Origin of the sequence: Thiocapsa marina 5811 (genome assembly GCF_000223985.1) — a bacterium.
Classification (GTDB): domain Bacteria; phylum Pseudomonadota; class Gammaproteobacteria; order Chromatiales; family Chromatiaceae; genus Thiocapsa; species Thiocapsa marina.
Map to the genome: position 1 here is coordinate 170,260 of NZ_AFWV01000004.1, position 55,908 is coordinate 226,167.

The 55,908-nt window shown below is 64.4% G+C and carries 51 protein-coding genes, 1 tRNA gene and 1 pseudogene (2 of these 53 cut by a window edge); 21 read left to right on the forward strand and 32 right to left on the reverse strand.

Annotated elements, in window-relative coordinates:
* On the reverse strand, positions 1 to 230 hold the start of the coding sequence (gene ilvA / locus THIMADRAFT_RS07025; RefSeq protein ID WP_007192294.1) for a threonine ammonia-lyase, biosynthetic. Its footprint begins 1,303 nt before the window's first position; 230 of the gene's 1,533 nt are visible here — the first part of the coding sequence; its start codon is at positions 228 to 230; its stop codon lies beyond the left edge, outside the window.
* Between the two features lie 551 nt (positions 231 to 781).
* On the opposite strand from ilvA, the gene rpiA reads away from it, so the two are divergent.
* Together rpiA and THIMADRAFT_RS07035 are read left to right on the forward strand one after the other, a co-directional pair.
* Positions 782 to 1,441: a ribose-5-phosphate isomerase RpiA gene (gene rpiA, locus THIMADRAFT_RS07030; protein ID WP_007192295.1), complete on the forward strand. Its 660-nt coding sequence runs from the start codon at positions 782 to 784 to the stop codon at positions 1,439 to 1,441.
* Between the two features lie 139 nt (positions 1,442 to 1,580).
* Positions 1,581 to 2,047 (forward strand): annotated as a pseudogene (locus THIMADRAFT_RS07035) (DUF29 domain-containing protein).
* A 210-nt stretch (positions 2,048 to 2,257) separates the two neighbouring features.
* Here THIMADRAFT_RS07035 and THIMADRAFT_RS07040 read toward each other — a convergent pair.
* From THIMADRAFT_RS07040 to THIMADRAFT_RS07060, 5 genes are all read right to left on the reverse strand, one after another.
* On the reverse strand, positions 2,258 to 3,544 hold the full coding sequence (locus THIMADRAFT_RS07040) for a porin (RefSeq protein ID WP_007192297.1): 1,287 nt from the start codon (positions 3,542 to 3,544) through the stop codon (positions 2,258 to 2,260).
* A gap of 503 nt (positions 3,545 to 4,047) precedes the next feature.
* A tRNA-Gln gene (locus tag THIMADRAFT_RS07045) sits at positions 4,048 to 4,121 on the reverse strand.
* 144 nt (positions 4,122 to 4,265) lie between these two features.
* Complete coding sequence (gene rpsI, locus THIMADRAFT_RS07050; RefSeq protein WP_007192298.1) at positions 4,266 to 4,655, reverse strand: 30S ribosomal protein S9; 390 nt, start codon at positions 4,653 to 4,655, stop codon at positions 4,266 to 4,268.
* An 11-nt stretch (positions 4,656 to 4,666) separates the two neighbouring features.
* The gene (rplM, locus tag THIMADRAFT_RS07055) at positions 4,667 to 5,104 is read right to left on the reverse strand and encodes a 50S ribosomal protein L13 (protein WP_007192299.1); all 438 of its coding nucleotides are present in this window, start codon (positions 5,102 to 5,104) and stop codon (positions 4,667 to 4,669) included.
* A 387-nt stretch (positions 5,105 to 5,491) separates the two neighbouring features.
* The gene (locus THIMADRAFT_RS07060; protein ID WP_007192300.1) at positions 5,492 to 5,803 is read right to left on the reverse strand and encodes a (2Fe-2S) ferredoxin domain-containing protein; all 312 of its coding nucleotides are present in this window, start codon (positions 5,801 to 5,803) and stop codon (positions 5,492 to 5,494) included.
* A gap of 151 nt (positions 5,804 to 5,954) precedes the next feature.
* On the opposite strand from THIMADRAFT_RS07060, the gene THIMADRAFT_RS07065 reads away from it, so the two are divergent.
* Positions 5,955 to 7,202 (forward strand): (Fe-S)-binding protein, encoded by a 1,248-nt coding sequence (locus tag THIMADRAFT_RS07065; protein WP_007192301.1) that lies wholly within the window; start codon positions 5,955 to 5,957, stop codon positions 7,200 to 7,202.
* Positions 7,203 to 7,466: 264 nt separating this feature from the next.
* Positions 7,467 to 8,111: a 2-polyprenyl-3-methyl-6-methoxy-1,4-benzoquinone monooxygenase gene (gene coq7 / locus THIMADRAFT_RS07070; RefSeq protein ID WP_007192302.1), complete on the forward strand. Its 645-nt coding sequence runs from the start codon at positions 7,467 to 7,469 to the stop codon at positions 8,109 to 8,111.
* A gap of 246 nt (positions 8,112 to 8,357) precedes the next feature.
* Here the strand turns inward: coq7 and speD are convergent, their stop codons facing one another.
* The gene (gene speD, locus THIMADRAFT_RS07075; protein ID WP_007192303.1) at positions 8,358 to 9,179 is read right to left on the reverse strand and encodes an adenosylmethionine decarboxylase; all 822 of its coding nucleotides are present in this window, start codon (positions 9,177 to 9,179) and stop codon (positions 8,358 to 8,360) included.
* 36 nt (positions 9,180 to 9,215) lie between these two features.
* Positions 9,216 to 9,665, reverse strand: coding sequence for an OsmC family protein (locus THIMADRAFT_RS07080; RefSeq protein WP_007192304.1), 450 nt, complete (start codon positions 9,663 to 9,665; stop codon positions 9,216 to 9,218).
* 169 nt (positions 9,666 to 9,834) lie between these two features.
* Between THIMADRAFT_RS07080 and crp the strand changes: the two genes are divergently transcribed.
* Positions 9,835 to 10,491 carry a cAMP-activated global transcriptional regulator CRP gene (crp, locus tag THIMADRAFT_RS07085; RefSeq protein ID WP_007192305.1) on the forward strand — a complete coding sequence of 219 codons (657 nt, stop codon included), beginning with the start codon at positions 9,835 to 9,837 and terminating at the stop codon, positions 10,489 to 10,491.
* Between the two features lie 141 nt (positions 10,492 to 10,632).
* Here crp and trpC read toward each other — a convergent pair whose 3' ends face one another.
* The 11 genes from trpC to THIMADRAFT_RS07140 all read right to left on the reverse strand — a co-directional run bounded on the left by trpC (position 10,633) and on the right by THIMADRAFT_RS07140 (position 19,770).
* Complete coding sequence (trpC, locus tag THIMADRAFT_RS07090) at positions 10,633 to 11,439, reverse strand: indole-3-glycerol phosphate synthase TrpC (protein ID WP_007192306.1); 807 nt, start codon at positions 11,437 to 11,439, stop codon at positions 10,633 to 10,635.
* Positions 11,440 to 11,441: 2 nt separating this feature from the next.
* Positions 11,442 to 12,482, reverse strand: coding sequence for an anthranilate phosphoribosyltransferase (gene trpD, locus THIMADRAFT_RS07095; protein WP_007192307.1), 1,041 nt, complete (start codon positions 12,480 to 12,482; stop codon positions 11,442 to 11,444).
* A 282-nt stretch (positions 12,483 to 12,764) separates the two neighbouring features.
* Positions 12,765 to 13,382 carry an anthranilate synthase component II gene (locus THIMADRAFT_RS07100; protein ID WP_007192308.1) on the reverse strand — a complete coding sequence of 206 codons (618 nt, stop codon included), beginning with the start codon at positions 13,380 to 13,382 and terminating at the stop codon, positions 12,765 to 12,767.
* 37 nt (positions 13,383 to 13,419) lie between these two features.
* Positions 13,420 to 13,821 carry a HEPN domain-containing protein gene (locus tag THIMADRAFT_RS07105; RefSeq protein WP_007192309.1) on the reverse strand — a complete coding sequence of 134 codons (402 nt, stop codon included), beginning with the start codon at positions 13,819 to 13,821 and terminating at the stop codon, positions 13,420 to 13,422.
* Positions 13,818 to 14,147: a nucleotidyltransferase domain-containing protein gene (locus THIMADRAFT_RS07110; protein ID WP_007192310.1), complete on the reverse strand. Its 330-nt coding sequence runs from the start codon at positions 14,145 to 14,147 to the stop codon at positions 13,818 to 13,820. The genes THIMADRAFT_RS07105 and THIMADRAFT_RS07110 overlap by 4 nt, the downstream gene beginning before the upstream one ends.
* Positions 14,148 to 14,281: 134 nt before the next feature.
* Positions 14,282 to 15,775 (reverse strand): anthranilate synthase component I, encoded by a 1,494-nt coding sequence (trpE, locus tag THIMADRAFT_RS07115; RefSeq protein ID WP_007192311.1) that lies wholly within the window; start codon positions 15,773 to 15,775, stop codon positions 14,282 to 14,284.
* 146 nt (positions 15,776 to 15,921) lie between these two features.
* Positions 15,922 to 16,590: a phosphoglycolate phosphatase gene (locus THIMADRAFT_RS07120; protein WP_007192312.1), complete on the reverse strand. Its 669-nt coding sequence runs from the start codon at positions 16,588 to 16,590 to the stop codon at positions 15,922 to 15,924.
* 142 nt (positions 16,591 to 16,732) lie between these two features.
* A complete protein-coding gene (gene rpe / locus THIMADRAFT_RS07125) occupies positions 16,733 to 17,416 on the reverse strand; it encodes a ribulose-phosphate 3-epimerase (protein ID WP_007192313.1) in 684 nt (227 codons plus the stop codon).
* 127 nt (positions 17,417 to 17,543) lie between these two features.
* The gene (gene djlA, locus THIMADRAFT_RS07130) at positions 17,544 to 18,365 is read right to left on the reverse strand and encodes a co-chaperone DjlA (protein ID WP_007192314.1); all 822 of its coding nucleotides are present in this window, start codon (positions 18,363 to 18,365) and stop codon (positions 17,544 to 17,546) included.
* Positions 18,366 to 18,378: 13 nt separating this feature from the next.
* Complete coding sequence (locus tag THIMADRAFT_RS07135; RefSeq protein ID WP_007192315.1) at positions 18,379 to 19,044, reverse strand: energy-coupling factor ABC transporter permease; 666 nt, start codon at positions 19,042 to 19,044, stop codon at positions 18,379 to 18,381.
* A gap of 201 nt (positions 19,045 to 19,245) precedes the next feature.
* Positions 19,246 to 19,770, reverse strand: coding sequence for a hypothetical protein (locus THIMADRAFT_RS07140; RefSeq protein ID WP_007192316.1), 525 nt, complete (start codon positions 19,768 to 19,770; stop codon positions 19,246 to 19,248).
* 303 nt (positions 19,771 to 20,073) lie between these two features.
* Here THIMADRAFT_RS07140 and THIMADRAFT_RS07145 point away from each other — a divergent pair, with 303 nt between their 5' ends.
* The 5 genes from THIMADRAFT_RS07145 (at position 20,074) to THIMADRAFT_RS07165 (ending at position 25,549) form a co-directional block, all read left to right on the forward strand.
* The gene (locus THIMADRAFT_RS07145; RefSeq protein ID WP_007192317.1) at positions 20,074 to 21,609 is read left to right on the forward strand and encodes an ATP-binding protein; all 1,536 of its coding nucleotides are present in this window, start codon (positions 20,074 to 20,076) and stop codon (positions 21,607 to 21,609) included.
* Positions 21,606 to 22,325 (forward strand): response regulator, encoded by a 720-nt coding sequence (locus tag THIMADRAFT_RS07150; protein ID WP_007192318.1) that lies wholly within the window; start codon positions 21,606 to 21,608, stop codon positions 22,323 to 22,325. The genes THIMADRAFT_RS07145 and THIMADRAFT_RS07150 overlap by 4 nt, the downstream gene beginning before the upstream one ends.
* Positions 22,326 to 22,832: 507 nt before the next feature.
* Complete coding sequence (locus tag THIMADRAFT_RS07155) at positions 22,833 to 23,390, forward strand: Spy/CpxP family protein refolding chaperone (RefSeq protein WP_007192319.1); 558 nt, start codon at positions 22,833 to 22,835, stop codon at positions 23,388 to 23,390.
* Positions 23,391 to 23,600: 210 nt separating this feature from the next.
* Positions 23,601 to 24,641: an NADP(H)-dependent aldo-keto reductase gene (locus THIMADRAFT_RS07160; protein ID WP_007192320.1), complete on the forward strand. Its 1,041-nt coding sequence runs from the start codon at positions 23,601 to 23,603 to the stop codon at positions 24,639 to 24,641.
* A gap of 95 nt (positions 24,642 to 24,736) precedes the next feature.
* A complete protein-coding gene (locus tag THIMADRAFT_RS07165; RefSeq protein WP_007192321.1) occupies positions 24,737 to 25,549 on the forward strand; it encodes a DUF429 domain-containing protein in 813 nt (270 codons plus the stop codon).
* Positions 25,550 to 26,045: 496 nt separating this feature from the next.
* Here the strand turns inward: THIMADRAFT_RS07165 and THIMADRAFT_RS07170 are convergent, their stop codons facing one another.
* Complete coding sequence (locus THIMADRAFT_RS07170; protein ID WP_007192322.1) at positions 26,046 to 26,978, reverse strand: PfkB family carbohydrate kinase; 933 nt, start codon at positions 26,976 to 26,978, stop codon at positions 26,046 to 26,048.
* Positions 26,968 to 28,374 (reverse strand): formylglycine-generating enzyme family protein, encoded by a 1,407-nt coding sequence (locus THIMADRAFT_RS24510; protein WP_007192323.1) that lies wholly within the window; start codon positions 28,372 to 28,374, stop codon positions 26,968 to 26,970. Before THIMADRAFT_RS24510 ends, THIMADRAFT_RS07170 begins: the two co-directional genes overlap by 11 nt.
* Positions 28,375 to 28,657: 283 nt before the next feature.
* Between THIMADRAFT_RS24510 and THIMADRAFT_RS07180 the strand changes: the two genes are divergently transcribed.
* Positions 28,658 to 30,217: a gamma-glutamyltransferase family protein gene (locus tag THIMADRAFT_RS07180; protein ID WP_007192324.1), complete on the forward strand. Its 1,560-nt coding sequence runs from the start codon at positions 28,658 to 28,660 to the stop codon at positions 30,215 to 30,217.
* A gap of 383 nt (positions 30,218 to 30,600) precedes the next feature.
* Here the strand turns inward: THIMADRAFT_RS07180 and THIMADRAFT_RS07185 are convergent, their stop codons facing one another.
* The 3 genes from THIMADRAFT_RS07185 to THIMADRAFT_RS07195 form a co-directional block, all read right to left on the reverse strand.
* Entirely contained in the window at positions 30,601 to 31,143 is a 543-nt protein-coding gene (locus THIMADRAFT_RS07185) for a retropepsin-like aspartic protease family protein (RefSeq protein ID WP_007192325.1), read from the reverse strand.
* 214 nt (positions 31,144 to 31,357) lie between these two features.
* Positions 31,358 to 31,915: a retropepsin-like aspartic protease family protein gene (locus THIMADRAFT_RS07190; RefSeq protein WP_007192326.1), complete on the reverse strand. Its 558-nt coding sequence runs from the start codon at positions 31,913 to 31,915 to the stop codon at positions 31,358 to 31,360.
* A 292-nt stretch (positions 31,916 to 32,207) separates the two neighbouring features.
* Positions 32,208 to 32,942, reverse strand: coding sequence for an MlaC/ttg2D family ABC transporter substrate-binding protein (locus tag THIMADRAFT_RS07195; RefSeq protein WP_007192327.1), 735 nt, complete (start codon positions 32,940 to 32,942; stop codon positions 32,208 to 32,210).
* A 187-nt stretch (positions 32,943 to 33,129) separates the two neighbouring features.
* On the opposite strand from THIMADRAFT_RS07195, the gene THIMADRAFT_RS07200 reads away from it, so the two are divergent.
* Positions 33,130 to 33,471 (forward strand): hypothetical protein, encoded by a 342-nt coding sequence (locus THIMADRAFT_RS07200; RefSeq protein WP_007192328.1) that lies wholly within the window; start codon positions 33,130 to 33,132, stop codon positions 33,469 to 33,471.
* 64 nt (positions 33,472 to 33,535) lie between these two features.
* Positions 33,536 to 34,006, forward strand: coding sequence for a hotdog family protein (locus THIMADRAFT_RS07205; RefSeq protein ID WP_007192329.1), 471 nt, complete (start codon positions 33,536 to 33,538; stop codon positions 34,004 to 34,006).
* Between the two features lie 249 nt (positions 34,007 to 34,255).
* Here THIMADRAFT_RS07205 and THIMADRAFT_RS07210 read toward each other — a convergent pair whose 3' ends face one another.
* Positions 34,256 to 35,089, reverse strand: coding sequence for an alpha/beta fold hydrolase (locus THIMADRAFT_RS07210; RefSeq protein ID WP_007192330.1), 834 nt, complete (start codon positions 35,087 to 35,089; stop codon positions 34,256 to 34,258).
* Positions 35,090 to 35,256: 167 nt separating this feature from the next.
* Positions 35,257 to 35,490: a hypothetical protein gene (locus THIMADRAFT_RS07215; protein WP_007192331.1), complete on the reverse strand. Its 234-nt coding sequence runs from the start codon at positions 35,488 to 35,490 to the stop codon at positions 35,257 to 35,259.
* Between the two features lie 148 nt (positions 35,491 to 35,638).
* Here THIMADRAFT_RS07215 and THIMADRAFT_RS07220 point away from each other — a divergent pair, with 148 nt between their 5' ends.
* Together THIMADRAFT_RS07220 and THIMADRAFT_RS07225 are read left to right on the forward strand one after the other, a co-directional pair.
* On the forward strand, positions 35,639 to 36,202 hold the full coding sequence (locus THIMADRAFT_RS07220; protein ID WP_007192332.1) for a cytochrome b: 564 nt from the start codon (positions 35,639 to 35,641) through the stop codon (positions 36,200 to 36,202).
* 530 nt (positions 36,203 to 36,732) lie between these two features.
* Positions 36,733 to 38,436: an FAD-dependent oxidoreductase gene (locus THIMADRAFT_RS07225; RefSeq protein ID WP_007192333.1), complete on the forward strand. Its 1,704-nt coding sequence runs from the start codon at positions 36,733 to 36,735 to the stop codon at positions 38,434 to 38,436.
* A gap of 48 nt (positions 38,437 to 38,484) precedes the next feature.
* On the opposite strand, the gene THIMADRAFT_RS07230 is transcribed toward THIMADRAFT_RS07225, so the two are convergent.
* From THIMADRAFT_RS07230 to THIMADRAFT_RS07245, 4 genes are all read right to left on the reverse strand, one after another.
* Positions 38,485 to 39,873 carry an alpha/beta hydrolase gene (locus tag THIMADRAFT_RS07230; RefSeq protein ID WP_007192334.1) on the reverse strand — a complete coding sequence of 463 codons (1,389 nt, stop codon included), beginning with the start codon at positions 39,871 to 39,873 and terminating at the stop codon, positions 38,485 to 38,487.
* Between the two features lie 338 nt (positions 39,874 to 40,211).
* Positions 40,212 to 41,432: a vWA domain-containing protein gene (locus tag THIMADRAFT_RS07235; RefSeq protein ID WP_007192335.1), complete on the reverse strand. Its 1,221-nt coding sequence runs from the start codon at positions 41,430 to 41,432 to the stop codon at positions 40,212 to 40,214.
* A 19-nt stretch (positions 41,433 to 41,451) separates the two neighbouring features.
* Positions 41,452 to 42,018: a hypothetical protein gene (locus THIMADRAFT_RS07240; RefSeq protein ID WP_007192336.1), complete on the reverse strand. Its 567-nt coding sequence runs from the start codon at positions 42,016 to 42,018 to the stop codon at positions 41,452 to 41,454.
* Positions 42,015 to 42,548, reverse strand: a complete 534-nt coding sequence (locus tag THIMADRAFT_RS07245) for a PspA/IM30 family protein (RefSeq protein WP_007192337.1) — start codon at positions 42,546 to 42,548, stop codon at positions 42,015 to 42,017. Before THIMADRAFT_RS07245 ends, THIMADRAFT_RS07240 begins: the two co-directional genes overlap by 4 nt.
* A gap of 154 nt (positions 42,549 to 42,702) precedes the next feature.
* Between THIMADRAFT_RS07245 and THIMADRAFT_RS07250 the strand changes: the two genes are divergently transcribed.
* Both THIMADRAFT_RS07250 and THIMADRAFT_RS25495 read left to right on the forward strand, forming a co-directional pair.
* A complete protein-coding gene (locus tag THIMADRAFT_RS07250) occupies positions 42,703 to 43,401 on the forward strand; it encodes a response regulator transcription factor (RefSeq protein WP_007192338.1) in 699 nt (232 codons plus the stop codon).
* Position 43,402: 1 nt separating this feature from the next.
* Positions 43,403 to 45,520: a sensor histidine kinase gene (locus THIMADRAFT_RS25495; RefSeq protein WP_007192339.1), complete on the forward strand. Its 2,118-nt coding sequence runs from the start codon at positions 43,403 to 43,405 to the stop codon at positions 45,518 to 45,520.
* Here THIMADRAFT_RS25495 and THIMADRAFT_RS26495 read toward each other — a convergent pair.
* The gene (locus THIMADRAFT_RS26495; RefSeq protein ID WP_007192340.1) at positions 45,406 to 49,512 is read right to left on the reverse strand and encodes a zinc metalloprotease; all 4,107 of its coding nucleotides are present in this window, start codon (positions 49,510 to 49,512) and stop codon (positions 45,406 to 45,408) included. The genes THIMADRAFT_RS25495 and THIMADRAFT_RS26495 overlap by 115 nt on opposite strands.
* A gap of 477 nt (positions 49,513 to 49,989) precedes the next feature.
* Between THIMADRAFT_RS26495 and THIMADRAFT_RS07265 the strand changes: the two genes are divergently transcribed.
* The 3 genes from THIMADRAFT_RS07265 (at position 49,990) to THIMADRAFT_RS07275 (ending at position 51,842) form a co-directional block, all read left to right on the forward strand.
* Positions 49,990 to 50,595, forward strand: a complete 606-nt coding sequence (locus THIMADRAFT_RS07265; RefSeq protein ID WP_007192341.1) for a D-sedoheptulose-7-phosphate isomerase — start codon at positions 49,990 to 49,992, stop codon at positions 50,593 to 50,595.
* Between the two features lie 117 nt (positions 50,596 to 50,712).
* Positions 50,713 to 51,228: an exosortase H gene (gene xrtH, locus THIMADRAFT_RS07270; protein ID WP_007192342.1), complete on the forward strand. Its 516-nt coding sequence runs from the start codon at positions 50,713 to 50,715 to the stop codon at positions 51,226 to 51,228.
* Complete coding sequence (locus tag THIMADRAFT_RS07275; RefSeq protein WP_007192343.1) at positions 51,225 to 51,842, forward strand: exosortase H-associated membrane protein; 618 nt, start codon at positions 51,225 to 51,227, stop codon at positions 51,840 to 51,842. The genes xrtH and THIMADRAFT_RS07275 overlap by 4 nt, the downstream gene beginning before the upstream one ends.
* A 68-nt stretch (positions 51,843 to 51,910) precedes the next feature.
* Here THIMADRAFT_RS07275 and THIMADRAFT_RS07280 read toward each other — a convergent pair whose 3' ends face one another.
* On the reverse strand, positions 51,911 to 55,258 hold the full coding sequence (locus tag THIMADRAFT_RS07280; RefSeq protein ID WP_083829224.1) for a sulfotransferase: 3,348 nt from the start codon (positions 55,256 to 55,258) through the stop codon (positions 51,911 to 51,913).
* Positions 55,259 to 55,372: 114 nt separating this feature from the next.
* Between THIMADRAFT_RS07280 and THIMADRAFT_RS07285 the strand changes: the two genes are divergently transcribed.
* Positions 55,373 to 55,908, forward strand: the 5' end (the start) of a protein-coding gene (locus THIMADRAFT_RS07285; RefSeq protein WP_007192345.1) for a trypsin-like serine peptidase. It continues 691 nt past the right edge of the window; only the first 536 of its 1,227 coding nucleotides appear in the window; its start codon is at positions 55,373 to 55,375; its stop codon lies off the right edge, out of view.

Genomic DNA, 55,908 nt, shown 5'->3' on the forward strand with positions numbered 1-55,908 from the left:
CCCGCACTGGCCGCGATCACGCCGCGTGCGCGCACCTCCGGATCCAGATGGATCAGCTTGTTGTAAGCCCCGCGCAGCTTGAACGAGAACACGGGCTGCAAGTCCTCGCGCTTGAGAAAGACCTCGTTGTCGAGGCGTGCGGAGAGTTGCGGCGCATGTGTCAGGGGTGTCTCGTGCGCCACATCGTAGACGCGAGCACGCAGTATCCGTTCGATATAGGCGTCGGGCATCTAAACCGAGTCCGGGGTGATATGCATTGTTCTTGGATAGGGGTCGTGTTGAGTGAATACAGGAGCGTCGGAGCCGACGCGGTTTAGAACTTCAAGACTACGAACCCTTATACCGTATCTCTGCCGAGGATCGGACGGACACTCGGCATTGGACGCACTCGAAACGAAGCATCTCACTCTCGGTACGGTGTCACTCCGGACGGATCCGTGGGGTTTCTGCGCTCTGGTATGATACTGCCGGAGTGGGAAAAGGGCAGGTTTTACGGATCCGCGCGAGGCACACCAAACGTCGGCGCCGAGCCGACGGCGGCTGGCGTCTGGAAGCTAAACCGCGTCCAGAGCGAGATGCTCATCTTCGAGTGAGCTCGACAATGGGTGCATCCACGGCCCTTGGCGGGGGCGCGGTTTAAAATCATATCTTTTTTCGTCTCTTAAACCGTGCCGACTCCGGCGGTCGTCAAGTCCGCCGGGGCCGATCGCATCCAAACACATCGCATACCGCTCCGAGCGCGGTTTAACGCCTCACACTCGACCAACACATCGGAGGACACATGAACACACAAGACGCCATGAAGAAACAGGCCGCCGAGGCGGCGCTGAGCTATGTCGAGGAGGGCATCATCGGGGTCGGAACGGGCTCGACCGTGAATCATTTCATCGATGCGCTTGCGGGAATCAAGGGGCGCATCGACGGCGCGGTGTCGAGCTCGGTCGCCTCGACCGAACGACTCAAGGGGCATGGGATCCCGGTCTACGACCTCAACGCCGTCGGCGAGCTCTCGCTCTATGTCGACGGGGCGGACGAGTCCAATGCGCAACTCCAGTTGATCAAGGGCGGCGGCGGTGCACTCACGCGCGAGAAGATCGTCGCGGCGGCGAGCCGGCAGTTCGTCTGTATTGCCGACGAGAGCAAGCTCGTCCGCGTGTTGGGCGCATTCCCGCTGCCTGTCGAGGTGATTCCGATGGCGCGCAGCTATGTTGCGCGCGAGCTGGTCCAATTGGGCGGTACCCCGGTCTGGCGCGAAGGTTTCGTGACCGACAACGGCAACCTGATCCTGGATGTACAGCACCTGGAGATCATGGAGCCCGCCAAACTCGAACAAACCATCAACAATATCGCCGGTGTGGTCACGGTCGGGATCTTTGCCCTGCGCCCGGCCGATGTCTTGATTTTGGGAACCCCGGGCGGGCCCAAGACGGTGAGGGCCTAACTAAACCGCGTCCGGAGCAGTGTGAGTCGTTCTTGGATTGGAGCTGCCTCGGTCGGAACCTGGAACCTCCGAGCTGACGCGGTTTAGGATTCTGAAAAAGAACTGTATCTCGGAGTCAACAAGAGGAGAGGCGACCGCGATGGCGCGCCAACGAAATCTGAAGTCGGCTCATGAACCCGAAGCGCCCGTATACGGGGAAGACCTCGTCGCTTGGGCGTTCGCGAATGCGCGCTTGTTGAGGGAAGGACGTTTCGACAGCCTGGACGTGGAGAACATCGCCGAGGAGCTGGAGGATATGGGAAGGAGTGAAAACGGGCACTTGCGAGCCATCTGCGCGTCTTGCTCCTGCACCTCCTGAAATGGCAAGAGCAACCGGCCCGACGCGGCCCTTCATTGCGGCGCTCGATCCGGAACGCCCGTCAAGAGATCGAGGAGATCGTCGCGGAGAGCCCGAGTCTTGCGCAGCGACTCCCCGAGATAATCGAGCAGGCGTACCCCAAGGCGTTGGAATCGGCGATCGACGAGACCGGCTTGCCTTCGAGCAGCTTTCGGCCTCGATGCCCCTATCGACAGGATGAGCTGCTGAGCTCGGCCTTCTGGCCCTAAACCGCGTCCAGAGCGACAAATGTAGTTTTTAGTGTGCGTTTGGCTTCGGAGATGTCCTCGCTCTCGGTGAGACGCGGTTTAGAATTTGATATTTTTTAATAGCTTGAACCGCGCCAGCTCCGACGGTCGTCGGAGCTGGCGCGGTTCAAGCCACTAAAAAAACGGGGCCCGAAGGCCCCGTCATGCGTTCCATGCCAAGCCGGAATCGGCTTAGAAGCTGTGCATCATGCCCAGCGAGAATCCATCCCACTGCGAGCCGTTGATGACGTCTGCATCGTCGCTGTCGACCTGGGTGTACAGCACGTACGCCTTGGTCCGCTTGCTGAAGTTGTGATCGAAGCCGATCGCCCAGGTGTAATAATCGCCTTCAAGCGAATTCTTGAAGGTATCGACGTTGTCGAAGCTCGCTTCGAAGTCGTTGTCGTTGTTGCCGCTGCCGTACATGGCCTTGACCATGTTGTTGCCGAAGGCGTAGCCGGCTTGGACCTGCCACAGCTCCCTCTTCTCCGGAACAGGAAAACCGACGCCGCCATTCTGAGCCCACAATTGGCCGGCCGGGAGGTTGTCCTGATTCTCGTAGATGGCGGTCAGGGTGAAGCCGTTCCAGTCGAGCAGGCCCAGGCCAATACGCCACTTGCTGAAGTCGTCGCCGACGAAGTTCGGGTTGGCGATCGGTTCACCCGTGACCGGATCGATGGCGATCGGGTCGCCGAGCAGGACCGTGGTGGAGTCCATATAGAGGTCGTTGCCCAACGCCTCGTAAGCGGCCGACAGATAGAACGGGCCGTTGCTGTAGATACCGGCAACGGACCAGCCTTCCGCGATGCTGTCGGCGAAGATGTTTCCATCCTGCGTGGTGACGGTCGAGCCGCCGCCCGCATGCACCGCACCCATCAGCTGGAAGCCGGCCAGGCTCGGGCTGATATAGGCGACCGCGTTGTCGACGCGCAGATCCTGGAAGCCGACGGTGCCGTTGTAGTCGGCCATGGTGTCGGAGAAGAGATCCAGCTTGCCGGTGGAGATCTTCAGCGGGGTGTCGTGACGCCCGACCAGGAAGGTACCCCACTCGCCGGCCAGGCCCAGGAAGCTGTTGCGCATGGTCGGCGAGTTGTTCGAGCCGGTTGCGGCAAGTCGACGCGTCTCTTCGGTCATCTGGATGCCGAACTCGACCTGGTAGATCGCCTTCAGACCATTGCCGAGATCCTCGGAACCCTTGAGGCCGATGCGGTTGGCACGACCTTCGCCGGGGATGTAACCACCACCGTTCAAGCCCCAGCCCTGGAAGTTTTGATCGCGATCAGGGATCGGGGGAAGGATCTGCGCACCGGTTTCGGGGTCAATGGTGCCGGGGAACACGGAGCCCTGGGAGATGACGTTGGTCACGTCGGCCCAGTCGATGGACATGTTCAGCTTGCCGTACAGGATAGCTTCGGCCATTGCGGCGCCCGGGGCGACCAGCGCGGCAGCGACCGCGAGGCTAAGGATCTTCTTGTTCATACTCTTCTCCGCTGTTGTGAATTTGTCAGTTAGACTGCAGAAACCGAACGCAATCATGCTTTGCGCACTGAACTATAGTGGAAGGCGGAGTGTTTTGCAACAGAGTGGGGCAAAAAAAGACACACACGGGCAAAGTGTTGCTTTTTAGCATCGAAGCGCTGCGGGGCGGGTGGCGTCCGGCCGACTTGCGGGTGCGGTCGGCCTGCGGTCGGCCGGCAACGGCGTCTGTCCTCGGCGGAGCGCTTCGCGCCAAACCTCGATGAGACGCGAGGCTCTCGCTCGAGCGGGGTGTCGAGGTGCATCCGGGGCAGTGTCTGAAACAGCATCGACAATTACCACACCCGATCGTTCCGCCAGACCGAGTCACGCCGACTGCGCGTCGGGCGTCGCTGATGTCGATGCGACAACGAGCGGGTGTCGCGTCGGGTGTACAGTGGGAGTGGATTTCAGGCGATCGGCAAGACGCGGTCTTGCCTGATAGAGATGTGGCGTCGTGCAGGGTGTGGCTGGGGGACTAGGATTCGAACCTAGGTTGACGGAGTCAGAGTCCGCTGTCCTACCACTAGACGATCCCCCAAGAAATCGGATCGTGCGGCCGGGATCGGAAGGTCGATGTCCGGCGACCGAAGACCGACGAGAGCGCGCTCCGCTTGCAGTCCCGCTGAGGCTGGCTCGGGCTTGCCGAGCCGGGGCAGGGAGCGATGGCTCTGCGGTCGAGCGGTTAACGCTTCGAGAACTGAGGGCGCTTGCGGGCCTTGTGCAGACCGACCTTCTTGCGTTCGACCTCGCGCGCATCGCGGGTCAGGAATCCGGCGCGCCGCATCGGCGAGCGCAGGGTTTCGTCGAATCGCACCAGCGCCCGGGCGATGCCGTGGCGGATCGCGCCGGCCTGTCCGGTGTTGCCGCCGCCGGTCACGGTGACCTTGATGTCGACTCGGTCCAGCATCCCGGCAGTCTCGAGCGGTTGGCGCACGACCATCCGAGCCGTCTCGCGGCCGAAGAATTGATCAAGCGGGCGATCGTTGACCGTGATGTTGCCCGACCCGAGGGTCAGGAAAACCCGGGCGGCGGACGTCTTGCGTCGACCGATGGCGTGTTGTCTCTCGGACATGCGTCTGATTCCTAAACGTTGAGCTCAAGGACTTGCGGCTGTTGCGCCTGATGACCGTGCTCCGGCCCGGCGTAGACACGCAGCTTCTTGAACATGGCCCGCCCGAGCGGCCCGCGCGGCAGCATGCCCTTCACGGCGATCTCGATCGCGCGCTCGGGTTTCGAGTCGAGCAGCTTGGCGAGATTCGTCGACTTCAGATTGCCGATGTAACCTGTGTGATGGTAGTACATCTTGTCTTCGCGCTTGTTCCCGGTCACCCGCACCTTCTCGGCATTGATGACGACCATGTAGTCGCCCGTGTCGACGTGGGGGGTGTACTGAGGCTTGTGCTTGCCGCGCAAGCGAAGGGCCAACTCGCTCGCGAGCCGCCCGAGGGTCTTGCCGTCGGCATCGACCAGATACCAGGCACGGCGGACTTCCGCCGGTTTTGCACTCACTGTCGTCGTCATGTCCTTCGCTCCGGGATGCCGTGCTCGCGTTGTCCCGACATCGAACCTCTCGCGCGGCATCGTGCCGGTGCGATTCGAGTGTCGAGGCGCGCGCGGGCCGTCGATTTCGTTTTCTGTGTCGAGAAAGACCGCGAAGTCTACGTGACGAAATCGCCGCACGCAACCCAAAATTTAAGCCGCGATTCAGGCGGGTAACCTTAAACCGCGCACGGCGCGGTATGCGATGTTTCCGGATGGGATCGGCCCCGGCAGATTTGACGAGCGTTCGAGCCGGCGCGGTTTAAGGCATTAAAAAACATACTATTTAAAGCGAAGTCCCCGCCAGAGACTTGGATGCACCGAACATCGAGCTCACTCGAAAATTCAGCATCTCGCGATGAGCGCGGTTCAGGGTAGCCGCAGCCGATCCACCACCTGCCCGCCGATCAAATGCTCTTGAAGGATCTCCTCCAGGTCCTCGCTGTCGACGTAGGTGTACCAGGTGTCCTCCGGATAGACGACGATCACCGGCCCTTCGGTGCATCGGTCAAGGCACCCCGCGGTATTGATGCGCACCCCGCCGCGTCCGGTCAGACCCAGCTCCTTGGTGCGGCGCTTGAGGAAATCGCGCATCGCCGTGGCGCCGCACTGATTGCAGCATTGGCTGGCGTCCTCGCGCTGGTTGGTGCAGAAGAAGACATGGTAGCGGTAGTACGACATCTTAATGACCTGAATTGAACGCAAGGCGGCCGAGGAAGGGTAACATAATCAAGGTCCGCAGCGACCGAGCGCCACGTCCGAGGCAAGAGGTTCGCCGGCATGGACGCACACCGACCGAACCGACCGAGCCACACTGGACGACCCCCCGCGATTGAAGATCTCGACCGGAGACCCGCGCAGCCTTCCGCAGGCCGACGCAACCCGCGAGCTGCTGCAGCTTGCCGATCAGTGCGTTAAATGCGGGCTGTGCCTGCCGCACTGCCCGACGTTTCAACTGGCACGCCAAGAGGCGGACTCGCCTCGCGGGCGGATCGCGCTGATTCAAGGGTGGGCGGGCGGCGACCTGGCGATGACGCCGACCCTCGCGGCGCATCTCGACGGTTGTCTGGGCTGCCTGAACTGCCAGCGCGTCTGCCCCTCGGAGGTCGCCTACGGGCATATCGCCGATCAGGCAAAGGCGCTGCGCATCGCAGCCTTGCCGGCGCCCCGGCGGAGCGTCAATCGGCTCGCGCTCGGCGTCTTGTCCAGCGCGCGACTGATGGGCCGATTCGCCTGGCTCTCACGCCTGTACCGGCGTCTTGGTCTCGCCCGGCTAACGGAGTTGATGCGGCTGGACCGAATCCCCGCACTTCGCCCCTATCATCGGATCGCAACTGCGATGGGAGCCGTCGCACGGCCGATCGCCCCGCATAATCCCGAGGGGCCCGGCGAATCGGACGGCGATCTCTTCCTCGGCTGCATGGGCTCCGCCGCGGAAGGGCGTGCCGTGGAGGCGACCTTGAAGGTTGCGGCTCGACTGAATCTGCGCCTTCGCATCGTCTCGCCGGATACCTGCTGCGGGGCCATGCTCAGGCACAACGGGTGGCCCGAGCAGGCCGATGCGCAGCGCGAAGCCTGTGTGCGGATCCATGGCAACCGTCCGCTCGTCGGTCTGGCGAGCGCCTGCGTGGCCGAGCTTCGAGGCGATCCGGCGCTGTGCGACACCCGGGAGCTGTGCGCCTTCCTCGACGGGCTCGAGTGGCCCGAGTCGTTGCGGATGCGACCCGATCGGCGTCGCGTTCTGGTCCACGAGCCCTGTTCGCATCGCAATCAGCTCGGCGGGAATGCGGCCGTTTACCGGCTGCTCGGGCGCATCCCCGGTCTCGCGGTGGCGCCGATGCCGCCGGGACAGGGCTGCTGCGGTGCCGCCGGGACCTACCTGCTCCAGCACCCGGTCATGGCCGAGGCCCTGCTCGCCGACCTGCTGGCGCCGGTGCGTCTGGACACGCCGGACGTGATCGTCACCACCAATCCGGGTTGCGCACTGCACCTGGCCGCGGGCGTTCGCGAGGCCGGGCTGGATATCGCGGTCCTGCATCCCGTGGAGCTGATCGCCGCGGTGCTCGACCCCGCGCCTTAAACCGCGCCCGATGAGGTATGCGTCGTCTGTTGGATTGGCGCGGTTTAGAGGCCATCGGTCGGGCACGTTGTCGTTTTCGTAATCGACAACGACAACGACAACGACAACGACAACGATTGGAGTCGGTGCTCGACTGATTTGCGGCTCGTTGCTTCAGGGTCGAGAAACGCCATGGAACCGGGTCCCGCCGCCCGCATACTCGTCACACGGCGGAGAATCCCCGATACTGACCGCAACTCGACACCCTTCGACCGGAGCAACCGCATGACGACACGCCGTTTGACGCCCATCGACCAGGTCCTGATCAACGCCGATCATGCCTTGCGAACCCTGTTCGGGCGCCCTCAAACCACCGAAAGAACCAACCCGGCCGAGGGCATCCCGGAGGCCGAGCTCACGGACGAGCAGCGTCGCCACGTCGCCCGCCTGATGCGGATCAACCACACCGGCGAGGTCTGTGCCCAAGCCCTCTATCAGGGCCAGGCGCTGACCGCGAAGCTGCCGGATACGCGCAAACGCCTTGAGCGCTCCGCCAAGGAAGAGAACGATCACCTGGCCTGGTGTGCCGCGCGGCTGGAAGACCTGGGTGACCGCAAGAGCCTCTTGAACCCGCTTTGGTACGCGGGCTCATTCGCGATGGGTGCGGCGGCCGGGCTGGCCGGCGACAAATGGAGCCTCGGATTCGTCGTCGAGACCGAGCGTCAGGTCGAGGACCACCTCGACGAGCATCTGGAGCAGATCCCGATCGACGACGAGAAGACACGCACCATCCTCGAGCAGATGAAGGCCGACGAGGTCCACCATGCACAGATTGCCCACGCCGCGGGCGGCGCCGAGCTGCCTGCGCCGGTCCGTGCGGCGATGCGGATGACATCCAAGATGATGACGGGCACGGTCTACTGGGTCTGAACCGCGCTCTTCGGTGCATGGGCGTTCCGAACGATCTTGAGTCTCGGAGCCGCCAATCACCGTCGGCGCGGCGCGGTTCAGGAAATTTGGATTTTTTCAGGGCGTCCGGCGACCGGGATGAGCGAGCGCATCACGAACCGTGCGAGCGCCCTGGATCTGCACGACGGCCCCCGAAGATCGGGTGCCGGCGAGCGCAGCGAACCGCATCCGATCCCAAAATCATCCTGAATTCCGCGCTAGCGGAATTCAGCCGGTGAACTCGAGGTTGCGCCCCAGATTACGCCCGTAAAAGATCTCGGTGAGCTCGCGGCGCAAGAGCTTTTGGATGCGTTGGTGCTCGCGCTCCGAGAGGTCCTTCGCCTCGATGCAGAAGAGATAGTCGTCGAGCCGGAAGTGCTTGATGACCATCTTGGTGTGGAAGAGATTCTCCTGGTAGACGTTCACGTCGACCATCTGATAGCGGTTCTTGGTGTCGCGCGAGAGATAGTTCTGGATCGAGCTGATGTTGTGGTCGATGAAGTGCTTGCGCCCGCCGACATCGCGCGTAAAGCCGCGCACCCGGTAGTCCATGATGACCACGTCGGACTCCAGCGCGTGGATCAGATAGTTCAAGGCGCGCAGCGGCGAGATCCGCCCGCAGGTCGAGACATCGATATCCGCGCGGAAGGTGCTGATCCCGGTCTGGGGATTGCTTTCCGGATATGTGTGGACCGTGATGTGGCTCTTGTCCAGATGGGCGACGACCGCCTCGGGCAAAGGGCCGGGCGAGGCGGTGTTGGAGATCTGCCCCGCCGCGATCGGCTCCTCGGAGATCAGCATGGTCACGGATGCGCCCTGCGGGTCGTAGTCCTGGTGCGCGACGTTGAGGATGGTCGCGCCGATGATCTCCGCGACATCCGTCAGGATCGCGGTCAGTCGCTCGGCGTTGTAGGCCTCGTCGATATACTGAATATAGGCCTCGCGCTGCTCGTCCGAGTCCGCATAGCAGACATCGTAGATGTTGAAGCTGAGCGTCTTGGTGAGGTTGTTGAACCCCTCCAGGCGTAGCTTTTTCAGGGTCATGGGCATCGACGTGAGACCTCCAAAACAACGAGAGCGCGCACGCTACCGTTCCGGTTCGACGGATGCAAGGGCGGCATCGCGATCGCGGATCTCGAAGTCGTGCGTGACGGTCGCGGTCGCACCCAGCATGATGGATGCCGAGCAGTATTTCTCGGCACTTAGCTTGATCGCCCGCTCGACACGTTGCGGATCGAGGCCGCGCCCGGTCAGGATGAAATGGACGTGGATCGCGGTGAAGACCTTGGGGTCGGTCTCCGCCCGCTCCGCGGTCAACTCCACGACGCAGTCCGTCACCGCCTGCCGCGCCTTGCTCAGGATGAGCAGCACGTCGAACTGGGTGCAGCCGCCCAAGCCCATCAGCAGCATCTCCATCGGGCGCACCCCGATGTTGCGACCGCCGAGCTCGGGCGGTCCGTCCATCACGACGGCATGACCCGAGCCGGCCTCGCCGAGCATCGCCGCCCCTTCGATCCATTTCACACGCGCTTTCATCCGGAATCTCCGCCGTCGTTCGTCCCGAAAAAGGAAGGCCCGACACGCGACCCGCTCGCGCTCGGGGACATTCAACGGCAGCCCGCCTCCGCATCCCTCGGTGTTCGACAAGGGGCGAGCGCGCGCCTAGAATCCAGGCCATGTCCGGGACAGACAGGCACAGCGATCCATGACCATTTTGACGCCGCCCAAACAAGATCCCCGCTGGTTGGAGCCCTTGCTGCGTTACTGTCATGCCAAAAGCTACGACAAGAACGTGGACTTTATCCGTCAAGGCGAGGCGGCCGACACGCTCTATTATCTCATCGAAGGTTCGGTCGCGGCGATGATCGATGATCCCGAGGAGCGTCGAGAGCTGCTGCTCGCCTATATCAACAAGGGCGAGTTCATCGGCGAGATGGGGCTCTTCGTTCCGCAGAAGACACGCAGCGTCATCATCCGCACCCGCACCAAGTGCAAGGTCGCGGAGATCAGCTACCAACGGCTCGATCGCCTGCTCGATGTCGAGCTCAAAGAGTACGCCAAGGACTTCCTCTACAGCGTCGGACTGCAACTCTCCCAGCGGCTGCGTCAGACCAGCCGAAAGGTCGGTCACCTGGCCTTCCTCGACGTCACGGGGCGGATCGCCGGTACCCTGCTGGACCTCTGCAAACAACCCGATGCCATGACCCATCCCGACGGGATGCAGATCCGCGTCACCCGACAGGAGCTCTCCCGCAACGTCGGCTGCTCGCGCGAGATGGCCGGGCGGGTGCTCAAGAGTTTGGAGGAGCAGGGACTGGTCAGCGTGAAGGGAAAGACCATCGTGGTGTTCGGCACGCGGTAGTGCCGCTAGCCGTCGATTGGGCACGCTGCGCTTTGCCCAACCGAGCCTTCTTGGCGATGGCCTCGAGTTGAGCTCGACCCGCTGGACGTCCGGGAGGCCGAAGAGTCGACTGCAAGTCGACGATCCCGGGAGAAAGCCAGCTCAACGCATTCCGAAGAACAGCCGCGCCAGCTCCTCGCCCGGATCATCGGCTCGCATAAAGGCTTCGCCGACGAGGAAGGCGTTCACACCGCTTGCACGCATCCGCCCGACATCGTCCGGGGTCAGGATGCCGCTCTCGGTGACGAGGAGCCGGTCGCTCGGAACCCGATCCAGCAGTCCGAGCGTCGTGTCCAGGGTCACCTCGAAGGTCCGCAGATTGCGGTTGTTGATCCCGATCAGACGCCCCGGGACCGACAGCGCTCGCTCCAGCTCGTCCGCGTCGTGGACCTCCACGAGCACATCCAGACCGAGCTCGCGGGCTAGAGCGTTCAGCTCGGCAAGCCGGGCATCGTCCAGACAGGCCGCAATCAGCAGGATGCAGTCCGCACCCAGGGCTCGGGCCTCGTAGACCTGATAGGGATCGACGATGAAGTCCTTGCGGATCACCGGCAGGGCACAGGACGCGCGCGCGGCGACGAGATCCTCGTCGCTCCCCTGGAAGAAATCCCGATCGGTCAGCACGGACAGGCAGGCCGCGCCATTGCGGGCGTAGCTCTGCGCGATCTCGGCCGGTCGAAAATCCGGGCGCAGCACGCCTTTGCTCGGACTGGCCTTTTTGATCTCGGAGATCACGGCGGGGGCGCCGGCCTGGATTCTGGCCCGGAGCGCGTCGGCGAACCCACGTGGCGGATCGGCCTCGTGTAAGCCTGCGGCGAGCCGATCGAGCGGCACGCGCGCCGACCGGGCCGAGACCTCTTCGACCTTCCGGTGAATGATTTTTTTGAGGATGTCGGGCGTATCGGCCATGGTCAGACGCCACCCGTCGCGCGATCGAAGCTCGCCGTCAGTGCGATCAAGCGCTCGAGCCGACGCCGGGCCTCGCCGCTGGAGATGGCGAAATCGGCGCGCGCCAAGCCGGCGGCGAGACTCTCGGCGCGGCCGGCGGCATAGATGGCCGCACCGGCATTGAGCGCAACGATATCCCGTGCCGGCCCCGGCTGGTTGTCGAGGACGCCGCGAAGCATCACCAGGCTTTCGCCCGGATCCCCGACACGGATTGCATCCAGATCCGCTCGCGCGAGACCGAAGTCCTCGGGATGAACGGCGTAGCGGTGGATCACGCCGTCCTTCAGCTCGGCCACGTCGGTCACGTCGCCGATGCTGATCTCGTCCAGCCCGTCGCGGGCATGGACCACCAGCACATGACGACTGCCGAGCCGCTGCAGCACCAGCGCCAGCGGTTCGAGTAGATCCTCGCTGAAGACACCCAGGACCTGATTGGGCGCACCGGCCGGGTTGGTCAGCGGACCCAGGACGTTGAAGATGGTCCGCACACCCAGCTCTTTGCGGGGACCGATCGCGTGCTTCATGGCGCTGTGGTGGCCCGGCGCGAACATGAAGCCGACGCCGATCTCGCGCACGCAGCGTGCGACCTGCTCGGAGGTCAGATCCAGGCGGACACCGGCCGCCTCGAGCACGTCGGCCGCACCGGAGCGGCTCGAGACCGAGCGGTTGCCGTGCTTGGCCACATGACAACCGGCCGCTGCCGCGACGAACATGCTGGTGGTCGAGACGTTGAAGGTCCCCGATGAATCGCCGCCGGTGCCGACGATGTCGACCACATGATCGAGCCCGCCGAGATCCACGCCGCTCGCCAGCTCGCGCATCACGCCCGCCGCCGCCGCAATCTCGGGCACTGACTCGCCCTTCATGCGCAATGCGATCAGGAAGCCGGCGATCTGCGCCGAGGTCGCCCCGCCGGTCATGATGGTGCGCATGACCGAGGTCATCTCCTCGCCGGTGAGGTCATGGTGGTCCAGGCAGCGGTTGATCGCCTCTTTCAGCTCCATGGTTAAAACGCGCTCTTTGGTTTCTGCGAGGTTTTCATGTGGGGTTGACCTTATCACGCTCATTGATCGCCGGAGCGGCGCGTTTTAAGTGATTATTTTTTAGGTATTCTTTAAACATCCTAAACCGCGTCTCGCAAGCCCGCCGGAGGACTTCGGCCTTGACGTCGCCGCCGAGACCAGTTGTCGGGATGGACGCGGTTTAGCGCCGTAGGGTGGACAAGCGCAGCGCAGTCCACCAGCGCCGGCGCGGGATTCGGTGGACTTCGCTCTCGCTCGTCCACCCTACCCGTCGGACCGGGGGACGCGATCACCGTCAATAGGCGCGGTCTGCAAAAAGTTCCGAAGCAGATCGTGCCCGTGCTTTGTCAGGATCGATTCCGGATGGAACTGCACGCCCTCGACCGCAAGCGCGCGATGGCGCACGCCCATGATCGCCTCGCGCTCGCCCTCGGCCGTTTCGGTCCAGGCCGTCACCTCCAGACACTCCGGCAGCGTCTCCTGCTCGATCACCAACGAGTGGTATCGGGTCGCCTCGAAGGGATTATCCAGTCCGTTGAACACGCCGACGTTCGTGTGGTGGATCGCCGAGGTCTTGCCGTGCATCACGCTCGGCGCCTTGATGATATTCCCGCCGAACGCCTGGCCGATCGACTGATGCCCCAGACAGACACCGAGGATCGGTACACGCCCGGCCATCGCCTTGATCAGCGGGACCGAGATCCCGGCCTCGTTCGGCGTGCAGGGCCCCGGCGAGATCACGATCCGCTCGGGCGCGAGCGCAATCGCCTCCTCGAGGCTCAGCTCGTCGTTGCGCACCACCCGCACCTCCGCACCCAGCTCGCCCAGGTATTGCACCAGGTTGTAGGTGAAGGAGTCGTAGTTGTCGATCATCAGCAGCATAATGAACGCCACGCACTCTTCAGAAATGGAAATGCCATCATCCGCGATCAAGCTCGGCGGCGCCAATCACGACGACTAGTTTACGGATGAAATGGTCGGCTTGGTCAACCGCCCAGATTGCCTTCTCGATGTCGATGGGTTCACCGGTATAGTCCGCAAGCAAACGAATCCGCTCCACCTGATTGAGGATACGACCGAGCTCAATATCCACCTGGCCGGTCGTCACGAGGTGTTGGCCGAACGACGCGATTAAACCCCGATGCGTGCGGATCATCTCGGGGCGAATGTCTGGCTGTGTCGCAATCAACGCCACCGTTGCCGTATCGAACATGGCGTAATAAGCGCGGTTGCACGCACCGTCAGTATCGCCGTCCGCCAATAACAGCCGTGCCGAGACGAGCGCCCGCCGTGCCTTATTAATGCCGGCATCGGGGATCATACGGGAATCCCGTCACGCCGGATCGTCTCGATCAGACCGGGATTCGCGAAATCCTCCGGATGCCTCCACTCCTCCAGCCAGATCGGCAGAGGGTCGACCAGAATACCTGTGTCGAGCATAAGTTCGAAGGCGATGCCTGCCATGTCCACCGCCGCATCGACGCGATTCCCTTGCGGGCCTTCGAGCAGCACCACAAGATCCACGTCGCTCAGATCGCCGGCATCCCCACGGGCGCGGCTGCCATAGAGCAAGGCACCGGCAACGTCGTACCGCGCACGCAACCGATCGACGAATCGTCTGGCAGCGCTTTCCACGTTCGCATTCATCCAAAACCTCGCCGGGCGTTTACGGGCTGCGCAATCGCCTCGACCATGCTCTGGTCAAGATTCCTGACGACAAGAATGGCCATGAGTCTTCTCCGACGAACCAATATGCAGGCGCGTTGATCGCAACCCGAGGTTCAAACGACCGGCCCTGCACCCCGCTCGATCCCCGCCTCGGCCAGTGCCACGGCGCGAAAGACCGCACGGCCCTTGCTCATGGTCTCCTTCCATTCGGCGTCGGGGACCGAGTCGGCGACGATGCCGGCACCGGCCTGGATGTGGAGCACGCCGTCCTTGATCACGGCGGTGCGGATGGCGATGGCCGTGTCCATGTTGCCGTTCCAGGAGAGATAGCCGACCGCGCCCGAGTAGATGCCGCGTTTGACGGGTTCCAGCTCGTCGATGATCTCCATCGCGCGGATCTTGGGCGCACCCGAGACGGTCCCGGCCGGGAAGGTCGCGCGCAGCACGTCGATGGCGTTCATGCCCTCGCGCAGATCGCCGACCACGTTGGAAACGATGTGCATCACGTGCGAGTAACGCTCGACGATCATCTTGTCGGTCACGCGCACGCTGCCGATCTCGGCCACGCGCCCGGCGTCGTTGCGTCCCAGGTCGATCAGCATCAGGTGCTCGGCCAGCTCCTTGGGGTCGTCCAGCAGCTCGGCTTCGAGTGCCTGGTCTTCGGCCTCGGTTGCGCCGCGGCGGCGGGTACCGGCGATCGGGCGGACCGTGACCACGCCGTCCTCGAGCCGGGTCAGGATCTCGGGCGAGGAGCCGACGATGTGAAAATCGCCCAGGTCGAGGAAATACATGTAGGGCGACGGATTCAGTCCGCGCAGCGCGCGATAGAGATCCAGCGGCGGCGCCTGGAAGGGAATGGAGAGACGCTGCGAGACGACGACCTGCATGCAGTCGCCGGCGAGTATGTAGTCCTTGATGCGCTCCACCGCGTGCTTGAAGCCGTCCTCGGTGAAGCCGGAGACGAAGTCGGTCTCGCTCACCGTGCGTCCCTGCTCCGCGGAGCGTCGCGGCGCACCGCGGCGCATCCGCTCGCACAGCGCGTCGATGCGCGCCTCCCCGGCCTCCAGGGTATCCCCTGCGCTCGGGTCGAGGTTGAGAATGATGTACATCCGTCCGCTGAGATTGTCGAAGACGACCACCTCGTCGGAGACCATCAGCAGGATGTCCGGCGTCTGCAGCTGATCCGGGTTGGGGCAGGTCGCCAGACGCGGCTCGATATAGCGGATGGTGTCGTAGCCGAAATAGCCGACCAGGCCGCCGGTGAAGCGCGGCAGACAGGCGAGATCGGCCACCTTGAAACGCTGCTGGTAGGCATCGATCCAGGTCAGCGGGTCCGCCGTCTCGACGGACTCGATGAGCTCGCCGTCACGCTCGACCCGGATTTCGTGCCCGCTCACCCGCAGCAATGTGCGGCAGGGCAGGCCGATGATGGAATAACGCCCCCACTTCTCCCCGCCTTGGACGGATTCGAGCAGATAGGAGTAAGGCCCCTCGGCGAGCTTGAGATAGACGCTGAGCGGGGTGTCGAGGTCGGCAAGGACCTCGCGCAGGATCGGAATACGGTTGTGTCCCTGGTCGGCCAGGGCGCGAAAGGCAGCGGGGGTCATCGGGGTCTCCGAGCAAAGGGATTCAAGGCAGGTCGGAACGCGGTCTCAACCTCGCCATCGCCACCCGGTCATCGCTCGCATCGTCCGAAGCCTCATGTTTCGATCATCAGAATCGCGACCACCAAGCGTTAGCCGCGGTCGAAAGATTATCCAGCCAGAAGCTGCTCGAGCTCGACCATGGAGTCGATGACCGCGTCGGGCTTGGCCTCGCGGATGTCTTGACCGTGGTTGTAACCGTAGCTCATGCAGATGATCCCGAAGCCCGCGGCCCGCGCGGCCTTCACGTCGCTCACCGAGTCGCCGATCATGATCGCCTCCGCGGGCTCGACCCCGAAGTGTTGGGCCGCATGCAGCAAGGGCATCGGATCCGGCTTCTTCTTGGGTAGCGTATCACCGCTGACCACGAGGCCGAAATGCTCGCGGATTCCGAGATCGCGCAACAGCGGCTCGGTGAACTGAGCCGCCTTGTTGGTCACGCAGCCGAGCTGATAACCCGCGCCCTTCATAAAGGCGATGCCCTCGATCACGCCCGGATAAAGCACCGAGCGTTTGGAGGTGTTCTCCGCATAGAGCTCGAGAAAGATCGGGAGTGCGGCGTCGAAATCCGCCTCCTCCGGCTCGCCGTCGAGCTGCCCGATCAGCGCCCGGCGCACCAGCCGCTCGACCCCGTTCCCGACCCAGTCACGCACGGACGCCTCCCCGCAGGGCGGACGGCCGAGCCGCTCCATCATGGCATCGACACAAAACGCCAGATCCGGGACGCTGTCCACCAGCGTGCCGTCCACATCGATCAGGATCATCTTCGGTCGCAGCATGCGATCACAGCTCCAGGCTCAAGAACACAATCGGACAAGCCATTCAGGCCCCTCATCACCTGAACCGCGTCGACTCGAATCGCGAAGGGACGCTCGGCCGCATCGACCAAGCTCCCACCCCGACCTGAGCCCCGGCCGCGGTTCAGCGCGCCATCTGCTCGCGCATCTCCCGAATAATGCTGTCGTAGCGATGCGGATCGCTGTCGCGGCCCTTGCCGAAGATCCCGGAGCCGGAGACGAAGGTGTCCGCACCCGCCGCCTTGATCTCGCCGATATTGTCCGCCTTCACGCCGCCGTCGATCTCGAGCCGAATATCGAACCCGGAGGCGTCGATCATCTTGCGCGCCGCACGCAGCTTCTCCAGCGTTGCCGGGATGAAGCTCTGCCCGCCGAAGCCGGGGTTGACCGACATCAGCAGGATCATGTCGATCTTGTCCATCACATAGTCGAGATAGCTCAGCGAGGTGGCCGGGTTGAACACCAGACCGGCCTTGCAGCCCTCGTTGCGGATCAACTGGAGGGTGCGGTCGATGTGCTCGCTCGCCTCCGGATGGAAGGTGATGTAGGTGGCGCCCGCGGCGGCAAAGTCCGGGATGATCCGATCGACCGGCTTCACCATCAGATGCACGTCGATCGGTGCGGTCACGCCATGCTTGCGCAGGGCCTCGCAGACCAGGGGGCCGATGGTCAGGTTCGGCACGTAATGGTTGTCCATCACGTCGAAATGGACGATGTCCGCGCCGGCGGCGAGGACGTTGTCGACCTCTTCGCCGAGCCGGGCGAAATCCGCCGAGAGGATAGACGGTGCGATCAGATCAGGCGTCATGCTGTTGTCCCCTAAGATCTCGCTCGCCGCTGCGCACGCGCCTCGGCCCGGATCCGTTTTGATGTTGAAAGTAGGGAACTCTAACCGAAGCGGACCGGATTTTCACTCGGAACGCGGACGTTCGCGCCTAGGCGCCCCGGGCCTCCGTGATGGTCTCGTAGGCGCGCCGGATCTCCTGCGTCTTCTGCGAGGCCATCCGCATCGCCTCCTCCGGCAGACCCTTCGCCATCAGCTTGTCCGGGTGATGCTGACTCATCAGACGGCGATACGCCTTCTTGATCTCGGCATCGCTTGCCTTGGGGCCGATCCCCAGGGTGGCGTAGGCGCTGGCGAGCGGCGCCGGTCGCGCCGACGACGAGGACCTGCCGCGGCCGGCCTGACCGGTCGCGCCGGCATACATCCGTTGCTGAAGCACCAAGAGGTTTTCCAGCTGCCGATAGGCGAAGGCCGAGACGTTGAGTCCGCGCCGAATGGTTTCGAGCGCGCGCCGCTGCTCCGCCGTCGGGACGCCGTCGACATAGGCGGTCAGGAGCTGCACCTCGAGGAACAGGTGAATCAAGGTCCCTTGACCTGTACAGACCGCCTTCAGCGCGGCGATGGCGCCCGCCAGATCGAAGTCGGGCGACTTGCCTTTGTTGAAGAGCTCGATCGCCACGCGTCGCTGATCGGTGCCCAAGGACATCCGATCCATGACCGAGCGCGCCAAGGCGACCTCCGCCTCGCTGACGCGCCCGTCGGCCTTGGCGACATGGCCCATGACCAGGAAGGTCGTCTCGAAGAAACGTGCCTGGACCCGCGCCCGCTGCGCACCCGTCAAGGCCGGGCGCCGCGGGCCGCCGATCCAGCCCCGATCCACGCCCTGACCCAAGGCCGCACCGAACACCGCGCCGACCGGACCTCCCACGACCAAACCGATGGCGCCGCCGACGGCTGTGCCGACCCAACCCATGTCGAGAGCTCCCTTATTTTCCTTTCAGGTACTGTTCATCGCTGAAGGAGTACACCCACTGCGGCTTGAAGGCCACCAGCACGGCCAAGATCCAGCCGTTCAGGAAGGCCTCCGGCATGAACATCAAAGGAAAGAAGGGTAGCACCGTTTCACTGAGATCCGCGAAGCTGTAAGCCCCGCTGAACACCAGCAGCCAGGCCGCCAGATAGCCCGTCAGCACGCCCACCAGACCGGCGGTCAGAAACCCGTTCACCAGCACATAGACGAAGAACTGTTTGGGCAGATACCAACGGATCAGGATCAAGGCGACCTGGGTCAGGGTCGCCGGCACGACCCCGGTCAGGAGGGCATTGATCGCAAACCCGTCCCACCCGGCTCCCGCGTTCAGGATCACCCCCAGCAGCGCCAACGCCGCCCCGATCACCGCCAAGGACCATCCGAACATCAGGGTCATGGCCGTCACCCCGAGTAGATGAAACGACAACCCGGACTGCACCTGAACGTCCATGTGCCAAAGCACCAACAGCGCAACGACCGCCCCGAGAAAGACGTTCAACTGCTCCATGTCGCGAAACTTCCGCCAAGGCGTCAACCTCAGGGCGAGCAGAAGGACCAAGGCAAAGAGCAGGTTGATGACCCAGAGCAGGGTCGGCGAGAAGAGCGCAGCGTCGATCGTCATGTCGAGCCTTTCGGAAGTGGCTTGGTCGGGGTGACCTCATCTGTTGGAAATTAGGTGGGTTTTCGGGAGGATCAACTGTGCGGATGCTTGAGATGCGGCAATTCTGCGACGCCATGGAGGTCGGTGCCTTGATTTGAGTCAGGCCGAGGGTCTCGGGCAACAGGGCTAAAAATCCTGCTCTTGACCCGGAGCCAACCCTGGCTAGCCGGCAGGGGTGATGATCGCGTACAGCATGTCGGGCATGTACAGGGTATCCGTGGATGCGTCGAACGGCCACAGTTCGGAGGTCACTGAACGGAACCCACCCCGGGAATAGATCACCTCGACGGCGTAGGTCGTTTGAGCCGAAGGCGCCGCGCCTGTCGAGTGTTCCGGGATCAAGACCGTGCAGGATTCGCGCGAGCTGCATCCAAGGAGCGGCAAACTCCGTTGCTCGCCGACGTTGGCCGTGAGTGCGCCGCTTTCGCTTGCGACGAGGAGTGCCCGGGCGACCTCCTGTGCGAGCGGCCCGTAACCGCTGAGCCGAGCCGGGTAAACGCCATTGAAGGCGCCATCCGCAAAGGTGACGTCGTACAGGCTGCCTTGGATCTCGATACCCGTCACGGCGCGGATCACGCCGTTGTCCAGGTTGAAGGATTGCGCGTGGGCCGACGAGACCGCCGCCGCGAGGCATAGCGCCACCATACCGGGAAGGAATCCGTGATCGGCACAGCGTTTTATCGTCATGGTGTTCTCCGGTTGGGATCGATGAAGGACGTGGCGTCGTGCTCGTCGGCGCGCCATTGAAACGCACGGACGTTGATCGCGCATTGCGAAATGTAGAGAAAAAGCGTCGGGTTCGACCGTTCCTTTTTTGGTGCACCCTCGCCTGTTATCGTCTTCCCGTCGATCGAGAGCGGATGCCGCGCGACGGCGCCGAGTGCGTCGAGCGTGGGTCGACTCGGTCCGCTTCGGTCGACAGACGCAGCGCCCGCTGCGAAACACCGTTCATGGGCCGCTCGTACCGAGGCGTTCGGAGCTGGCGTGAAGATGTCGTTCTCCATCCACACCAAGGTCTTTCTCACACTTCTGCTCGCCTGCGTCCTGGTGTTGTCGGGCACGCAGGCGTTCGTGCATTGGTCGCTTCAGCGCGGATTGGTCGAGCTGGCCGAGGCGCGCGAGCAGGCGCGGGTCGAGGTTATCGGCGAGCGTCTTATCGAGATCTATGCCGGAGAGGAGAGCTGGGCACCGCTGCGGGCGTCGCCGCGGCTCTGGCTCGGCGCACTGCTCGGGCGCGATTGGCCCGAGCAGGGGCGTCGGGGCCTGCCCGGGGAAGGTTCGCGCGCTCCGCCATGGGCGCGGCGCTTCATCGGAACGCATGATCAGGCGGATGGCGGCGATGGTTTCGACTGGCCGCCGCCGTCGACGGTACGGGGCGAGCGACGGGATCAGGGTGCCCCGATCGAGCTGCGTTTGATGCTGCTCGATGCCGAGGGCGCCTTGATCTACGGTCGGCCCGAGCTGTTGTCGAACACTCGGCGGTTTGTGTTGGATCTCGACGGTCGGTCCATCGGCGAGCTTGCGGTCATCGCAGGTCCCCCGGTCGCGGAGCTCGCGGATCTGCATTTCGTGGAGCGCCAAGGCGGGCGACTCTGGCTGATCGTTGCGGCGATGCTGGCGGTCGCGGCCGCCTTGGCCTATCCGCTGTCCAGTCGTCTGATCCGGCCGGTGAAGGCGTTCCAGCAGACCGCGCGCAGACTGGCGGCCGGCGACTACGACGCCCGCGTGGCGATCGGAGGCGGCGACGAGATCGCTCGCTTGGGCCGCGACATCAACGCCCTGGCGGATGCGCTGGGACGCAACGATCGAGCGCGGCGTCAGTGGGTCGCGGACATCTCCCACGAGCTACGCACGCCGCTTGCGCTGTTGCGGGCGCATCTCGAGGCGATGCAGGATGGGGTGAGGCCGCTCGAGCGCGGGGAGATCGATCGCCTGCACGGCGACGTGCTGCGGCTCTCGCGTCTGGTCGAGGACCTGAACGATCTCGCGAGGACGGATCTCGGTGCACTCGCCTACCACATGCAGGAGATCGACCTTGCAGAGATCCTGCGTGAAGACATCGATGCCTTTCGGACCCGATTCGAGGCCGCGGGGCTCGACTTGGCCTTCGACAATCGGCTTGCCGGCCGGCACGATGCGGATCCTGCCGTGTGTGCTCCGCTGCGCGCCGACGCGGGCCGTATCTCCCAACTCTTCGGTAATCTTCTTCACAATAGCCTGAGCTACACGGACTCGGGCGGGGGGCTCACGGTGACCTTGGATGCAGCGCCGCTCGGCGGCTATCGGATCACCTTCGAGGATACGGCGCCCGGCGTCCCGACCGAGGATCTGCCGCGGCTGTTCGACCGGCTCTATCGGGTCGATGCCTCGCGCAGCCGCCACACGGGCGGCGCGGGTTTGGGTCTTGCGATCGCGAAGAACGTGGTCTCGGCGCATGGCGGGAGCATCGAGGCGCATGCGGCTGCGGCGGGTGGCTGTGCGATCCGGATCGAGCTACCGGCGTCCCCGGGGCGAGGGTTTAAATGAACCAAACCGCATTGCCGTTGATCCTCGTCGTCGAGGACGAGGAGCGTCTGGCCGACCTGGTCGGCGACTATCTGCGTGCGGCCGGCTTCCGGGTCCATCACCTGGCGACCGGCACGGGTGCAGTCGCCTGGATCGAGCGTGAAGGACCGGATCTGATCCTGCTCGATCTCATGCTGCCGGGGCAGGACGGGTTGAGCATCTGTCGCGAGGTGCGCAGCCGCAGCGAGGTGCCCGTCATCATGACGACGGCACGGGTCGAGGAGATCGATCGTCTCCTCGGGCTCGAGCTGGGTGCCGACGACTATGTCTGCAAACCCTACAGCCCGCGTGAGTTGACGGCGCGCGTCAAGGCCGTCCTGAGACGCACGCGACGGGTGCCCGAACAGCGCAGGAGCGGTTTCCTGACGCTCGAGCCGGAGCGATTGCAGGTCTCGCACGACGGCAAGGTCATCACGCTGACCGCCGTGGAGCTGGCATTGCTCGCCGCGCTCCATCAGGCCGCGGGCCGAATCCTCTCGCGCAATTTCCTCATGGACCGGATCTACTCCGACAACCGTGTCGTATCCGATCGCACCATCGACAGCCACATCAAGAAGCTCCGGCGCCGACTCGCCGAGCTGGCGCCGAACGTCGAGCTGATCCACTCGGTCTACGGCGTCGGTTATCGCTACGAGGAGCCCGACGTCGACGGGGCCTCTTCGCAGGGCCCCGGATGAACCGCGAGCCTGCTCGCGAAACCGGCTAAACCGCGCCAGGCGCGGTATGCGTCGTTTGTTGAATTTGCTTGGCCGCGCCGGCTCCGATCATTGTCGGAGCCGGCGCGGTTTAAGGTATTAAAAAATATAAATTTCTAAACCGCGGCTCCGCTAAGACCAGTGGATGCACCCAACGTCGAACTCACGCGAAAGTGAGCATCTCGCTCTGGACGCGGTTTAGGTCGCTGCTGGACTGCGCTTCGCTTGTCGGCGCGGGAGCCGGGGGGGCGGAGCGGGGAGGATGGGTTTCGCTGCGTTCTACCCATCCGACGGCGTTTGTGCAACCGGTTGGTCTCGGTCGCTCTGCCGGTCTCGACCGTGCGCGGATCCGCCCGCTTCCACGAAATCTGCACGATCCTTGCGCGGCTCCTGCACCCCGGTCACCTAACCTGCAACGCGTCGGGAATGGTCTCGGCATCGCATCGGGATCCTCCCGAGACACAACGAATACAGCAAAGGTGACCCATCATGAACACCGGCAAGGACATTCGCACCGCAACCTTCGCGCTCGCCGTCGCGGCAGTCATCGCCACCACCTCTGTCTTGGCCGAACCAGGGGGCCATGCCCGGGATCCGAGCATGTTCGCGAGCCAGCGCATCGAACGTATGATCCGGACGCTGGATCTGACGTCGGAGCAGCAGAACGAGATCCGGACCATCCTGGAGGAGCAACGCGCACGGGAGCTGCAACAGCGTCAGGATGTGCAGGCACGTATCGACGCCGTTCTCACGCCGGAGCAGCGCGCACGCATCGAGGAGCGGCGCGACTCTCGGATGGAAAGGCATCTCGACGGCCTCGCCGAGCGGCTGGATCTGAGCGAGGATCAGGTCGCTCGGGTCCGCTCCATGATGGAGAGCGATGACGCGGATTCGGAAATGACCCGAGACGAGATCCGAGAGCAGATCAAGACCGTTCTGACGGAGGATCAGCTCCAACGGTTCGAGTCCCGCGGACCGGGCTCCAAACGCGGTGGTGCGGGCGAACCCTGCGAGTCGGGCAAGATGCGCGGCGGGCCCGCATTCTGACGCCGCAAGCCCCGGCCGAGGGCGCCTTGACTGCGCACCGGCCGGGGCTTCTGCCGAGCGGGGGCCTCGGAGATTCGCGTGCCGCGGCCCCGTCGTCTCCGCTACCTCATATCTCCAGCGGTTGCTTCTTCGATAGACTGCGGGCGATTCTTCGCTTGATGCCGTGCTTGGGCGATTCGGTCCATCACCGAAACGATTGAGGAGGACGCAATGGAGCTCAGACCACTCGGGCGCTCGGACATCCGAGTCAGCGCACTTTGCCTCGGGACGATGACCTTCGGCGAGCAGAACAGCGAGGCCGACGCGCACGCCCAGCTCGACCGCGCGCTCGCCGCGGGCATCAACGTCATCGACACGGCCGAGATGTATCCGGTACCGCCGCGCGCGGAAACCATCGGCCGTACAGAGGCCTACATCGGGAGTTGGCTCGCGTCGCGCGTTTGCCGTGACCGTGTGGTTCTGGCGTCCAAGGTGGCCGGGCCGGGCGCTTGGCTGCCGCATCTTCGCGGCGGCAAGTCGCGGCTGGACCGCGCCAATATCGTGACGGCATTGGACGGCAGCTTGAAGCGGCTGCAGACGGACTGGATCGACCTCTACCAGCTCCATTGGCCGGACCGCGAGACCAATTTTTTCGGCAAGCTCGGCTATTCGCCGGCCGAAGACGCGCACAGCGTCCCACTGCTCGAAACACTCGAGGTCCTCGCCGATCAGGTCCGGGCCGGCAAGATCCGCCACATCGGCGTCTCCAACGAGACCCCCTGGGGCCTGATGCGTTTCCTCGCGCTCGCGCAGGAGCATGGCCTGCCGCGGATGGTCAGCATCCAGAACCCCTACAGTCTGCTGAACCGGACCTTCGAGGTCGGCCTCGCCGAGGTCGCCTATCGGGAGGACTGCGGTCTCCTGGCCTACTCTCCGCTCGGCTTCGGCGTGCTCTCCGGGAAGTATCTGAACGACGCACGCCCCGCCGGTGCCCGCGTCACCCTCTTCGAGCGCTTCAACCGCTATTCCAACCCGCAGGCGGAGCGCGCCACGGCCGAGTATGTCGCTCTTGCCCGCCGTCACGGACTCGATCCGGTGCAGATGGCACTCGCCTGGGTGACGAGCCGCCCGTTCGTCACCTCCAACATCATCGGTGCGACGACGCTGGATCAATTGGAGGCCAACCTTGCCAGCGTGGATCTCAGGCTCTCGGACGACCTGATCGCGGAGATCGAGGCGATCCATACCCGGCAGCCGAATCCGGCACCCTGAACCGGTCTGGTCGGTCCGACTTTGATCGCATGTCTTACCGCTGCCGATGCGAACAACGTCGCACCGGCGCCTGACCTGCTGCGCGTGAAGCCCACATGAAGATCTACGGCATCGACTTCACCAGTCGACCGTGTCGCCGCAAACCCATTACCTGTCTGGAGTGCGGTTTCGACGGCCTGCGGCTCGAGGCCGGCGAACTGACCGAATGGCGGGACTTCGCGGGTTTCGAGACCGCTTTGCTGCGACCCGGGCCCTGGATTGCCGGGATCGATTGTCCTTTCGGTCAATCACGGACCTTCATCGAAAACATCGGCTGGCCCGACACCTGGGCGGGCTATGTGGATCACGCGGCAGGGCTCGGCCGCGACGGCTTCCGGGCCGCGCTGGATGGGTACCGAGCGGTCCGTGCGCCGGGCGACAAAGAGCACCGCCGTGCGACGGATCGCGCGGCCGGGGCGATCAGCCCGCAGAAACTCTACGGCACGCCGGTCGGACTCATGTTCTTCGAGGGCGCACCGCGGCTGCGCAGGGCCGGTGTGACGATTCCCGGGCTCCAAGACGGCGATCCCGAGCGGATCGTCGTCGAAGCCTATCCCGGCGTCCTCGCACGTCGGCTCATCGGCAAGGAGAGCTACAAACAGGACGCACGCTCCAAACAGACAGCGCGGCGGGACGAGGCCAGAAAACGGCTCCTCGATCTGATTCTCGACGCAAAGGCGCAACCCATCTATGGCCTGAAGGTCGAGGCGGATCCGAGACTCGCCGAGGATCCGAGCGGCGACCGACTCGACGCCCTGCTGTGTGCCATCCAGGCGGCTTGGGCCTGGACGCAACGAGAGCAGGGGTTCGGGATGCCGGATGCGATCGACCCTCTGGAAGGTGCGATCGCGGACCCGATCGGTCGCTGACGCATCGATGCACGCACGGCGGAATAGGCCAGCACGGGCCATGCTCATGACGTCGGCCGTTGCGATGACTTTGCGTTGTAGGGTGGACAAGTGCAGCGCAGTCCACCAGCGCCGGCGCGGGGTTCGGTGGACTTCGCTCTCGCTCGTCCACCCTACCGGTCGGTCTCATGAATAACGCCGCCAGCACGCGACTCATCCGGCATATGGTCGTGTGGAGTCGCCGTTATTCAGCAGCCGTTCAGCCTAAACCGCGCCCAGCGCGGTATGTGATGTTTTTGGATGGGATCGGCCTCGGCAGACTCGACGATTGTCGGAGTCGGCGCGGTTTAAAGTTCTAAAAAATCTAAAATTCTAGACCGCGTCTCCACGAGGTTCGGAAAAATCCCTAATCCCGACACAAAGTGAAAATGACGCAAGTCGCTTTGGACGCGGTTTAGGCTGAAACCCGCATCGTTGAACACAAAACGAAAATGACGTATTTCACTCTGGACGCGGTTTAGGTTCGGTCGGATATCGGCGGTGATGCGCGCTCCGTCACAATGCCCGGATGTCCGCATTTGAGACCCGCGAGCTTGACCGCCTGCTCGACCGCTTCGGCGGCGGGTAGATCCTCCAGCAAGCCATGGATGACGCCTGCGTTGAAGACATCGCCGGCGCCCAGGGTATCGACGACACGCGTCGGGACGTAGGCCGGCACCCGCTGGACATGACCGCCGCGCTCGAGGAAGGCGGCACCTTCCGCACCCCGAGCGACAACGCAAAGCCTTGCGTCGCTGTGCATGAGGAGATCCTCCAGGAACGCGTCCGGATCCTCGAATCCGACGGCGTGCGCATAGGCACGACTCGCCAGCAAGACCTGCGGGCCATGCAGCAGCGCCTCGATCCCGGGGCGGTGTTTCTCGAGCTCCACCGAGATCGGCACCTCCGGCGCCTCCTCGCGGACACGGCGGATCATCCGTGCCGTCTCCTGCGGGTTGCGTCCTTCGAAATGGACCCGGGCGAGTCCAGCGAGCGAGACCCGACCGAAATCCTCCGCACTCAGCTCGGGGAGGTCTCGAAAATGGACAATGGTCCGGCTCCCGCCGGCGCGGCTGAGCAGGATCGACGAGGTCGGGGTGGTCCCGCCGGGTACGCGCACGGCATCGCGTGCCTCGATGCCGTGACCGGCAAGGTCGTCGAGGATCAGGTCGGCCGCCGCGTCGTCGCCCAAGGTGCCGACCCAACGGCAGGGGTGTCCGAGCTGCGACAGCACGGCGAGGCTGTTGGTGACGTTGCCGCCGCGCACCCTGCGCAGGGCCAGGGCGCGGACCTCGTCGTCTTCGGCGGGATAGACCTCGACCTCGTTGACGAGGTCGAGCACGGCGATGCCGACACCCAGCACGGATCCGGCGGGGTGCGCCCGGACGGACTCGGCCGGGTCAGAGATCACGCGCAACGCGAAACCCCAGCATATCCAGACGCGTTCCCGGAACGAAGCGCGCGCGAACGTAGGTCCGCATCGAGGCCGACGGCTTGTTGAAGGCGCCGCCCCGGGCAACACGGTAGGTGCAGGGACCGTCCGTGCGGGCGCGCCCGTCGCGTGGTGCGTCGTCGTAGCCCGGCCGATAACAGTCCGCGACCCATTCCATGACATTCCCTGCCGTGTCGTGAAGACCGAAGGGGCTCGATTCAAAGCTCCCCACGGGCGCCGTCGATCGGTTGTCCCAGGCGCTGCCGCAATCGAAGCAGACCGCGCGATTCTCCTCCAGCCCGAACCCCCACCAGTAGGATCCGCGTCCGCCGGCGCGCGCCGCATACTCCCATTCCGCCTCGCTCGGCAGGCGGTAGCTGCGTCCGGTCTCGCGAGAGAGCCATGAGGTGTAGTCTCGGGCATCGGCCCAGCTCACCCCGACCACCGGGCGGTTGCCTCGGCCCCATCCGAAGTCCTTGGGAAGTCCCCGGCCGGTGGCTCGGGCGAAACGGTCGTATTCCCCGAAGGTGACCTCGTAGACACCCATCAGGACGGGCGCGATCTCGACCTCGCGCGCCGGGCCGAAATCACTTGCGACCGTGAGATTCCGGCCCATTCGGAAACGCCCCCCGGGGAGTTTGGCGAGCGTCGGGCCATACCCGCCGTCGCGCAGCCGATCACGCTGTGTCGGGACAGAAGCGATCGAGGCCGCGACGGGATCGGCCGCCGGCAGGTCGCCGGGCAGGCGAGCGCCTTCACCGGCCAGTGTCTCCGCTCCCGAGGACAGGGTTTCCGGGTCAGGGTGGGGCTGCGGGCGATCGGCGCGCAGCCAGACAAGGATCACGAGCAACGCGAGAAGAGGGAGCAGAAGGAGCGGCCAGAGCCCGAGGTTGAACGCGCGACGCCGGATTCGAGGCGGCTCGGCGGAGGGCCAGCTCGGCGCGGCGGTCTCGAGCACCGCCGGCTCGCTCCCCTGCGCCTGAAGATCGAGCAGGGCCTGCCGCAAGCGGCCGACCTCGTCTTGTGCGGCCTTCAAGGAGAGATCGCGACGCTCCACCTCCTTGCGCAGGCCGTCGAAGACCAGATGCTGGTCTTCCAGCACATCCTCGAGACGTCGGCATTCCTCGGTGATCGCGTCGAGGGCCTGCTCTTTCGCACCGAGCGTCCGCTGAAGGGTGTCGAGCTCCTGCCGAAGGGACAGTTGCTCCGCCGCCGATGCCGCTCCGCCCTCGACCGCGGAGCGTTCGCGTAACTGCCGATTGATGCGCGCGACCTCCTGCTGGGCCTCGCGACGCACCTCGCCCAATGCCTGTCGCAGTGACGCGGTCTCTGTGCGATCGTCTTGCGTGGACTTTAGGTGCGTTTCGTCGACCATTCAGGAGGGGTATCGGGTTGGTTGAAGTCCGCATCGGCTCGAGCGACGGGCGACCTCGTCGGCTCATACTGCTGGCGAGTGCGCGTCCGACGCGTAAGATTCGCATGATCGGCGATCGGTTGCACCTTGGCTGATGCACCGGCCAACATCAAGCGAGAGACATCCATCGCGCGAGGCAGCGAGCGCTCCTTGATCACGTCATCGGATTACGTCATCGGATCACGCCATCGGCACAGCAGAGGTCGGCAATGCATTCGACATCCCCGCTCGGACACCGGCTCCCATGACCGCACTCGGTAGCGTGGCAGCCGGTCATCCGCTCACGGCCGAGGCGGCCGCCGAGGCCCTGCGTGCGGGCGGCAATGCCTTCGATGCGGCGCTTGCGGCGATGTGCGCGGCCTGCATCGCCGAGCCGGTCCTGGCCTCCCTCGGCGGCGGCGGCTTTCTGCTCGCCCGACCCGCCGGCTCGGCGCCGGAGCTCTTCGACTTCTTCGCCCAGACCCCGCGACGACATCGCCCGGAGCAGGAGCTGGATTTCTATCCGATCCTCGCCGACTTCGGCGACGCGACGCAGGAGTTCCACATCGGACAAGGATCGATCGCGACACCGGGGGCGATCGCCGGTCTCGTCGCGATCCATCGCGAGCACTGTCGGCTTCCGCTCGACGTCATCGTCGCGCCGGCCTGCCGTCTCGCCCGCAACGGGGTGATCGTAAACCGCGTCCAGCGGGATATCGCCGAGATCGTCGCGCCGATCCTACACGCGAGCCCTGCGGCGCTCGCACTCTATGCCGATCCGGATCAACCCGACCGGCTCGCACCGATCGGTGCGCGGGTGCGCAACCCACAGCTTGCAGAGGCGCTGGAGAGGATCGCCCGCGAGGGCGCGGGTCCCTTCTATCACGGCGACTTGGGGGCGCGCTTGGTCCGCGACTGCGCCGAGCACGGCGGGCATCTGAGCGCGGCGGATCTGGCCGGCTACCGGGTCGAGCGACGCGTACCGCTGGTCCACCCCTATCGCGGGGCGCACCTCTACACCAATCCGCCGCCCTCGCAGGGCGGGTTCCTGCTCGGCGTCACACTGGGTCTGCTCGCCACTGTCGACCCGGCCCGCCTCGGACGCGGCAGCCCCGCGCATCTGCACGCGCTCGCGCTTGCCCAGGAGCTCACCCAGCGCCTGCGTCGCACGCAGCCGGGTGCGCAGGCCGAGCCATTTTCGGCGCCACTGTCGGAGTTGACTCCGAGCATCATGGATGCCTATCGCAAGCTCATGGAGGGTGCGGCGACCTTCAGCCGCGGGACGACGCAGATCAGCGTCGCCGATCGCGACGGCAACCTCGCCAGCGTCACCCTCTCCAACGGCGAGGGTGCCGGCTATGTGCTGCCGGGCACCGGCATCATGCTCAACAACATGCTGGGCGAGGAGGACATCAACCCGCACGGCTTCCATCGCTGGCCGACCAATCGGCGGATCAGCTCCATGATGGCGCCGAGCCTTCTGGCACTGGCGGAGGGGGGTTGGGTCGTGACCGGCTCGTCCGGATCCAATCGGATCCGCAGCGCCATCCTGCAGGTGGTCTCCAATCTGATCGACTTCGGGCTCGATCTGGAGGCCGCCGTGGCCTCTCCCAGGATGCACTACGAAGACGGGGTGCTGAATCTCGAGCCGCCGATCACGGCCGAAACGATCGCCGCGCTCGGCATGCACTGGCCGGGGCTCAAGGTCTGGAATCGGGGAAGTGTCTTCTTCGGCGGCGCCCACAGCGTGGCGGTCGCCCCGGACGGCAGCACGCACGGCGCGGGCGATCCGAGACGCGGCGGGGTTGCGCTGCAGGTCGATTAAACCACGTCCAGAGCAAGACGCGCATTTTCGAGTGAGCTCGACGTTTGGTGCATCCACAGTCCCTGGCGGCGACACGGTTTAGGTGATTTCCGGTAAAGGATCTTCCGACACGCCCCCTGGATAGACGACTTGCAGTCGTCTTCTTCAGCCGATCCGACGGCCCGAGAGCGTCGGGTGGAGCGCGACCCCGCCGGAATCGGGACGCTTGTAAAGAGGACGACTGCAAGTCGTCTATCCCGGGGGAGCGCCGCTTCGCGCCGTTGCTTCCGGCCGATCGGATGTGCAATGCGCGATCGAGGTGTCGATGCGCATTCAGGCGTACCTCGGGCTCCTTCAGGTCGTGCCGGCATGCGCAGTCGGGACGCTGATTTCCGGAGATTGCCTTAGTCGCTCGAATAGGGGCGCAGGATCATCTCCCCGCCGCGCAGCACCAGCTCCATGCGTCTGAGGTAGGCCATGCCGAGCAAGACCTGATCGCCCTGCATGTTGGGGAGGATGGTCGCGTTGATGTCGTAGGCGACCAGCCCGCCGACGTCCACGCTCTCCAAGCGCGCGACCCAGGTGCGCACATCGCCGTTGCCGGTCTTGCTGACCCCGCCGGGTTGGAGCGTCAAGCCGAGCGTCTGGGCGACCATGTAGGGCATGGCGACATCCACGGCCCCGGTATCGACCAAAAACTCGATCGGGGTTCCGTTGATCCGTCCGGTGGTCACGTACTGACTCACCTGATTTTCCTTCAGGACCACCTCGGGTACGTCGCCGGCGCCGAGATAGGCGACCGGATTCGGATTCGGATTCTCCCGACGTGCAGCCAGATCGCGCGCAAGCAGGATGATCAGCAGACTCGCGAGCAAAAACACGGGTATCGGCATCTTGCGTCTGAGCCAAGCGACCGAGTTGTCTCGGATCCGGTGGAGTCTGGTCATTGTTCGTCGGGATACGTCGATAACAACGAAACACCGTCGGCGTTGACTCCGACCCCGATCGCGGGGCCGAATCGCCGCAGGCCGCCCGCCCGGCATTGCGCTCGAGCCGTCGCGCCGATGCACGGGTTGGGTCGAGCTTAAACCGAAACCACAAAGATGACGAGGTTGTGTCGGCGAAAGTCGGTCGCGCGCGAGGCCGGCGCCGAGGCGCGGATCAAGATGATCCCAGATGAGGACGCAGCGTCAGCACCCCGCCGCGTTGGATCAGCTCCAGATGTCTCAGATAGCTCATGCCCAGAAGGACTTCATCCCCCGGCATGTTCGGCAAGACCGTGGCGCGGACGTTGTGCGCGACCAATCCGCCGAGATCGACGGTGTCGAGCCGTGTCGTCCAGGTCCGCACCATGCCGTTTGCGGTCTTGCTCATGCCGCCCGGTCTGAGCGGCAGCGACAGGCGTTCGGCCAAGGACAGCGGCAGGGCCACGTCGGTCGCGCCGGTGTCGATCAGAAAACGAACCGGTGAGCCGTTGATCCGACCGCCGGCGACATAGTGCCCGGCACGGTTGCGTTCGAGTCGCACCTCGGGGACCCCGCCGCCGCTTTGCAGTGCAACCGGATCCGGGTTGGGATTGTCGCGTCCGCTGATCACGCCGTCGAAGAACATCGCCAACAGCGCCAATCCCACGATCCATGCCGCAAACAACATCGCCCGCCCGACCTTCGAGGGCATGTCGTCGGCGCCGGGCGGCGCGCTGTTCGTCGGTCCATCCATCGTCGGCTCCATCGGCTCCACATGGTCGGCTCCCGGTCGGGAGACATCATCGCCGGTCGCGATCTTTCGCAAGATCCGGTCTATGGCCTTTGGCCGCGGCTTATCCAAGTGGTTCGGTCGGATCGATCGGGTCGAGCAGGGGGGCAGCGAAGGGTGACCCCCCGGGGGCAAGCGCAGCGCAGTCCACCAACGCCGGCGCAGGCATCGGCGGACTTCGCTCTCGCTCGTCCACCCTACCGTTCAACACTGCGAACGACGCCAGCTGCGCCGGAAGGAGCGGCTTCCTCGAGGATCAACGCGCGGGCATTCCAGCCTGTCCGGCCATGCGCTGGAACTGCACCCGATAATAGGCGGCAGCGCTCTGGCCGTTCGCCACGACATCGTACACGCGCCAGCCGGTCGGCGATTTGTACATCCGAAACTCGAGCTTGGCCGGATAGCCCTGCGCGCCCAGCAGCGCCACGTTGACGCTGACGTCGCCGCGCGGGCCTCGACGGGGCGGCAACATGCGGATCTGCTGTCCCTGGTAGTCCATCAACCGCGATGCCAGCGTGCCGAGGAAATCGGCCTCCAGACGCGCGGCCATCGCCGTCTTATCCTCGGCACTCATACCGTCGGACGCCGGACCGGCCACCCACTTGGCCATGTACTCGAAGTCGAAATAAGGCGCGATCTCGCGATCCAGGAAGGCTGCGACTTGAAGCCGATTCGGCACTTCTTCACGGGCGAGGAAGCCGAGGAGTTTTTCCATGCCCTCTTTGAGCGTCGCGCTGGCCTCGGCTGCGGGGCCTTTGGACACCGGCACCCCTCGGGACGCTGCTGCGGGAGACTCCGCACGCGCGGGGCGAGACGGGGAAGCGGGCATTTCCGGCATGGCGGGCATGGCGGGATAAGCCCCGCCATAGGGCATCTGCATCGGGCCGTAGCCCTCGGGGATGGGCGGGGGAGCATAGCCGTAAGGCTGGGCGCAAGCGCCGGCGGCGGCTCCGAGCAAAACAAGGAGCGACACCAAAGAACGAGACTTCATCGAATTCCTCCTAAACATTATGTTTTTCGTTGTCCGCCAAGCGCCCGGCCGGGACTCGGCAGCCTCCGAGCGTGCCAACGGGCTCCGGGAAAAGCAAGCCGCGTGCGCTCGGTATAGACTATCGGGCGTCGACAGGACTCGGAATCGCCCGAATCCGGCCAATCACCACAAGGGAGGCAATCGCGTCATGTCCCTACCGCGCGTTCACTACCGAGTCGTCGGACAAGACGACTATGTGCTGGAGATCACCCTGGAGCCCACGGGTGCCTATCGGGTCGACTGCGGCGACCACACCAGCCACAAGCCACGCCAAGGCGCACTCGACGAGCGTCAGACCCGCGAGATCGCCGCCCTGATCGCTGCCCTGGGCGAGCCTCGAGAACACCCGGCACCCGCGGGTGCGACCGGATTTATCGCCGAGCTGACCCTCGGCGCTCCCGAAGACACGCGCGTTTATCGCGTCTGGGAAGGCGAGCTGGCGGAAGAGCCGGACGTGATGGCGCTGATCCGCGCGCTGGAAGTCATTTGAGCGGCGTCGCGATCGCCGCGAACCTGCTTTCCGGACTCGGAAGGACAACAGGGAGATCCCATCCATGACACGGACCCGCTGCTTGACCGCCGCGATGCTCGAGGTCGGCATGCGCCATGAGGCCTGCCTGAGCTTCAGCCGTGAGGAGGTCGATCGTTACTGTGCGCTGGTCGGCGATCACAACGCGATCCATCGCGACCTCGATGCGGCACGGGTTCGGTTCCCGGATGCACGCGACATCATCGTCCCGGGCGGACTCGTCCAGACGCGCATCTCCGCGCTCTTCGGAACCGAGTTTCCCGGCGACGGAACTCTCGGCTTGACCTTCTCGCCCGAACGCCTTCGCCGCCCACTCTATCCGGGCGACGAGCTGGTCGTGACACTGGAGGTCGCACGTATGATTCGCGGCGGAATCGTCGAGATGCAGATCGGCATCACCGATCCCGAAGGCAACCGCATCAGCGAGGCAACGGCCAAGGTGGTGCCGCCCGACGCGGCCTATCGGGCTTGGTGGGAGGCGACGATCGGCGGCTGAGGGCGAAGGAGCGGCGGTTAAACCGCGTCCAGAGCGACATGCGTCGTTTTCATTGTGCGATTGGCTTCGGCGATATCGTCGATCCCAGTGAGACGCGGTTTAGAATTTAATATTTTTTAATACTTTAAACCGCGTCGGCTCCAGCGGCTCTGAAATCCGCCGGGGCCGATCCCATCCAAAAACATCGCATACCGCACTGGACGCGGTTTAGGTGATTCCCGGGAGGGGAAGACCTCCGCGGAAATCGCCTCAGAAGCCTCCGGGGAGCGGGTGCACCCGTTCCCCGTCGAGGAAGGCGGCAAGATAGCGGGCGGTCTGTTCGGGTACCTGATAGAAGAAGCCGTGTCCGCCGCCCTTGATCTGAATCACCGAGGCGTCGGGGATTCGCTCGCCGATGATCCATGCATTGCGCGGCGGGATGACGACGTCCTCGGTGCCCGTCATCAGCAGTGTCTGGGCGGCGATCTCGGAGAGTCTTGGACAGACGCCGGGCCAGGCACCGAGTGCCTCGGCCTGACGCATCAGATTCGCGTCGTCGATCGGTGCCGTGATGGGAGGGAAGATCTGCATCGGGTCCGGGGTCTCCCGCAGCCAGTCGGGCGGGAAGAGGTTCTCGAACATCCGCCGGATGCGCTCCTCCAGTGTTCCGGACATGTCCACCAGCCTTCGCCAGACCGCCTCGTCCGGCCAGATCGCCTCCGCGCCTCCGCAGGATGCGGACAAGAGGACGAGCTGCTCGACACTCTCCGGATGCGCGAGTGCAAGCTCCTGTGCGATATAGGATCCCATGGACCAGCCCAGGACGTGGGCGCGGCTGATGTGCAGCGTCTGCAGTAGGGCATGGGCATCGGCGGTAAAACGCGCGATCGAGTAGTCCTGATCCGAGGAGGTGCTGTAACCCATGCCGCGATTGTCGAAGACGATGACCGGTCGCGTGCGGGCCAGCGCCTCGATGATCGTCGGAGGCCACATTTCCATCAGCCCCCCGTACCCCATGATCATGAGCACCGGGACGCCGTCTCGGGACGGCCCGAAGATGCGGTAGGCGATCTCGATATCGTCGATGGACGCGCGCTCGATCATGCTCTCGACTCCGTTGAGGTGTGCCGTTCCCTTCGCAGGGCTCGGGGTCTCGAATCCAGGCTCATCAATTCGGGGCTGATCAACTCCGGCCGGGCCGGCTCCGGATTGAATCGCCGCGGCGAGACAGAGCATGCCGCATGCGGCAAGCCCGCGCAATCCACGCGGGCTCATGCCGACGCCCGGCCAAGCTCGCCGGGGCGGCGCACGATCAGCTCCCGGGTCGGATAGGCAAACTGGATGCCTTCCTCTTCGAGCTTGAGATAGATCGCGAGGTTGATGGCTTGTTGGATGTCCATGTCGAGCGTGAAGTCTGCACCGATGACATAGTAGACCACCTCGAAGTCCAGCGAGAAATCACCGTAGGCGGCGAAGTGGGGGCGATCGCGATTCGGCGCCGACATGCGCTCAACTGCAATGCCCCGGACATCTTCGATAGCGTACGATTGCAAACCCGACAAACTCTAATGATACTCGCCGCTCCGAACGACCCGACCGACGATTCATCACCCAACGCGAACGACGACGGTCCAGACGAAAAGGAATCCTTTCATGAACGACACGCAATCCATCGAACGTTACGGCATCGTTTCCCAACTCTTTCACTGGGTCGTCGCCGCCCTGCTCTTTGCCATGCTCGGCACGAATCTTCTGCGCGAGATGGCCGAGAAAGGCTCGGATGCGCGGACCGACTGGCTGAACCTGCACATGTCGCTCGGCATCCTGCTGTTCGCGATCGTGATCCTGCGTATGATTTGGACCAAGATGACGTTCCGGCCCGCGCCGCTCCCCGGCCTCTGGATCACCCGTATGCTGGCCAAGGCGGCACATGTGCTGCTGAATCTGGCCACCCTGCTGGTGCCGATCGGCGGCTATCTGCGCATCGCCTCCAAAGACGTTCCGGCGGATTTCTTCGGGACTCCGATCCCCTCGATCGTCGGCGACATGCCGTGGCTGCACGACATCGCCAAGATCGGCCACGGGACCTACATGGAGTATTTCTTCTACATCTTGATCAGCCTGCATATCTTGGCCGCGCTTTGGCATCAGTATGTCCGCAAGGACGGCGCGATCGATCGGATCGTGCCTTGGGGTAAGACCGCGGCCGCCAGCTGAGTTTTTTCGGAGGCCGGGGCCGGGCTCCGGGCTCCGGGCTCGAGCCTCCAGCCTCCAGCCTCCAGCCTCCAGCCTCCAGCCTCCAGCCTCCAGCCTCCAGCCTCCAGCCTCCAGCCTCCAGCCTCCAGCCTCCAGCCTCCAGCCTCCAGCCTCCAGCCTCCAGCCTCCAGCCTCCAGCCTCCGGCGATCGGTCTTTTGCTCGCGGCCGGCCCCCGGGACGTGATGCCCTGCGCCGCGCGCCATGATAGCCGGGGGAGTTACGAGCACGGCAAGACGGGTCGGCGTACTGTTGCCGACCAACAGGCTCGACTGACACTCGCAAGCACTCTTCTCGCGCGGGCTTGACCCGGATCAGTCTCGACTCGCCGACTGTTGAGGATCCGCAATTCCGACGGCAGCGGAATGGCTCACACTGCCTGCGTTCAACCGCTCGACCGAGACCGCCCCGTCAATAGACTCCGACGCCTTGCTCGATTGTGCATCCGGCCGTGCCTCCCTACCCGTTTCCGCTCAACCGAGAGACCTGATCTATGTCGTCGCAACCCTTGCGTATCGTCGTTATCGGCGGATCCGCCGCCGGTCCCAAGGCTGCCGCCAAGGCTCGCCGAATGGACGAGCATGCCGAGATCACCCTGATCCAGCGCGAGCCGGATCTGTCCATGGCCTCCTGCGGCTTCCCCTACTATGTCGGCGGTACCTTCGACGATCGCAACATGCTCGTCTGCACGCCGGCGGGCATCGTCCGAGACCCTGCGTTCTACGGCAAGGCCAAGCGCATTCAAGCCTTGGTGCGCACCGAGGCGACCGAGATCGACCGGGTCGCCAAGACCGTCACCTATCGGGATCTGTCGACCGGCGAGCACGCCACCATCCCCTACGACCGACTGGTGATCGCAACGGGTGCGACACCGCTGCGCCCCTCCGTGCCGGGAATCGAGCTCGAGGGGGTTACGACGCTGCATTCGATGGCCGATGCCGACGCCTTGCGTGCAGTCCGCGACGAAAAAAAGACGACCAAGGCCGTGGTCGTCGGCGGCGGACTGATCGGGTTCGAGGTCTGCGAGGCGCTGCGGCTCGCCGGGATACACACGACCGTCATCGAGAAGACGCAACAGATCCTTCCCTTCCTCGATCCGGACCTGGCCAAGCTGGTCGAGAACCATGTCCGCGCGCACGGCCCCGACATCATCGTCGGCAACGGTGTTGCCGAGCTTCTCGGGGAGAACGGCAAGCTGGTCGGCGTCAAGCTCGACAACGGCACCGAGCTGCCCTGCGAGGTCGCCGTCATTGCCGTCGGTGTCAGACCCAACGTGAAGCTCGCACAAGCCGCCGGCATCGAGATCGGTGCGGTCGGGGGCATCCGCGTCAACCCCTATATGCAGACCTCCGACCCGGACGTCTATGCCGTCGGCGACTGTGTCGAATGCACCTCGCTGGTCAGCGGGAAAGCGGTGCGCGCGCCTTATGGCGACCTCGCCAATCTACAGGGACGCGTCGCCGGTCAGAACCTGGTGAAGGACGGCAGCGCCCGCTTCCCCGGCATCATCCAGACCGGTATCTGCAAGATCTTCGACTACACGGTCGGCTTCACCGGACTCTCCGCCAAGGATGCCCGCGAGGCGGGATTCGACGACATCGAGACGGCGATCATCTCCGGGCTCGACATCCCCGGCTACATGAGCGGCAAGCTGCTGATCAGCAAGATGGTTGCCGACCGCAAGACCGGCCGCATCCTAGGCTTTCAATGCATCGGCCCCGGCGATGTCAGCAAGCGCGTGGCGGTCGTCGCGATGGCGATCCGCGGCAAGCTGACCGTGGAGGACATGGTCAACGCCGATCTGCCCTATGCCCCGCCGTACTCGCTCGCCATCGATCACGTGATCAGCGCGGCACAGGTCATGGACAACAAGCTCCAGGGTCGGATGCAGGGTCTCTCGGCCAGCGAGGTCAAACAGCGCGTCGACTCCGGCGCCGACTGCTTCATCCTGGATACGCGCAGCCCTCAGGAATTCGAGGAGACCCGCCTGGGCATCGGCGAGACCCTCATCCCGCTCGGCGCATTGCGCGACCGCTTCGCCGAGCTGCCGCAGGACAAGTCCAAAGAGATGATCCTCTACTGCCGGATCTCGCTGCGCGGGTACGAGGCCGCAGCCATCCTCGATGCCCACGGATGGCACAATGTGAAGGTCATGGAAGGCGGCGTCGTCGCTTGGCCCTATGCGAAGGAGAAGTAGCGAGTCCCCGTCCGCCGCAGCGATCCGTCGAGGCCCCGGAAAGGCGCGTCACGTCCCGTCCACCGGAAACTCCCAGGTCACCCGTCCGGTCTTGATCAGCTCGCGTCCCGGCTCGCCCAACTGCTTGTCGTAACGGATCAATTCGATCAGATCGGAGCTGACCTGCGGATTGGTGGTGAAGTAGGAGTGGCCGAACAGGTCCGTGCGCTTGCCCTCGTAAGAGACCAGGTCGATGCGCCCGACGGCCTCGAAGTAGCGCTGCGCCCGGTCCGGGATGTCCTCGGGGCGCAGCTGACCGACCCGGTTGCGACTGCGGAACAGGATGCGGGACACCAGCAGGGCACGGTCCTCGGGCGAGGCATAGATCGTCAAGCGGCCCTGCAGCACGCGCGGCAGGCGGCCCTCCGGCCACACCGTCATCAGCTCCGGATCGGACAGGAAGCCGGTGATCTGCTGACCGGCGATATCCACGTCGATGTCGGGCGAGAACAGGACCAGATTGTCGATCTTGTACAGGTCAATCGGCTCCTTGCCGGCGGCGATGGCCTCGGTGACCAGCTCGCTCACCGCACGCAGGGTCAGGGCCGTGCCGCGGCTATGGGCAAGCAGCTGCAGCCGCTCGAGTCCCGGGGTACTGGCGAGGGTGCGGATCGTCTTCTTCAGATGGGCCACCGCGTAGTCGGCGGATTCGGTGGTGGTGGTGTAGGAGATCAGGAAATTGCCGGTGGTCGACGCGGGCCAGGTGAAGAAGGCGCAGACCTGCTCGCGACCGAGGAAGTGGCACAGCTCCGCGGCGGTGAAGGCGGCGGTGGCGAAGGACTCGTTGAACCCGTGAACGTAGAGCATGAGCTCTTTCTTCGGCGCCTGCGCAAGCCTGCGTTCCACCTCGCCCTGGAGTGCGGCCTTCGCCTCGAAGTGGCGCGCGAGCTCGGCACGGTCGCGCAGAACCTTGCCGTCGGCACCCTTGGACACGGGGTAGGGCTCGTCCGGATAGGCCCCCAATTCCCGCACCGGGCCAAGCTCCAGATTGATCTCCCGTGTGCGCTCGGCAAGCTGGCTTTGCTCGCGCAACGTCTCCCAATCCAACCCCGGCACCATCCGAACCCGGGCCGAGCCGAAGGCAATGCGCCGGGCGCGTTCCTGACCGTAGGGCAGGGGAATCTCGGTCTCGGCAGCGGCCTCTTTTTCGGCAGCCGTCGGCGGGGCCCGGTCGGTGATGAACAGGAGGTCGATGTCCGGGGTCTGTCGGGACGTCTCGGCAACCTCGAACACCGGCTGTCCGTCCGGGAGCTGATACAGGATCGGGGTCGGCATCAATTGGCGCGCCTCGGTGGCGCAACCGCCGACCAGAAGGGCGGCCAACATCGCAAGACCGGGCTTGATGAGACGGTATGGCATGTCGAACCGGGGTTTGGTGTCGCGGGCAAGAGCGATCATGGAGGTTACCTCGGGCGAACGAAGGCGCGCGGATCAGCCGCTTGTAGCTGCGAGTCTATCCGAGAAAGCCGTCGCCGCTGCACCCTGGTCTGCAGAAAACGTTCTTCATCGGGGGGAGACGTTCGAGAGGACCGCTGTCTCACGGATATCGCCCGGAAGGCGCATGACCAGGAGTGCCGGCACCACTAGCCGAGCCGCCAAACGCTCCTGACCGCGCTCGGTGCGATGGGCTGCGCCACGTCCGTGTATACCGACTTTCGTCGGCACCCCGAGGGAGGCGGACTTCAGTCCGCCGTGGATCCAAGCTCGGATGGCCTCGGGAATTGCACAACGTTGCACTAGTAGGCAGGGCCGTCTCCGTCGTAGCGAAGCCCCTTTGCGCCCGCCTGCTCTCGGATGGCATCGTAGAGGCGATGATCCAGCGAGTCCTTCGCGCCGCCTCGGGCTGCGACCTGCTCTTTCAGATAGGCGTCGCGCTGCACCGCAAGCGAGTCGATTTCCTCGGACAGAGCCTTGCGCCGCTCCGCCGTCTCTGCGATCAGTGCTTGTTGAGCCTCGGGCGCCAGGGTCTGCAGCGGTTCCGGGAGCGCCGCCGGGGCGATGGTCGACAGATCCACCCGTCCGCTGGCGACATCCTCCACCAGATCCTTGTCGCCGAGCAGGTTGGATTTCCCGGCATCCGTTGCGTTGAATGCGGCGCGACGTGCTCGGGACGCGACGGAAGAGCCCGTATGGAGCTTGTCCGTCGCGGCCTCTTTGCGGGCCTGCGCCTCCTTCTCCTCGGCCGTGCCGTAGTAGAGCCGCGTCTCGTCGAGCGTCGCCGAGAGCTCGGCGAGCTTGCGGTCGAAGGGTGTCGCGATGGCGACGGCGCCGCCCGCTTGGTCCACGCGAAAATAGGTGCCGCCGCCAAGTTGGGCGATACGCTGCCAATGCGTGGCGGTACCGGCATCCTCGCCGCATTGAATGGCGTTGACGGCAATGCCCTTGTGTTGCGCGACGGCGATGGATTGAGCGTATTGAACGTCGTCCTGATAGTCGAGGTGCGGCGGGGCATCGCCGACCAGGAACACCACCTTGTAGGCATCGGGATCCCGGCTCCAAGAGATCCGATGGATCGCCTCGTGGAGCGCCTGGTTCACGCTTTCCGGGCCGTCCCCGCCGCCGGCTGCCTCGAAATCCATCAGGCTCGCCTGGATCGCGTCGATGTCCCGCGACAGATCGACGACCTGCGTGACGTAGTCGTCGCCGCGATCTCGGTAGGCTACCAGGCCGATACGGATCTCGGGCGCGGGCTGCGCGGAGGCCATGGTCGAGGCGATGGACCAGATCTTGTCCTTGGCGGTCTGGATGAGGCCGCCCATGCTTCCGGTCGTATCGAGCACGAAGACCACCTCCACGAGGGGGCGTTCGTTGGTCAGGAGATCCAGGGGCCGCAGGGGGACTTGTGTCGGATCGTCCGGCGGGATGTCGACGGCGATCGCGCCGCGGTCCGTCGGGTAGAGCGCGACCGTGCCTGCGGTGGCCGCGAAGAGTGCGAGTGCGATGAGCTTGGTCTTCATGGTGAGGTCTCCGGATGGATCAGAGGGACGAGGCGTGCTTGCGCAACGCCGCCTCGGCGATGCGGTGGGCGTGCTCGAAAGCGTCTTCTTGGTAAGGCCGGCGCCCGGGATGTCGCGCTGCCGGGCCGGTCGGGATCGCGACAAAGCCGGCCTGAACGAGGAAGAAGCACCAGATGCCGAGCAGCAGGCTCCCCGTCTGCACCGATGCCCAGATGCCCGCTGCGAGAGCAAGGAGGGCGAGTGCGAGATCTGCGAGTGCCGAGACGAGACTCGAATGGAAGAAGAGCGTGCGGATCAGCCAGAGCATTCCGACGTGCAGCAGCAGGTAGAGCACAAACGGCGGCGCGGCGAGCGAGAGTCCGACCGCCGCGAGACACCACGCCAGAAAGGCCGCGACACGCCCGACGCGCACCGGTGTGCGGGCCAGCAGATAGATCAGGTAGCCGAGCGCGAGAGCGGCGATGACCGGGCGCAAGATGCCGCTGCCGCCGCCGATGGCCGCCGAAAGTGCCGTGTACACGGCCGCGCCCGCGAGGCTCGCCGTAAGCGCGACCCCGACGCCTTCGAGAAAGGTCGGCCGTGTCATGAGCCTGCCCTCCGGCCCTTCTCGCGCAGGAAGGCCACCTCGACATCGGCGTCCCGCACGCTGACCGAGGCCGTCGTCCAGACGTCGTCGGCATCCTCGCCAGGTTCCTCAGTGACTAGCTCGGCCCTGCGCCGGACCTCCGCGAGCCGCGCTCGATTCTCGACGATCCGGTTGCGCAGCTCGGTCAGTGTGCGTGAGAGGCCCTCCAGTCGATCCGTCGTCAGTCGTTGAGACTGCTCGGTCTCGAGCCGACGCCGAATCAGCGTGCGGGCCAGGTCTTCCCGGTCGGATCGGAAGCAGAGGTCGAGCTGCTCGTCGGTCTCGCGCAGGGTGCGTTCGAGGTCCGTCAGACGGCGCGTCTGCCCCTGCTGTTCGGACTCCAGACGCCGAGCCCGCTGCTCGTCGCGGGCGAGCGCCTCCTCCATGTCGCGCACGGCTTGGCGCAGCAGGGCGGCGGGTTCCTCGATGCGGTCGAGGACCGCGTTGACATCGGCTCGCAACAGCCGGGACATGCGGGTGACGAGTGTCATGATTGCCCTCCTTTAGGGACTGAGTTGCTCGACAACTCCAGTCTAGGAAGGCGGCCGGCCCGGCCATAGGCGCGGTTCGGTAAAGATCGGGCCGTCGGGTTTACATGGATTTTACGTGCCGCGGAGGGGGCGCCTTGATACCCTGCGGCGTGACATGCACACCAAGTTCAGCCTCTTGATCGTCGAGGACGAGCCGGCCATCCGCACCGGGCTCGAGGACCTGTTCGTCTACCACGGCTACGCGGTCGACTCGGCCGCCGACGGGCACGCGGGATTGCGCAAGGCACTGACCGGGCGGTTCGATCTGATCCTGCTCGACGTCATGCTGCCGGGCGTGAACGGCTTCGACATCTGCGAGCGCATCCGCGCCGCCGATCGCGAGCAGCCGATCATCATGCTCACGGCCAAGACCGCCGACGAGGACATCGTCCAGGGCCTCCGCCTGGGTGCCGACGACTATGTCGGCAAGCCCTTCTCGGTGACCCAGCTGGTCGCCCGGGTGGAGGCCGTGCTGCGCCGGGCGCGTCTGGGCATCGATCGCGAGCGCATCGCGCTCGGCGAGGAGGTCGAGATCGACGTGCGCAACCTCGCCGGTCGTCGCGGCACCGAGACCATCGCCTTCACCCGACGCGAGATGGAGGTGCTGCAATATCTCGGCGCCAATCCGGACCGAGCGGTCTCGCGCGAGGAGCTGCTGAACAAGGTCTGGGGCTATGCGCGTGGCCTGGGCATCGAGACGCGGACCGTGGACATCCACATCGCCAAGCTGCGGCGTAAGCTCGAACCCGACCCGGCACAGCCGCGCTATCTGGTCACGGTGCGCGGTGCCGGCTACCGTCTGCTGAGTGGCTGAGATGCGCGGGACCGGACTCGCGGGTTGGAACCCGAGGCGGCTGCGTCTCGTGCTCGGCCTCTTCTTCGTTGCGCTCGCGATCCCAGCCAGTCTGCTCATTCATCAAGCCTTCGGGCACCTGAAATGGGCGGCCTTCCGGCAACATCAGTTGCTCGCCGAGGAGTTGGCCGCCCGCATCGACACGCGTCTCCGGGAGATCGTCAATGCCGAAGAGGCACGCGCCGTCGCGGACTACGGGTTTCTCGTCGCGACGTGGGACGGGGCGGGTACCCTTCCGCAGCGCTCGCCGCTGGCTCGGTACCCTGTCTCCCCAACGCTTCCGGGGCTCGTCGGTCATTTCCAGGTGGATGCCGCCGGCACCTTGACCACGCCCCTCGTCCCGACGCGCGACGGCGATGCACGCGCGCTCGGGATCGCGCCGGGCGAGCGCGCCGGACGGGAAGCGCTGGAAGAGCGCATCCGCGGGATCCTCACGGACAACCGACTGGTCCAGGGGGCCCGGATCGAGGCCGACGCGATGCCCGAACATCCGATGCCCGAGGATCCGATGCTCGGCGGGCGTCGCGACAAGGACAGCCTCGGACCGACCGCCAATGCCCTTCCGATCGCGACGCCGAAAGAGGAGCGGGCCCTGCCGCAAGCGGCATTCGACCGACTCTCCGAAATCGATGTCTCGCCGATGCGTGAGCGGAAGACGCAAGCCCACGGCACCCTCGGCCGCGTCGAGGACCTCAAGCTCGATGAGCGTTTTCAGCAGGCGGCACCGGCCGCCCCGGCCACCACCGAGGGCCTTCCCCCGAGCGAGCGACAGGACGACGACCGACCGGAGCAGGGCCTCGCGCGCACGGAAGGCCGCGTTCCGGGCCCGGCGGGTTCGCCTGCGCCGAATCCGCTCGGCGTGTCCGAGCCGAGGGCGGACGGCACAGTCCCCGCGGTCAGTCTCTTCGAAACCGAGGTCGACCCCTTTCGAATGAGCCTGCTCGACAGCGGGCATTTCGTGCTCTTTCGTCAGGTCCGGCAGGACGGCCAGCGTCTTATCCAGGGCGTGCTCGTGGAGCAGAGGCCCTTCCTGCGCGGCGGCATCGAGGGCGTCTTCCGCGAGACGCTGCTGTCGCAGACGACGGATCTCGTTGTCGCGTGGGACGGCGACGTCCTGGCCGCCTACCCGAGTCAAGCCTCGCGCGGCTACCTTTCGAGCGCCGAGGAGCTGCGCGGCGCCTTGCTGCTGCGCACCCGCTTGTCCGCGCCGCTCCAAGGCATGGAGCTGCTGTTCAGTGTCGGTCGGCTGCCGACCGCTCCGGGTGCGCACCTCTTGTATTGGATCGCTGCGGCACTCGTCGCGATCCTCTGCGGCGGCATCTCTCTCATCTACCGGCTCGGCCTGCGCCAGATCGCGCTTGCCCGCCAGCAGCAGGACTTCGTCTCGGCCGTGAGCCACGAGCTGAAGACCCCATTGACCTCGATCCGCATGTACGGCGAGCTGCTCCGCGAAGGCTGGGTGCCGGAGGAGAAGCGCCCGACCTATTACGCCTTCATCCATGAAGAGAGCGAGCGCCTGTCGCGCCTCATCGAGAACGTCCTGCAGCTCGCGCGCATGACCCGCAACGACCTGCGTCTGCATCTCCGACCCGTCACGGCGGGCGAGCTGACGGAGCTGATCCGATCGAAGGTGACATCGCGGGTCGAACGCGCCGGCTTCACGCTGAACATCGATTGCGGCGCGCAGGCCGCCGCGGCCGTCGTCTTGGTGGACGAGGATGCCTTCAGTCAGATCCTGATCAACCTCGTCGACAATGCAGTGAAGTTCTCGGCCGATGCCGAGCGCAAACAGGTCGATATCGGCTGCCGGCTGGCCGATCGAGGCACGCTGGTCTTTTGGGTCCGCGACTACGGCCCCGGTGTGCCGCCCGCTCAGATGCGCAAGATCTTTCGTCTCTTTTATCGGGTCGACGGCGGACTCACGCGCGAAACAGCCGGGACCGGCATCGGGCTCGCGCTGGTGCGTCAGCTCGCCGAGGCGATGGGCGGCACCGTGGATGTGGCGAATCGAGAGCCGGGGGCGGAGCTGCGCTTCGTCGTTCCGGTCTCCACCTGCACGGCGAAGGTCGCGGATGCGTAGGGCACGACACCGAGACGGCGCAGGCGGTGCGTCTGCACCGCGGCATTGCGCTCCTTCGCGGTCAGATAATCCCGCGGGTTTTGCGTAATGGCCGGAACCGGGGCGGCGGTCGTCGTGATTCGGGTACCGCTTTGGGTCCGGGCGAGATCCCAATAGCCGAAGCTGGGTCTGACACGGCCGAGCGTGAGCAATCGCACGGTCCAGAATACCGGCGTCCACAGAAGGTTGGCCAGCGGCACCAGGGCGTTCATGAGATCGCGTGTGCACGCGGCAGCGGTGTGGAAGATGACGTACCCCGCCATGAGACGCTCGAAGGCGGCGAAACGCGACTCCTGTAGATCGCGGGCCAGCTCGGACCAGCCGCCGCGCAGGACGCGGGGCATGTCCCCCAACGGGTGATCGCAGGCGCCGAGGCGAACGAATCGGTCGACCTTCGCGGCGGATACCGCGTTGTGGCCGACGCCGACGACGAGCGCTCCGCCCCCCATGTTGCGCACACCGCGCGCTTGGCTGGAGGTCATGCAGACGGCGGCCTCGGCGCGCTCCCGGCCCGGCCAGCGGCCGTCCGGCAGCCCCAGAAACAGCACCAGTCCGCGCGTGATGCGATGGCCGTAGAGATGCAGGAGCTCGCCGGAGCGGGAGTCCGCCGCGTGGATGCCGACGAATCCCGCGAATTCGTAGGCGAGCGAGAACAATTTGCTCACATACTGGGCGAGGAGATTCTTCACGTACGGCTCCTCGCCGATCACGAGTGTTCGCCCGACGAACACCCGATCCCACAGAGGGCGTCGCTGAAGCACGCGCAAGATCAAGGTAAAGAGCACCGCCGCGAAGAGGAAATAGGCGGTTTGCAACCCCGCCAGGATCATCTCGCCGATCGGGCTGCCGAGGTCGAGGACCGACCAACCGACGGTGCTTCGCAACAGTGCGTCCCCGCCAAGCACGGGGTTCCAGCCGAGCCAGAGCATCACGAAGAGGTGAACCGCCGTTGCGATGAATACGAGAGCGGGCTCCGTGAGAAGACTGGCGAGATACCGGCCTTCCCCTTTCAAGCCGGCCCGCTCCTCGGTCTCCACATCCCAGCCCTCGGTCGTTCGGCCGAAGATGGCTTCGGCGCGGCGGACCGTGAGCTGGTCCAAGGCGTCCAACTTCTCCAGATCGTCGTTCCGCACCGCAAAGCCGAAGGGTCGGACGGTCTCGTTGGAGCGCGTCAGCGCGTCACGCGCCAATCGAAGCATCAGCTGGGTCAGGGTGGCATGGGTCGCCGCGGCGCTCACGGTGGCCGGCTCCGCGGATCGCCATCCCGCGCCCGTGGTGAGTGCGCGCTCCACCCACGGCGCATCGGCCTTCACGCCTTGCCCCACGGCGGCCCCCATCAGGGTATCGGCCTCTCCTGTCATGACGAATACAGGGCCGGCCTTCCCCGCCGCGTGGAGTGCCTGAACAAACCGAACGGCGTCGAGGGTGTTGAAGGTTTGCCCGGAGTGGCTGATCGCGAGCGTGATCGTGGTCGGGCCGACGTCATGGCGCTGCGGATCATCGCAGTAGCGCACCGAATCCACCGCCCGGGCATTCAGGTAAGGGAAGATCCGACGCAGGTCCTCGATGAAGCGCTCGCCCACGTAGAGGTTGTTCTCCACGCCCAGGACCAGGAGGTCCAGCTCGGAATGCATGCTCGGCACGGCTTGGCCCTGCTGCTGCTCGGCCCAGTGCGATGCGCTGTCCAGAAAACGGGTCGAAAAGGCGCGCGCGGTGCGCCGGTTGAGCGAAGCCGGGTCGCTCCAGTCGCGTCGAATCCGCTCCAAGACCGACGGGATGTCCGTCATCTCGTCCAGGACACGGTCCCGACCGGGCGGCGTCGGTCTGGTCTCGAGATAGGGGTTGTCCGACACGGCGATCCAGCCATGCGGATCCTCGGCCCGTGCGGTGTCGGCCAGCGAGCGGGGGGTGATCCGCTCGGTGGTCGGTGCCTCGTGCCTGTGCCGATTCATCACGGTGATGCTGTTGTCCGCCGTGTCTTCGCGTACCTGGAGCAGGACAAGATCGCCGTCGCTGAGGTCGTAGCGGTAGGGCAGAGGCGTCCCGTCCGGGTTCGGCCCGCAGGCCACCGTCAGGGCGGCGGCCTCCGAGGCATAGATGAGCATACCCGTCTCGGGATCGGCGCCGATGAAGAGGGGTTGCCGCTCCGCTGCCAAGGCCACCACGCCGGGTTGAAGGCTCGTCGTCGTCACAAGGCCGAAGGTCCCTTCGGCCCGCTCCATGAAGAGCATCGTGGCCGTGTAGAGATCGTTGTGGAAGAAGGCATGCACGGCCCGGCCGACGATCCGCTGCCGGAACCGCTTTGCGTCGTCCGGCCAATCGCGTGTCACCGACAGGGATGCCTGCCGAAGCGCGTCGACCAGTCGCCGGGTGGCTTCGGCATTGCGCGCGAACACCTCCGCCAGCGAGGTGCAGCCGACCACGAGAGGGCGGGCGCAGTCATCCCGGTGGGCGACATCCAGCCCGACGGCCCATCGGGTAAAGACCTCATCGAAGATCGCGGTCAGCGCCGCCAGATCCCGGCGTGGAAGCGCTCGGCCCGTCAGCAAGGCGTAGCCGAGCCGCAGGGAGGCATCCCAGCGTCCTTGGGTGAGCAGAAGATCGAGCATCCCCGCGATCTTCGGAGAGTCGCCTCGCGCCGCGTTCGATTCCCCCAAGACCTCGCTCAGCCACTGACCCAGAGCCGGATTGGATACTCGGCCCCATGGGGCGATCCAGGCATCGAAGTCGCCGTTGTGAGTGATGAGGTTCTCGACGACACGACGGCGGCAGACCAAGTCCTGTCCATCCACGGACCACACAGGCGCGGTGCGGGGACGCGCCCAGCGGTGCCAATGGGTCTCGATCTCGGCGGGGCAGCTTGAGGTGCCGTAGCGATAGTGGCCGACGAGGTGGAAGATCTCGCGCAGGGGTTTACGACCGATCAGTCGCTGCCCGGCGGCACGTCGGCGGAAGGCGCGCAGCAGATCGCGGGTCAGGTCGCCTCGCTTGCCGTTGACGATCTTCCGGCCCACGAAGCGCCCTTTTGCGCCCAGCACCGCAATGCCGCCGGCTTGCTGTCCGCGAACATCCGTGGCCTGTCCCAGCCGCTCGGCCAGGCGCCTGAAGCGGCGCGGCAGGAAGCCGCGCTCGCCCGGATCCCGTTTCGACAGGATGCCGAAATTGCCGCAGAAGACAGCGCGACCCGCCCCGGAGATCAGTGTGGCGTAGTCTGTCCAAGAGGTCAGGAGAATCCAAGCGTTGGCACCGACGAGCAGGAGCAGGACCCACTGCGATGGGGTCGAGGAGATCTCAAATGCTGCAAGTGCGGCCGTTGACGCGCAGAGGGCGACCAGGCTCGCCGCGGGCCCGGCAAAGGCGATCCAGCGCCGTCGAGTCGGCGACAAGCCGCCCAGAGCGAATTGCGGCGCCCGCGTCGGGTGACTTAGGCCGGGGATGAAGAGCGGACCGAAGGGGAGAAGACCGCAGGGCGGCAGAGCGCTCAGATAGTCTACGAATCGCCCGATCCCGACGGGCCCGGCGGCGAGCGCGTGACCTAGACCATGCAACGCGATCGAGCCCATCAAAGCCGTCCGGATCAACGCGGGCAACAACAGGATCAGCCACGGATCCATCCAGGCAGCGGTTCCACCTGCAACGATCATGGCGGCAACGATCAGGGCTGTGGCGATTTCGGGCAAGAGCCGTCCGAGATCGTGCCGGCGGGTCGAGGGTTGGTCGCCGGGCAACGGTCCGCTCGGCGCGTGCGCGGGGGCTTGTCCGATACCGGGGAGACCATTGGCTCGGCCGGCGATCGACATCACCGACGACCGGACGAAGGCGTGGCCGAACTCGGCGGATGCCGCATCGGCGCCTGATTCTCCGGCCTTGCCCCGCCGCATCCTGGGCTCGGGCCGGTTGAAAGACGGGCCGTTCGGGCGATGGTGTGACTGCGGCGCTACTTTGGATGGCATTCTGCTGCTCCTCCCCGGATTCAGACCCGGACTCTCTCCGGGTCGCGGCGGATCGCCCCGCGTTGGCGGCAACTGGTGAGGAGACTTTATGCCTGTGGAATCAATGGGAGGCGGTGATCATGGCCATCCGGGGTGTGGACTATTCACGGGAACATCGGGCGCATGAGGCGGCCCCGACGAACGATCGGAGCCCGTAGGGCCTCGGACCTTTTTGCGTCGGTCAAAGCAACTGCGCAACCGTTTTCGAGCAGGATGAATGCCCCGCCCCATCGGTCGGCAGTGCATGCTGCGGGCGGCCGAGATCGAAGACTCGATCGCACCTCGGCCCTTGTCCAGAGCCGCACCGGATGGCACATTAGAGCCATACGTCGGATGGCCGCCGACAACCCGAAATGCGCCGAAGGCGGGATGCCTACTGCGCCGACACGTGATCGAGTGCAGACCACCATGACGGATCAATCGGAGCCAGGAGCGCGCGTGCCCGCACAACTTTCGCATCAAGACCTTTCCGCGATGCTCGCCGACCGACTCGGCGCCACTGCAGCGCTTGTCGAAGCCGTCCGGGGCGACGCCGATCTGCTCGCCGCGACGGTCGGTGCCGCGGTGCGCACCGCCGAGTCCATCCGCAACGGAGGCACGCTCTTCATCTGCGGAAACGGCGGCAGCGCCGGCGAGGCCACCCACCTCAGCGGTGAATTGATCGGTCCCTTCCTGAACAAGACACGCAACCCCATACCGGCCGTCGCTTTGGGTTTCGATACCAGCGCCTTGACCGCGGTCGCCAACGACTTCTCCTTCGACGAGATCTTCTCTCGCCCCCTGACAGCCTTGGCCCGACCCGGCGACGTGCTCTGGGCGCTTTCCACAAGCGGTCGTTCGCCCAATATCGTCCGGGTCCTCGAAGGCGCCGCCGAGCGTCGGGTGTTGAGCGTGCTGTTGACCGGTGCCCGTCATGCCGATCTTCTCGCGCCCGCGGACATCCTGCTTTCGGTTCCGTCCCGCGAGACGCCGAGGATTCAGGAGCTTCACCTGGTTCTCGGGCATTTCTTATGCGAGGCTGTCGAGGCGTTGGCGGCTTCTTGATAGGTTGCAGGTCAAGCTGGTCCTGCCGGCAGTTTTGCCGTTTTTCCGAAGGATTCCGAATTTAACCAGATTGCGGCCGGAGGCGGGCAGCTGTCTCGCAATAGGGAGTCGATTCGCGTGTTTCGATTTATCGTGCTGTTTTTTGTGATCGTCAGCGTTCTTTTCATTGCAGAGATGACCCCTCCGGTTCAAAACGCCTTTGTGCTGCCCTTTACGGCAGGCGTGACCCATGTCAGTGCCGCGATCATGCAGTTGTTCGACGACCAGGTGAGGGCCCAGGGCAAGTTGATCTGGGATCAGGCATCGGGTTTCGCCGTGTCCATCGAGGCAGGATGCAATGGCGTAGAGGCCGGTATTATTCTTCTCGCTGCCATGCTCGCCTTTCCGGCCTCATGGGTACAAAAGCTGATCGGAATTCTGGTAGGTCTGGTTACTGTCCAGGCATTGAACTTGATTCGGATCATCAGCCTGTTTTACATCGGCCAATGGAATCAGACGCTCTTCGATTGGGCTCATCTCTATGTGTGGCAGGCGTTGATCATGCTGGACGTGCTTCTGGTCTTCTTGTTCTGGTTGCGCTGGATTTCCATCGGAAATGCCCGTTCTCGGCCGGATCCCGAGGTGCTCGCATGAGTCCCGTCGGTCGGTTTGCGCTCAAGGTCGGGCTTTGGCTACCGGTCTGCTACGGGGTTTGGTATTTCTCGTCCATTATCTCCGTCATTCCGTTGGCGTCGGTTCTTGATATGTTCATGACCTGGCTTCTACCGAACCTGATCGGTGGAATCGAGCCCGCCGGAAATAAGCTTCTGGTCACGACTCAGTTGAGTGTGCCGCACCCCGATGCCGCTACGACAATGGTTGGCCTCATACGGTTCGAAACCCATCCTTTGGATTACGGGTACTGCGTACCTCTCTATACGGCATTGGTTCTCGCATCGCCGGGGGATCATCGAAGGAAAGTATTTGTCTGGCTGGTCGGCATGGCGATCCTGTTCGTCGTCCAGCTCTTCGGGGTGAGCACGGGCATCATGAAGATCTTGGCTTTTCACATCGACGGAGCTGCCCGCGAGCAGCTCGCGTTCTCCCCCGCCGGATACGAGCTACTTGCACTGGCGTTCAAATTCGGCTATCTCATACTTCCGCCGATCTCACCTATTTTGCTTTGGATCGTACAATTCCGCTCCTTCTTATCCGACTTGACGGGGGCTGAGTCTTCCCGCAAGCGCTCGGAGCACTACCACAATTGATGGTTGCGATTGTTCGTCAGGGCACCCCGAGAAATCGAGAAATCAAGCGTTTGTGGCTTGCTCTCTTTTCATGTCGTGTCGGCCTGGCCTTCTTTATCGCCATGAAGAAGGGAATGAACGAGTGGATTTACCCCGCTGTTGGCGATTTCCGGATGTTCCGATAGGTATTGCGATATTTTGAAAGACGGATTGGGGTCGCGTCGCTCATTCGCGCCGGTTGAGAGAAAATGTGTTAAAGGGTTGATGCCGGACCGCGCGACATCGAGGTTTTGTTCGAGATACCAACTCGATGAAAAACATGGATGCGGATCCCGTCCTTCGAAAGCGCCCTGAGTGAAGTAGTGAAGTAGGGGATCGATTCCGGCTGCGCCGACGTCCCGGTTGTTTTCGAGATACCACCTCGTTTTGAAAAGCGGGTTCGGCTGTAGACCGTTCCTCCAGCCGAGCAAGGACCAGTGCGCTGCCGCATGATGTCCTGATGAAAGAATCTCCGGATAAGAGCAGACATACCAGGCTTCGTCGAAGAGTCCGGACGCACGGAGTCGACGAACCTCGTAGCGCAAGCGAAGCCGATCCGAAGCACGTAGCGTCAATATCCAGATAACCCATTTCGGCGCGGCCAAAACAGAACGAAGAATCCGTGGAAAGCGTTGCTCGGCTGCGACCACATAGCGGCCGATCTGCCAAGACGCCGTACTCTGGAGTGCATTGACCCGAAACGCCATGGCGTCGCGTTGTCGCGACAAGCGCTCGATGCGGCTTTGACTCGTTCCCAAGCGGCTTTCCAGATGCTGATTCCGTGAACGGTGCTCGACCGCCGCCATCCTGTCTTTCTGTCCGCCGATCTCAAGCTCCGTGATCTTGCGACGAAGGTCTTCGATATGGGCGCGATTGCGAATAACGACCGAATCAAGCTCGGACACGCGGCGTTCCGCCGCGATGATCTCGGAGCGGAGTGCATCGGTTTCCAGTTGGTGGAGCAGCACGGCTGATTCCAATTCGAGGATCCGCGACGTTTTCTGGTCGAAACGCGTTTGATCCGTTTCGATGCTCGGCGTCGGAGGTTCTTCGTCGATCTCGCCAAGATGGACGGTCGGCCCGATTGCCTGCGTCGCCTTGTCGAGCTCTCCTCTAACGCCGTCGAGCACGCACAGAGCGCTTGCGGAGTCGGGGTGATGACTGAGCTCGACCATCGAGCGAAAAGTGGCCTTCACCCAGTCGGGGACATTCTGGTCGTCATAGAGCTCATGATCACTCGCCCGATTATGCCTCAAGCTGTCCTGTAGGAAGGCATCGATCGCCGCGGCGTTTGGCGCCTGCGGTATCTGCGGCCACGTCACCCCTAGATGCGCTTTGATATCGGTTACGCATTCTCGCCAATTGGACATCAGTTGCTCGAAGGTCACGATGGAGCGGAGGGATCCGCGGGTTGAGACCTCGGCATCGAGCGTGTGTCTCAGCCAAAGCAAATAGGCCTTGGCGGGATCGAAACCATCGCGTCTGCGGAGCGATGCGGCGACCTCGAGCGGGTTGCGTATCGGAAGAAGACTGAGGACATCCATCTCCATCTCTTGCAAGACCTCACGCCAGAAGGGCACGAGTCGGCAGATTCTTGGATCCTTGACAACGATAAATGGATCGTCCATGAAGGCGTTTCGCACGACCGTGATCGCCCTCGCTTTGAAACCATCGGCTCTCGTAGAGCTCAGCCAGTCGTCCGGAAGCGCCCGCCAGTCGTCCCAGCGGGTGCCGGCGTGTTTGAGGATCAGATCGTCCAGCTCGTAGATCCCCATCGACTCCCAGAAGCCGGTTTCGTTGTTGTTCTTCGCGGGAGGCATGAGATCCCGAGGGAGCGCTCCGCCGAGCAATCCGGAGACCCTGGTAAAGGCGGAGGTGCCGCTGCGGTGCATGCCGAGGACGAGGAGTGCGGTGCGGCGCTCTCCCGGCGAGGGCTGCGATCCATCGGAGTGACCGCCATAGGTGTTCAGCACCTCGGCGGGACTTCCCATCGTTTCGGCCGATCCGACTCGTTCGGATTCACCATACGGCTCTCCACCGGTCTTGCTCGGGAGTGGCGGCTTTTGACGAGTCGGCACCGTGCGAAGCCTATCCGAGGCGACCTCGTTGGCCGATCCGCGAGGCGTGTCGCCGGTTCTCCGGCCGGGCTCGTTGCCCTGGTCCGAGGAGCCGACACCGTTTCGGGATCGCTCTCCGATCGGAAAACCGAGATCCGCTACGAATCGGATGTCGTCCTGGTCGAATATGGCAGAGTCGTGCGCTTTGAAACGACCGATCGACACGGGCGGGCGAATCAACGGGGTCAAATCTCTGATGCGTTGCACGCTTGGGTCGACCTCGATAAAGCGCAACATCGATTCGAGGGCTTGTTGGGGGTTCGCGCAAAGTGCATCGAAGTTAAGCATAAAGCCTCGACCCGGGAAGCGCTCGAACACGCTGAGTAGGCGCTCATGGACGTGCCGCCAATACCTCAACGCATGTCTTGGGTCGATGTGAATCGAGTCCTCGCCCAGGAAGCTCGGGCCCCAGAGGCGAAGCTGATTCTGGTTTTGGCTGTACGCCATGTCCAGGCCATTGCGAAAGACGTGGATATATTTGAGATCGGGCATCGCGCCCATGAGCCGATCCAACACGACGTGGGTGTTGGGTTCTTTCCAGCCCCATCGGATTCCGGGAGCGGGAGGGTCAACCGGACCGAGGAACGACATCACTCGTTCTTTGAGCCAGCTCGAATCGTGTTGGGCTCGGTCCGTGTCGGCCAGACGTCGAAGAAACGCCTCGGCGGCCGGTTGGCAGTCCGAACGACCCTGCATGCGACGGGTGAAAAGATCGGCACAGGTTCGAAATTCCAGGTCCGAGCAGCCGAGAATCTCCGTGCGCTTGAACAAAAGCGTGAACCAGAGATTGTCCAGCGATTCATTGAGATCGCTGCCGACGTAGAACCCAAGTCGGATCAACAGCTCCGCGACGAGGCGCGTGCCGCTCCCGCCAACGCCTCCGACGGCTATCGGGGACCCGTTTGTGTTCTTCGACACCATAGATTGCCTAAAACGCTTCGGGAGGTAGAAACTCGGCCCTCTCGTCGGGATGCTTCGCGCGCATTGAAGACCGCGAACGATGGTACCGCGCCCGGCACCCGTCCGGGGCCGGACTTCGTGCACCCGCTCCGGTCCGGACGCGATCGGTGTCGGCATAGCCCCCCATGCTCCTTGCTTCAATTGGAGCCTAAGAGGGACGACGCTGTCGAGTCCGATCTCGGCGGATCGCTCGGCGGCCCCCGTCTGCGGCGAACCCCTCTGTGCTGTCGAGAAATGGCGCTGACGTTCCCTCGTTGTCGGATTCCTGAATTCGAGGGTCCGTCTTGCTCGCAGGCTCAGCCTCACGCTGCTACACTGCATAGCGCAGGGACACGCGGCATCTTCACACGGATTCGCCTCGTTTTCACTGCATCGACAGGCGAGTCTCCACTCCGAAAAGCCTTTAGGCGGAATGTCATCGACGAGGAGCTTAGGATGCTGAGATCATTGAGTATTGCTGCGGTGCTGCTGACCGCAAGTCAAGCCGGTTTTTCTCAAGATCGCGGAGGAGAAACACCGGGACCCGTGACCATGCCGGCGGAGCTGCAACGTTCACAATCGGGAGCTGTCCAGGACTACTGGACGCAGGAACGGATGGAGAATGCGCAACCGAGGGGGATGCCTCGTGTAGTGGCTCCCGACACGCAGTTGAGCGGTTCCTCCGAGCAAGCCGATGTGCCCCCGGGGCCGCCGATTCTCGTGCCGGGCTGGTCGCCCGAGAGTGACGAGCTGCCCCCCGTGCCCGGGGAAAGCTACGAGATCAATCTCGATCTCGATTCCTCGGACGCGTCGTTGGAGACGTACGGATCTGCGCCCACAAATCCGAAGGATGGCCCCTACGGTCCCTTCCAGCGCTGGACGATGCAGGGTCGATATGACATCTGGCCGCGCTCGGTACACGGCAAGTTGTTTTTCTCGATTGGTGGTTCCAGCTATGTCTGCTCGGCTACCGTAATCGGGCGTAATGTGAT

Bases quoted from the DNA above. Each gene is read 5' to 3' on its own strand.
- THIMADRAFT_RS07135 (WP_007192315.1), bottom strand. From the start codon at position 19,044: ATGACGATCGACGCTGCGCTCTTCTCGCCGACCCTGCTCTGGGTCATC.
- THIMADRAFT_RS07235 (WP_007192335.1), bottom strand. From the start codon at position 41,432: ATGAAGACCAAGCTCATCGCACTCGCACTCTTCGCGGCCACCGCAGGC.
- rpe (WP_007192313.1), bottom strand. From the start codon at position 17,416: ATGACGCCTGATCTGATCGCACCGTCTATCCTCTCGGCGGATTTCGCC.
- THIMADRAFT_RS07150 (WP_007192318.1), top strand. From the start codon at position 21,606: ATGAACCAAACCGCATTGCCGTTGATCCTCGTCGTCGAGGACGAGGAG.
- THIMADRAFT_RS07230 (WP_007192334.1), bottom strand. From the start codon at position 39,873: ATGATCGCTCTTGCCCGCGACACCAAACCCCGGTTCGACATGCCATAC.
- THIMADRAFT_RS07165 (WP_007192321.1), top strand. From the start codon at position 24,737: ATGAAGATCTACGGCATCGACTTCACCAGTCGACCGTGTCGCCGCAAA.
- THIMADRAFT_RS07210 (WP_007192330.1), bottom strand. From the start codon at position 35,089: ATGATCGAGCGCGCGTCCATCGACGATATCGAGATCGCCTACCGCATC.
- trpD (WP_007192307.1), bottom strand. From the start codon at position 12,482: ATGGAGCTGAAAGAGGCGATCAACCGCTGCCTGGACCACCATGACCTC.
- THIMADRAFT_RS07080 (WP_007192304.1), bottom strand. From the start codon at position 9,665: ATGAAAGCGCGTGTGAAATGGATCGAAGGGGCGGCGATGCTCGGCGAG.
- rpiA (WP_007192295.1), top strand. From the start codon at position 782: ATGAACACACAAGACGCCATGAAGAAACAGGCCGCCGAGGCGGCGCTG.
- THIMADRAFT_RS07110 (WP_007192310.1), bottom strand. From the start codon at position 14,147: ATGAATGCGAACGTGGAAAGCGCTGCCAGACGATTCGTCGATCGGTTG.
- THIMADRAFT_RS07155 (WP_007192319.1), top strand. From the start codon at position 22,833: ATGAACACCGGCAAGGACATTCGCACCGCAACCTTCGCGCTCGCCGTC.
- THIMADRAFT_RS24510 (WP_007192323.1), bottom strand. From the start codon at position 28,374: ATGGTCGACGAAACGCACCTAAAGTCCACGCAAGACGATCGCACAGAG.
- trpC (WP_007192306.1), bottom strand. From the start codon at position 11,439: ATGGCCGATACGCCCGACATCCTCAAAAAAATCATTCACCGGAAGGTC.
- THIMADRAFT_RS07205 (WP_007192329.1), top strand. From the start codon at position 33,536: ATGACACGGACCCGCTGCTTGACCGCCGCGATGCTCGAGGTCGGCATG.
- THIMADRAFT_RS07200 (WP_007192328.1), top strand. From the start codon at position 33,130: ATGTCCCTACCGCGCGTTCACTACCGAGTCGTCGGACAAGACGACTAT.
- THIMADRAFT_RS07120 (WP_007192312.1), bottom strand. From the start codon at position 16,590: ATGCTGCGACCGAAGATGATCCTGATCGATGTGGACGGCACGCTGGTG.
- THIMADRAFT_RS07105 (WP_007192309.1), bottom strand. From the start codon at position 13,821: ATGATCCCCGATGCCGGCATTAATAAGGCACGGCGGGCGCTCGTCTCG.
- THIMADRAFT_RS07180 (WP_007192324.1), top strand. From the start codon at position 28,658: ATGACCGCACTCGGTAGCGTGGCAGCCGGTCATCCGCTCACGGCCGAG.
- speD (WP_007192303.1), bottom strand. From the start codon at position 9,179: ATGCCCATGACCCTGAAAAAGCTACGCCTGGAGGGGTTCAACAACCTC.
- THIMADRAFT_RS07245 (WP_007192337.1), bottom strand. From the start codon at position 42,548: ATGACACTCGTCACCCGCATGTCCCGGCTGTTGCGAGCCGATGTCAAC.
- THIMADRAFT_RS07145 (WP_007192317.1), top strand. From the start codon at position 20,074: ATGTCGTTCTCCATCCACACCAAGGTCTTTCTCACACTTCTGCTCGCC.
- rpsI (WP_007192298.1), bottom strand. From the start codon at position 4,655: ATGTCCGAGAGACAACACGCCATCGGTCGACGCAAGACGTCCGCCGCC.
- coq7 (WP_007192302.1), top strand. From the start codon at position 7,467: ATGACGACACGCCGTTTGACGCCCATCGACCAGGTCCTGATCAACGCC.
- THIMADRAFT_RS07215 (WP_007192331.1), bottom strand. From the start codon at position 35,490: ATGTCGGCGCCGAATCGCGATCGCCCCCACTTCGCCGCCTACGGTGAT.
- trpE (WP_007192311.1), bottom strand. From the start codon at position 15,775: ATGACCCCCGCTGCCTTTCGCGCCCTGGCCGACCAGGGACACAACCGT.
- crp (WP_007192305.1), top strand. From the start codon at position 9,835: ATGACCATTTTGACGCCGCCCAAACAAGATCCCCGCTGGTTGGAGCCC.
- THIMADRAFT_RS07195 (WP_007192327.1), bottom strand. From the start codon at position 32,942: ATGAAGTCTCGTTCTTTGGTGTCGCTCCTTGTTTTGCTCGGAGCCGCC.
- THIMADRAFT_RS07225 (WP_007192333.1), top strand. From the start codon at position 36,733: ATGTCGTCGCAACCCTTGCGTATCGTCGTTATCGGCGGATCCGCCGCC.
- THIMADRAFT_RS07185 (WP_007192325.1), bottom strand. From the start codon at position 31,143: ATGACCAGACTCCACCGGATCCGAGACAACTCGGTCGCTTGGCTCAGA.
- djlA (WP_007192314.1), bottom strand. From the start codon at position 18,365: ATGGGTTGGGTCGGCACAGCCGTCGGCGGCGCCATCGGTTTGGTCGTG.
- THIMADRAFT_RS07100 (WP_007192308.1), bottom strand. From the start codon at position 13,382: ATGCTGCTGATGATCGACAACTACGACTCCTTCACCTACAACCTGGTG.
- THIMADRAFT_RS07190 (WP_007192326.1), bottom strand. From the start codon at position 31,915: ATGGATGGACCGACGAACAGCGCGCCGCCCGGCGCCGACGACATGCCC.
- THIMADRAFT_RS07250 (WP_007192338.1), top strand. From the start codon at position 42,703: ATGCACACCAAGTTCAGCCTCTTGATCGTCGAGGACGAGCCGGCCATC.
- THIMADRAFT_RS25495 (WP_007192339.1), top strand. From the start codon at position 43,403: ATGCGCGGGACCGGACTCGCGGGTTGGAACCCGAGGCGGCTGCGTCTC.
- THIMADRAFT_RS07240 (WP_007192336.1), bottom strand. From the start codon at position 42,018: ATGACACGGCCGACCTTTCTCGAAGGCGTCGGGGTCGCGCTTACGGCG.
- THIMADRAFT_RS07060 (WP_007192300.1), bottom strand. From the start codon at position 5,803: ATGTCGTACTACCGCTACCATGTCTTCTTCTGCACCAACCAGCGCGAG.
- THIMADRAFT_RS07160 (WP_007192320.1), top strand. From the start codon at position 23,601: ATGGAGCTCAGACCACTCGGGCGCTCGGACATCCGAGTCAGCGCACTT.
- THIMADRAFT_RS07040 (WP_007192297.1), bottom strand. From the start codon at position 3,544: ATGAACAAGAAGATCCTTAGCCTCGCGGTCGCTGCCGCGCTGGTCGCC.
- rplM (WP_007192299.1), bottom strand. From the start codon at position 5,104: ATGACGACGACAGTGAGTGCAAAACCGGCGGAAGTCCGCCGTGCCTGG.
- THIMADRAFT_RS07140 (WP_007192316.1), bottom strand. From the start codon at position 19,770: ATGACGATAAAACGCTGTGCCGATCACGGATTCCTTCCCGGTATGGTG.
- THIMADRAFT_RS26495 (WP_007192340.1), bottom strand. From the start codon at position 49,512: ATGCCATCCAAAGTAGCGCCGCAGTCACACCATCGCCCGAACGGCCCG.
- THIMADRAFT_RS07220 (WP_007192332.1), top strand. From the start codon at position 35,639: ATGAACGACACGCAATCCATCGAACGTTACGGCATCGTTTCCCAACTC.
- THIMADRAFT_RS07280 (WP_083829224.1), bottom strand. From the start codon at position 55,258: ATGCAGTGTAGCAGCGTGAGGCTGAGCCTGCGAGCAAGACGGACCCTC.
- THIMADRAFT_RS07275 (WP_007192343.1), top strand. From the start codon at position 51,225: ATGAGTCCCGTCGGTCGGTTTGCGCTCAAGGTCGGGCTTTGGCTACCG.